This window comes from Cupriavidus sp. 05T313 (assembly GCF_056396665.1).
Map to the genome: position 1 here is coordinate 1 of NZ_JBFTLX010000050.1, position 51,587 is coordinate 51,587.

The following is a 51,587-nucleotide window of genomic DNA, read 5'->3' on the forward strand; positions in this document are numbered from 1 at the left end:
TCTCGGTCATTTTTTTCTCCTAGTGCTGATACGGAATCGTTCATCGGGTCAGCGCTTTACTTATCTTGGCGTGGCGGCGATTACCGGTAGCACGGCACCTTTGCGTCATAGCCACCAGAATCGAAACGACGATGTTGCTGCCAGTGCGATCAGACAACTGTTACTGTTCTTGTATAGCACCGGATTTGCTCGCGTTCATAAAAATAGCCGAGACAAGGCGCCAGCTTGTACACGCCTGGTCGTGCGGCCGGCCCGCGTTGGCGCCTTGCCCGTAAGCTTGTATAGGTCGTCAGTCAAGCGATCGTACCGCCCCACTGCGTAGAGCTTTGCCATCACCACGAGGTGCTTGACGAGGTGGCCAGGGAAGCCAGCTTCCCGAAGCTTGTCGGCCCAGGCCGAGAGCGGCACATTGCGGTAGCGAATCGTCCGACCGAGCGCCTCGGAGAAGGCGCGCGCATAGTGTTCAAGGTCGGCGGACTCGGGGCCGGTCAGGTTGTAGATGTTGCCGATATATGGCGCGAGGTCGTCGAGGATCACGGACACAGCGCGCGCCACATCCAGAGCCGAGATCGGCGACGTCCGACCGCTACCGAGCGGCAACGCCAGCTCGTCGTTGCCATTGCGCAGCGTGAAGGTTCAGGTGCGGCCATCGGCGCTGGAGGTGTAGCGCTCCACCATCTGTGGGTGGACTTTGCCCTGTGCATCCATGCCGAACGGCGTGTCGTAGATCGCATAGCCATGGTTGCGCGTCAAGAACGCGGCTGTCCAGATCGGATCGAGAATCTTCAGGTCCGACTGCGGCACCACTTTCTGGTCCCGCGCTAGCGCAAGCGGATTCGCGCCGGCCATCGGCGCGCCAAGCACGAGCCCCGGCGAACCCCCTCTTCATCGTCAGCACGGAACGGCTCCTTTCAGGCGGCGCATGGAATCAGGCGACCTCGACAATCAGTTCGATTTCCAGGCAGGCGCCGAGCGGCAACTGCGGCACTCCGAACGCGCTGAGCGCGTGCTGGCCGCGCGTGCCAAACACCTCGGCGAACAGTTCGCTGGCGCCATTGGTCACGAGGTGCTGCTCAGTGAAGTCCGCGGTCGAATGGACGAGGCTCGTCAGCTTGACGATACGCACGATTGCATTGAGGTCGCCGGTGGCGGCGTGCAGCGTCGCGAGCAAGTCGATGGCAACCAGGCGGGCCGCCGCAATACCGTCGGCGGTGCGCAGGTCACCACCGAAGCGGCCGGTTCGAACCTGGCCATTGATGCGGGAGAGATGGCCGGATACGTGGATCAGGTTGCCGGACCGCACGCTCGGCACGTAGGCTGCCGCCGGGCCCGAAGCCTTGGGCAGTTCGATGCCTAGCTGCGTGAGCCTGTCGTAGACCCCAGGCGCCGGGGCGAACACCGGACCGTTCGGTTTCAGGCGCATGCCGGGCTTGAGATGCTTCCATGGCAGCTCCGCCGGATCGGCGATGAACGGACCGGGCGCACGCACCACGAAAATGTCTTCCGCGATTGAGGCGAAGTCGGCGCGGAAATGCACTGAGCTCTTGTTCACGAGGATCTTCATCCCCGCCGGTTCGATGCCGACCGCGCGGTACATATTGCGGTCGAGCAGTTGTGCCTTGGTCGAGCTAACGGCAACGAGCACGCCATCGATCCGCAGTCGCGCCATGGGTCCCATGTCGGCAGCCTTGCCATGCATCATTGGTCCTCCGTAGACGAACTTGCCTTCGGACAGCGCCTCCACCTCGAAGGTCGCGCGCAGTGGGGCATCCTCGCCCACCTGTGGGCAGCCGCCGAGCGCAATATCGATCTTCGCGCCGACACCTGTCTGGTGCGCTGCCGCGGCCGCGGCGGGATCGCAGATGATCCCGATCGCGGCGTTCTGCGCGCCGGCCTTGAGAAGCGCACGCAGCATCCCCATGGTGTTGCCATCGCCGCCGACGCCCGGGTTGTCCTGCGTGTCCGCGAGGATCACCGGCCGCGTGGCCTTTTGCGCGATCCGCATGGCACGCTGCACCGCTGCATCCGGCTCCTCGAACTGCACGGCCCACTGGTTCTCCGGTTCGCAGATGCGCGCGAACAGTGTGTCGACGGCCTGCTCGACGCGCAGCTTGTCGAAGCCGTACCCCCAAACCACAGGACCACACTCGGCGAAGTCGGCCGCGGGAAAGCCCGGCGTGAACGACAGCGACAGCACGCCTTGCCGCTCCAGTTCTTCGAGTTGCCCGTAGATGCCTTGAGCGGGTTGCATCATCGTGGACATGCTGTTGACCGGAATCATGAACGGCACGCGCCGTGCTACCAGGTGCGCACGCGTCCCCCGCCTGCCAAGTTCCAGGAGCAGTTCGGCCGCGCGCTTACCTGTGGCGGCCATGTCCACATGCGGATAGGTGCGATACGCTACCACGCCGTCCGATAGAGCGAGCATCCGCTCGGTGACGTTGGCATGCAGGTCCAGCGAGACTACGATCTTCATGTCGGGGCCGGCCACGGCGCGGATGCGCGCCAGCAACTCTCCCTCTCCATCGTCGAGGTGCTGGGCCACCATGGCGCCATGCAGGTCAAGATAGATCGCGTCGTACGAGGCCGTCGTCACCGCCTCCACAATTTCTCCGGCGATGCGCTCGTAGGCATCGGTCGTGACGTGGGCCGAGGCACCGGCGGCCGCCCAGATCACCGGCGTGACGGCGTGACCATGCTCGCGCACGTGGTGGATGAAGCCGCTGATCGGCACGTTCACGTTCAGCAGGTCATAAATCGCCTCGCCGCGGACCATGGCGGGAAAGTCCTCGCCACGGACGAAGCTCTCGTAGGTGGCCATGGTTGGGGCGAACGTATTGGTTTCGTGTTGGAAACCGGCAACTAGGATATTCAAGTGAGAACTTCCTGGGACTGGATGCTGGGACCGTGCCGGGTGGAATTACTGAGGCGTCAGCTTGATTGAGTGGGCGAGCTTCCTGAACTTTTGGGTCTCGTCGGCGTAGAACGCCGCAGAAGCCTCGAGCGTCTGCGGCTTCATCGGCTGAACGCCGGAGAGCGCAAGGGCCTTGATCAGTTCGGGCGACTGCAGCGCCCGCTGCGAGGCCTCCAGCAATATGCGTGCACGTTCTGCAGGGATGCCGGTCCTGCCCATGACGCCCAGCCAGATCGAATAGACGAACTCGGACCTGCGCGCGACGCTGGTTTCGGAGATCGCCGGCACATCGGGCAGGGTTCGCATGCGCTGCGTGTCCAGCACTGCGATCGCCTTGATCTTGTGTGACTCGAGCAGTTGGGTGGAGGCACCGAGGTTTGGCAGGATCGTGATGTCTATCTGGTGACCGGTCAGATCCGCCAGCATCGGCGTGGCGCCCTTGTACGGCACCTGCAGCATCTTGGCGCCGGTCAGCTGCGCCATGTACTCTGCGACGATGTGGTACATCGTCCCATAGCCCGGATTGCCGAAGGTCAGGCTCTGGCTGCCCGGCTGTTTGCCGGCCGCAATGATTTGTTCGAGCGAGTTGTACGGCAGGTCGCTGCGAGCCATGAGCACGAGCGGGTGGATCGAGACCGGCGCCAGCAGCGCAAGGTCCTCCGACTTGTACTTGGCGCTGGCCAGCGCCAGCGGCGTCAGGATGGCTTCGTTGGGCGAACCCATGATCAGCGTGTAGCCATCGGCGGGACGGCTCAGTAGCCGCTGCACCGCCAGCGCGCCGCCGGCACCGGGCAGATTTTCGATGACCACGGGCTGGCCGAGTGCCTTGGCCATCGTCGGCTGCATGGCCCGCGCAAGTACGTCAGCGGGCCCCCCCGGCGGGAATGCGACCAACATCGATATCGGCTTGGTGGGAAACGCGTCGGCGGCGGATGCCGGCGCGCTGGTCAGAGTAATCCCCAGGAGGGCGGCGCTAAGCGCCATCCAGCGTTTGTGGGCGGGTGGTCCTTGGTCTCGCATGTCGTCCTCGACTCTCTTATTGCCTTCGCTTAGATGACGTAAATTAGTTGGTGAGGAACATTGTTGTCTTTGAAGTTCGCTGGAGCAATAGCAACTTTTTTCTAGATCGTTGCTCTATGGGCAACGTTGGCGGGTGGCGGATCAGGACCGCACAGGCGGTGCAGGCAAAGCTGTCGCAAGTGTGTGAACGTCGTGTATCTGATGTATGTCTCGTTGGCGGTCGAATGTACTGTTTTGTGTCTTGTCCGGTATCGGATTCAAATCGTCGGGTCCTCGCCCCGACGCTCTCTCCCGAAAGCCACAATGGGAGCCAATCAGGCGGCACGAAATGAAGAAATCAGACATCGAGCGATGCAGTGGCGTCCGCGGCAGCTCAACAATCATCGGCACATCGGCGCCGAAAGCACGGCATCTCCATCACAGATCAGTTGGGCTTCGGCGCAGTCGCTGGCTGAGACAACGCGCGCGCCACACGACGGGCTTGCAGTTGCTGCGCCCGGTTCGCATCGGCCTTTGAAACCTGTCCCGCCTCCCGCCCCGCCAGATCCACGCGTGCTGCACCTTCCACCAGGCAGGTCCAGTAGCGGGTGCCGCGGCACCAGGTCCGGATCGCGTGGCGCAATACCGGCTCGCTCAGGCCAAGTTCCTGCGCCTGCGGGACGAGATCCTCGAAGTTGCCGATCTTGAGCGGCAACTTGGGCGCAGGATTCTTCGGAAAGGTTTGCGGGAAGCGCTTTTGCAGCGTCGCGATGGCTTGCAGCACCGGATCAACGGGCTTAGCGGGCTCATTAAGGGGCGTCGCTGGGCGGGCCGAAGCCTTCGGGGGGGGCGCGACGCGTCTTGGCCCGTGGCGCGGCCTTGGCTTGCCTTGCCAGTTGTTCCTTCAATGCCGCCAGCTGTTCGAAGCCCATCGTGCCCAGCCATAAAAGAACGCCCACATTTGCGGAATTTGAGGTCGCCATTAGCCGAAATAACGATCTGCAACATCAACTATCAGCAGCGACGTGCGCAAGGGCTGCCTATTTCAAGCGCAGGAGCGGAATCAGTCGTCGACTATGTGATTGGTCAACGCATGAAGAGGAATGGGCACATGCGCTGGACGATCCCGGGAGCCAATGCACTGCTGCAGGTGCGATGTGCCGTTCTCAATGGCGAGGACATAAGCAATTTCAGGCGTTGATACCCGCCTGACAGGCGATCGAGGGATTTTCGAATGTATTCCCTGCGTCATAGAAGGTGCCCCCGATTTTGGCCGCTCCCTCCAAGGTTCGAAGGGGCAGTGCACGGCGCGCTCGATCGATAGCGCAGTGCTCAGGGCGCCGGCTCCTGCGGATCGAAATCCAACTCGATCCTGGCGCCGTTGGGGTCGTGCAGGAACAGTTGCCAGATGCCGGTGCCCGGCTGCCGCCCGAGGTTGAACGGAACATCCAGCTGGCGCAGATGATGCGCGACACGGGGGAGATTGGTCGCGCTGAATGCCATGTGATCCAGCACACCCGCGGTGGATACCGGTAGCTCGTCTTTCGCGACCAGGTGAATGATGGGCGCGCTAGCCGCATAGAGCCACGCGCCCGGAAACGAGAACGGCGGGCGCTCACCGGTCTCGAAGCCAAGTACGTTGGTATAGAACGCCACGCTGTCTTCCAGCGCCGCGGTGAGTACGGTGAAGTGGTTCATTCCGGCAATCGCCATGCATTGCTCCTATTCTGCAGGAGCCCAGGGGCTCCCTATCGTTACGCTAAATATCGTCAGTGCCCCCCCGGAAGCCGGGCGAAGGCGTGATCATTCCCACCTCGGTCTCCGACGCGACGCCAAGAAGAAAGATCCGCTGGGGTTCAAGAGGTTGCCGTCGCGCATGGTCGCGGCGAGTTGGTGGCGCCGATCCTCCGGCTGGAGGGCGGCGCCCGGTTCTCCCGGGCGTTTTGTCCAAATCCGTCCAAATCGATTCCTTCCTTTTGATCCCTGAATCCGGGTAGGCAGTCAGGTATGGTCGGCCAATGCCTGGCCGCCACGCCAGCCGTAGTGTCGCCGCGCAAGAAGATATGATGCATGATATATTCTCTTGGCGTCAACATTGGTATCCGGCTGGAAGCCTGCCGTACGTCCTGTGTTGTCGTCTCTCTTGGACAAGGAACGCCTTTTCAGGCAAAGGATGTCTCGATGAAGTTCATCAGTCATGGCCCGGGAACCGGGGCGGATACGCTGGTTTTGAAGGAAGCCCACCCCCCCGCGGTAGCCGCCCACGAAGTGCTGGTCCGCGTGGCGTTCGCCGGCGTCAACCGCCCGGACGTTTTGCAACGGCTAGGGTTGTACAATCCGCCGCCGTCCGCATGCCCGTACCTGGGCCTGGAGATTTCGGGCACGGTCGAGCAGGTAGGCGAATCGGTCACGCAGTGGAAAGTCGGCGATCGAGTCTGCGCCTTGACGCACGGTGGCGGCTACGCGGAATTCTGTGCCGCCGACGCGCGGCATTGCCTGCCGGTGCCCACAGGGATGACGCTGGAGCAAGCGGCGGCGCTACCGGAAAACTACATCACGGTATGGGCCAACCTGTTCGCCGGCAAGCTGGTGTCGCGCGGCAAGACCATCCTGATCCATGGCGGCAGCAGCGGCATCGGCATTACAGCCATCCAGATGTCCCGCGAGCTTGGCGCCGAGGTCATCGTCACCGCCGGCAATGCGCAAAAGCTGGCGATCTGCCGGCAGCACGGCGCCACGCATCTGATCAACTACCGCGAGCAGGACTTCAATGACGTCGTCTCGGAGGTAACGCAGGGCAAGGGCGTCGACGTGGTGCTGGATATGGTGGGCGGGCGCTACATCGAAATGAACCTGCGCGCGCTGGCGCTGGACGGCTCGCTGGTCCAGATCGCGTTCCTCGAGGGCAGCCGTGTTGATATCGACCTGCTGCCGGTTATGCTCAAGCGGCTCAAGATGACGGGCTCCACGCTGCGGGCGCGCACCCCGGAAAGCAAGGCGGCGCTGATCGTGGGTTTGCACGACGCGTTCTGGCCCGTGCTGGACCAGGGCCGGTGCCTGCCGCTCATTCATTGCGTGATGCCGCTTGCCGATGCGGGCAAGGCGCATGCGTTGATGGAGTCGAGCACGCACGCCGGCAAGATCCTGCTCAAGGTGGCATAGGCAGGTACGTCCAGGGCTGCACCGCCGATGGTCGTGCGGCCCTGCTATCGGGCTTGCGTGTCAGCCGGGGTCATCCTGCACCGGGGTGTCCCCGACGAGGAAGTCGATCAACGCGCGCGACGCCGCCGACAAACGCCGATGTGGCGCAAAAACCAGTGAAAACGGCCGGGGCCGGCCGTGAGCATGGGCCAGTACTTCCACGAACACGCCGTCCCGGATGCGCTGGTCCGCGATGAACCTGTAGGTCTGGCAGATGCCCAGCCCTTGCTCTGCCAGCGACACGACGCCTAGCACATCGTCGGAGACCTGCAAGCCGCCCGACGGTGTCCACTCCACATCGGCGCCGTCGTCCCTGAACGCCCAGGGCCCAACCCGGCCGGTGCTGGGCATCACGAAGTGCAGGCAGGCATGGCCCGCGAGGTCGCCGATGGCCTGCGGCGTGCCCGCGCGCTTCAGGTAGGCCGGCGTGGCGACCACGCATAGCTCGGCATCTTCCAGCTTGCGCGCCACCAGCCCGCTGTCCGGCAGCTTACCCAGGCGTATGGCGACGTCGAACCCCTCTGCCACCAGGTCCACATTACGATTGGTGATGTTCAGTTCGATCTGCACATCAGGATAGCGCGCGATGGCCCCCGCCGTGACCGATCCCTTATCCACGACCACGATAAACGCCTCCACATCGCTCAGATGATCAAATCGACGCCCCATTATTGCCTCTGAAGAACAGGTGATTTCCCTATGCGGGAGTTTATCGCCGCAAGCGGCTTGAATAAAGTGTGTGCATTCGCCGCGTGCGCAGCGGCGCGAACGGTTCGAGCTATCGGGGGAAAAATGAAACAGATGCACAAGCTTGCCGCCGGTGCGGTAATGGCAATGGCCGCGTTTGGCGCGCAGGCCGGTAACGTCCTGGTGGTGCTCTCCGACTCGGATCACCTGGACCTGAAGGATGGCAAGGTATTCGAAACCGGGTTCTACCTGAACGAGCTGATGCAGCCGGTAAAGCGCTTGCTCGACGCCGGCCACGCTGTCACGTTTGCTACGCCCAGGGGCAATGCGCCTACGGTGGACAAGTCGTCGATCGACAAGATGTATTTCAACGGTGACGAAGCCGCGCTCCAGGCGCACAAGGTGTTGATGGAGCGCCTGGAGATCACCTTGCGCGGCAGGTCACCGGTGATCAGCTTGTCGCGCGTGGAGCAGATTGGCTACGACCGCTTTGATGCCGTGTACATCCCCGGCGGGCATGCGCCGATGCAGGACCTGCTGCAAAGCCCGGAGCTTGGCAAGCTGCTGGCAAGCTTCCATGCACGTGGCAAGACCACGGCGCTGGTTTGCCATGGCCCTATTGCGTTGTTATCGACGCTGCCGGATGCGCGTAGCTATGTGCAAGCGCTCCAGGCCGGAGCGGATGTGCAAGCCGCTCCGGCCTGGATCTATGCGGGCTATCGGCTTAYGGTGATCAGTAATGTGGAAGAGGAGCAGGCGAAAGGCTTGCTGAACGGCGGGGCGATGAAGTTCTATCCGCAGACGGCGCTGGAGAAGGCCGGCGCGCGCTATGGCAGCAACGTGGCGCCGTGGACGCCCCATGTGGTCGTGGACCGCGAGTTGATCACAGGGCAGAACCCGGCTTCGGCACTGGCCGTTGCCGGCAAGTTGATGGAACGCCTGAAGTAGGCCCCCGAGTCTGCTCAGCCGCGGCCGGAGGGCGTTTCCCCGAGCCGCGCGCTGAGGTAGTCAAGAAAGGATGTAATGCGCGAGGACAGCAACGTGTTGCGGTAATAGACCGCATGGATGGGCTGCTCGAGCTCCACGGTGCCTGCATCAGCACCTGGACCAGGTCGCCCCGGCCCCGGTCCGCTTGCGTCATGTAGTCGGCCAGGCAGGCAATGCCTTCGACGGCGAGCGCGAGCTTCAGCAGGGTCTCGCCGCTGGGGGCGCGCAGGCCGGGCTCGATCCACAGGGTGTCACCAAGCGCATGGCGTAGGGGCCATTGGTTGAACGTGTCCGGTTGGGTGAATGCGAGCAGGCTGTGGCTGGTGAGTGCGCTGACATGCTTGGGTTTGCCGCGCGCCTTGAGATACGCGGGGTTGGCCACCAGGCGCAGGCGGCTGTTGCACACCGCACGCGCATGCAGGGTGGCGTTCCGCAGCGCGCCAATGCGGATCGCCACGTCGGTGCAGGGGCTGCAGTATCGTGCCTTCCCGCCTGCGGGAGTAAGCCGCCGGGAGTCAGAAGATACTTGCCCGAGGCGCAAGAATCGCGCTTGCATGGCTAGCCGGGTCAGGCGATGGTCTGCACGGTGCCCCCCTCTGCCCGGATCGCCGCGCCATTGACCACCGCGGCCCGCTCGCTGGCGAGAAAGGCGACCACGTTGGCAACTTCAGCCGGTTTCGCAAGGCGATAGATTAGCGAGGAGGGGCGGTTCTCCTGCATGAACTTTCGTTCCGCGTCGGCGTAGGACAAGTCAGGGTTCACCGACTTGATGAAGGCTTTGAGGCTTTCCGTTTCGGTGGGGCCCGGCAGCACGGCGTTCACTGTGACGGCGGTGCCTTTCGTGAGTTCGGCCAGGCTGCGCGAAATGGAGAGTTGCGTCGCCTTGCTGGCGCTGTAGTGCGCCATCGAAGCCATCGGCGTGAGCGCGACCTCGCTGGAGATGAAGATTACGCGGCCGTGGCCCCGATCGAGCATGCCCTTCATGTAAGTGCGGGCGAGGCGCACACCGCTCCACACATTGACGTCGAAGATGCGTTGCCAGTCTGCATCGGAGGTGCTGAAGAAATGGCTGAGCGCGTAGGTGCCGATGTTGTTGACCAGGATATCGATCTCGGGAAACGCCTCGGCCGCCAGCTTCTCGCTGCCTGCAACGCTCATGTCCGCGACAAGCGCCAGCGAGCGGCCGGCGCCAAAGCGCGCGTTGAACGCCCCTACCACTTGCTCGACGTTCGCGGCGTTGCGCCCATTGACGATGACCCGCGCGTCGTCCTCCAGCAATTGCGCGGCGATGGCATGGCCGATTCCGGATGTGGATGCGCTGACCAGCGCGGTCTTGTCTTTCAGGTTCAGATCCATGATGTATCTCGAAATATTGATAAAGACAGCAGATCGATGCCCGCCATTTCAGGTTGAAGTATGGCGGGCCATAACTCCTTTGATAACGGCATGCAATGGAATATGATTGTTGAATTCAATTCGTTTCATTCAGAAGATGGATAGTCGCAGCGGTGAGATGCTGGTGTTCACGAAAATCGTGGAAACAGGCAGTTTTTCAGCGGCGGGAAAAGTGCTGGACCTGACTGCATCGGCCGTGAGCAAGCTGCTTGGCAGGATCGAAGAGCGGTTGGGTGTGCAATTGGTGCGCCGTTCCACCCGGCAATTGGTCATCACCAATGAGGGAAAGCACTTCTATGACAGCTGCGTTCGGATATTGAATGACATAGAAGAAGCCGAGCAGGGCGTTTCGCAGGGCACGGTAGCGCCGCACGGCGTCCTGCGCGTCAATGTGTCATTGCCGTTCGGCACGCATCACCTGATTCCCCTCGTTCCCGAATTTCATCAGCGCTATCCGGAAATCACGCTCGATATCTCGCTCACCGATGCGCTGGTCGACCTGCAGCGCGAACGTATCGACGTGGCGATCCGCATGGGGCCACTGGCCGATGCGAGTTTCCGCGCGCGTGTGCTGGGCGAGAGCCGGCGCGCGGTGGTAGCGTCGCCAGCTTACGTGGCGGCGCACGGACGCCCGCAAACGCCGGAGGACTTGCAGCGGCATCGGTGCCTGGGCTTTAACTTCAGGCGTTCGCTGGACGAGTGGCCGTTCCTGGTCGATCGACATACCGTCTATATGCCGATGCGTGGCGACATGCTGACCAATAATGGCGAGACCATGCGCCAGCTGACGCTGGATGGGATGGGCATCAGCCGCCTCGGCCTGTTTCACGTGGCGAGGGATATCGAGGCGGGCCGCCTGGTGGAACTGCTGAGGGAATACAACCCGGACGATAAGGAGGAGATCCATGCGATCTTCAGCAACCAGCGCTATATGCCGCTGCGCGTGCGGGTGTTCATCGATTTCCTGGTTGAACGGATCGGGCCGGAACTGCGTCGCTTTGCAGCCAGCTAGCGTGGCGCAAGGCGCAGGCGCTCCGAGGCATTGCCCGGGAGCGCTGCGGTGCCAGGAGAGTCAGGCAACCTGATGCATCTCATGCAGCTCGAACTCGCCGATGCAGTGGCCGGCGGCTTCGCGGAATGCCTGGATGTAATCGCTCGCCAGATGGCTGCGCCATTGTTCCGCCGAAGCCCATTGCTCGACGAAGGTCACCAGGCCGGGTTCGGTGTTCGATACATGCAGCTCGTATCGGAGGCAGCCGGGCTGCTGGTTGGCCGACGCGACCACCTTGATCTGTTCGGCGATCATGCGGTTTTCAAGGCCGGGCCTCGCCCGCGCGTGAGCGATGATAGTCAGGGTATTTTTCATGAGGCACCTCAACGCTGAGCCGCTGCGGGCGGGTACTGGTTCGCGTCTTCCGGAGACGGGCCGCCATGCAGCCAGTTCACCACCCAGCCGCTCTCCAGGATGTTGAGCGTTTGCGAGCCCGCCGGCAGCCATGCCTCGTGCTCCACGCCGCCGGGCGCACGGAAGAACCCGCCGTTTTCCACGTTGTAGCGCACGCCGCTGGATTCAAACACATGGGTGCCGCCAACCAGGATCACATGGGACTCCGCGAGATCATGCGTGTGGGGCTTGATATGCACCGCGATGGGCGTGCGGAACATCAGCATCGTCAGTCCCCTCTTCTGGTCGACATGCAGGATCGCGTATTCGGGCGAGTTCCTTCCCAGCGCGGGAATGGTCTTCTCCCATTTGAGCGCGGCGGGATTGATCAGGGAAGGGAGCGGGGCAGCGGATGCAGCGGGGGTGGCCGCATCCGCCGGATGCGCAGCACCGAGCGAAAAGAGGAGAGCGGCGAAGGCGGAGGCCAAGGTGGCCTTCGCGGCAAAAAAGGCTATACCGCGCGGTGCGCGCGCCTCGGAGAGAATCGTGTCCATGATGTTCCTTGTGAGCGGCCTGGTTGAAGACACTGTTTTCAACGACAACCTGGAACATAGTATTGGCGAGAGCGACTCCCTCAACTAGAGGGCGCAATGGAACTTCAAGCTGGAAAAAAATTCAGGGATGGCCAGGCGCAATCAGGCAGTTTCCGGCGCCGGGGCGGTCAGACCTGTTCTTCTTCCCGCGATGCCATCCACTCCAGCAGCACCGTCTTGCCCCACTGGATATCGTCGCGAATGGCTGCGGATGCTATCTTGGCGTCACCTCGGGTAAGGCCATCGAGCACGCGATAGTGAGGATGCTCTTCCAGGCTTTCCCGGCTGGCCTGCAGCTCCGTGTGGAAGATATGCAGCAAAGGACCCATGCGCACCCACATACTCTCGACGACGGAGAACAGGTTGGGCAGGTGCGATGCGGCGAGCAGTTCGAAGTGGAACTTGCGGTTCTGGCTGGCCGCCTCGCGCGGGCTGGTCGCCACGGCCTTGATAAAGGCTTCGTGCGTCTTGCGCAGGCGGGCAATCTCCTGCGGCGTGATGCGCGCCGCGGCCGCCTCGGCGGCCGCGCCTTCCAGCAGCGTGCGCATCAGCTGGATCTCCGCGACGGTGCCCGGATCCAGCTCGGGCACGGTGATGGAGGTGGCGGCCGTCATGGTCAGGGCCTGCTCGCTTACCAGCCGGAAGATCGCCTCGCGCACGGGGGTGGTGCTTGTTCCCATCGATTCGGCCAGCTCCGCCACGCGCAATCGCTCGCCCGGCACGTACTTGCCGCTCATCAATGCGGATCGGATCTGGTCATAGACGCGTGACGACAGATTGCTCTTCTCCACGCGCGCGAGTTCTTTCATAACGTCTAGTCTCGATAAATGGTGTTCAGGGGCACATCATATATGATATGCAATGCTGCCCCGTCCGTTATGGCATGACGCGTTCCGGCTCCGGCGGCTAGCCCAGCAGGTAATCCACCAGCAGGTCGATCTGCGCCGTCACCATATGCTCGCCCCGGTGGATCCGGCATCCGCGCGCCTTTGCCGCCAGCAGGAGGGCGGTTTCCGCCGGCTGCATGATGACCTCGGCCACGAGGCTGCTAGGATCAAGCAGGACGGGGTCCAGCGGCAGCGGATCCTCGGGTTTCAGGCCGAGAGAAGTCCCGTTGACAATCAGATCCCATTGCCCGGCCGCGCCTTCGGCGGAGCCGACAGCCGCATCGGGCCGTTTGGCTTTCAATTGTGCCACCAGCAAGTCAGCCTTATCCCGCGTGCGGTTGACGATGGTCAGCTGCCGCACGCCCGCATCGAGCAGGGCGGCGGCGACCGCCGTCGCGGCGCCGCCCGCGCCCAGCAGCAAGGCGCGCTTGCCGGCCGGGTCGATCCCCTGGCCGCGAAGGCCCGTCACGAATCCCACGCCGTCGTACATGCGGCCGATAAAGCGGCCGTCGGGTGTGCGGCGCGCGACATTGCACACGCCGAGATGCGCCGCGATACCTTCGAGCCCATCGCACAGCGCCGCCATCTGCTGCTTGTGCGGCACGGTGACGATTACGCCGGCCAGGTTTTCCACCAGGCGCAGTCCCTCTAGCGCTGCGGGCAGTTGCGCCGGCGAGACCTTCCATGGCACGAGCACGGCGTTCAGCCCCAGCGCCGCCACGCGGGCGTTGAAGAAGGTGGGCGTTCGCACGTGGTGGGTGGGGTAGGCGAGGATCACGACGACCCGGGTGCGGCCGTCGATGGGCGCCACGGGCAAGCTGCTTGTCTCTGACATTGTTGGGTGCTCCGGAAGAATCAAGAAGGGTCAAAAAGGACTGCAAACAAGGCGCCGGCAAAAAACCTTCTTGCCAGGCACCGATAATGATGTAGGATATATCCTATATGATGTATTGAAAAGGCGCAGCGGGATCGGGTTCGATACGCGAACCGGCGGCGAACCAGCGCCATCGACGGAGGAGAGAACGTGCAAGCAGTATTTGGCTCGCCCGGACGCTATGTCCAGGGTGCGGGGGCATTGGATCTGCTGGGCGAACATGTCGCCCGGCTTGGCCGCGACGCCGTGCTGGTCGCGGACAGCATGGTGATGGCCATGATTGGCGAGCGGGTCGGGCGGCTATGCAGTGCCGCGGCGGTCGCGCTGCGCAGCGTCGGCTTTGACGAAGGGCTGACCCCGCAACTGGTCGCCCGGCTGGTCGACGAACTGGGCGGCACCGCGCCAGCCGTGATCATCGCCGCGGGTGGCGGGCGCAGCATCGATGCGGGCAAGGCGCTTGCGGATCATTACCGGGCGCCCGTCATCACGGTGCCCACGGTGGCGTCCAACGACGCGCCCACCAGCAAGAACTATGTCCTGTACGACGAACAGCATCGGCTGCTGGCGGTCAGGCATCTGTCCTATAGCCCCGTTTGCGTGATTGCCGACACCGCGCTGATCTCGCAGGCGCCCGCGCAGATGCTGCTGGCCGGCATTGGCGACGCGATCTCCAAGTCCTTCGAGGCCGCGCAGTGCGCGGCCGCCCTGCAGGGCCGGAACATGTTCGGCACCCGGCCCTTGCTGTCGGCGCAAGCGCTGGCGCGGGAATGCCACCGCGTGCTGGTGGCGGATGCGCAGGGTGCGCTGGCCGTCGCGGGATCGGGCCAGCCGGATGCGGCGTTCGAGCGCGTGGTGGAAGCTACCATCCTGATGTCTGGGCTGGGTTTTGAAAGCGGTGGCCTGTCGATTGCGCATGCGTTGACGCGCGGGTTGTCCACGCTGCGCGAGGCCAGGCGCGCAGCGCACGGCTTGCAAGTGGCCTATGGCCTGCTGGTCCAGCTAGAACTGGAGCAGCGCACGGATGGTGCCCGCGCAGAAATCGAGGCGCTCTACCGGCAAATCGGGCTGCCGCTCAGCCTGAACGGCCTTGGGCTTGGCGACGCCACGCGTGAGGAACTCGAGGCCGCGGCGGAGCTGTCATTGGCCGCGCCCCACATGAAGAATTTCTCGCGCGAGCTGAGTGCTGCCGATATCGCGGATGCGATGCAGGTAGTGGAAGCCCGCGCGCTCGCGACACTACGGTAAGCCCACGGCAAGCCCACAAGAAGCTGGAGACGACATGAGGTTGAACGATGCGGCATTGATGCGCACGCAGGCGTACATCGATGGCGAATGGACCCAGGCCGATGACGGCGCGCGCTTCGCGGTTGCCAATCCGGCCTGCGGCGCGGTGATTGCCGAGGTGCCCGACATGGGCGAAGCCGAAACCCGACGCGCGATTGCCGCTGCGGAGCAGGCGCTTGCGTCCTGGCGCGCCACTACGGCCAAGCACCGGGCCGACAGCCTGCGCCGCTGGTACGACTTGATCCGATTGCACCAGGCCGATCTTGCGGCGCTGATGACGGCTGAGCAGGGCAAGCCGCTGGCCGAAGCCGAGAGCGAGGTGGTCTACGGTGCGTCATTCGTGGAGTGGTTCGCGGAAGAAGCCACGCGGACCTACGGCGAACTGATTCCTGCGCCGGCCGGTGACCGCCGGCTGATGGTCATCAAGCAGCCGGTAGGCGTGGTCGCTGCGCTCACGCCATGGAACTTCCCGGTGGCGATGGCCACGCGCAAAGTCGCGCCAGCGCTGGCGGCGGGCTGTACAGTGGTGCTCAAGCCCGCCTCCGAGACGCCGCTGTGCGCACTGGCGCTGGCCGAACTGGCCCACCGTGCGGGCATTCCGCGCGGGGTCTTCAATGTGGTGACCAGCGCGCGCGCCGCGGTCATTGGCGCGGTGCTAGCGCAGAGTCCCGCTGTGCGCAAGCTGTCGTTCACCGGCTCCACTCGCGTCGGCCGGCTGCTGATGGTGCAGTCCGCCGCCAATATCAAGAAGCTGTCCCTCGAGCTCGGCGGCAATGCGCCGTTCATCGTGTTCGAAGACGCCGACCTGGACGCGGCGGTACGTGGGGCGATGGTGTCCAAGTACCGCAACGCGGGGCAGACCTGCGTCTGTGCCAACCGCATGTTCGTGCACGCCGCCGTCTACGACGAATTCGCGCGTCGGCTTTGCGATGCCGTGGCTGCCCTGAAGGTGGGCGACGGCAGCGGGTCCGGCATCACCATGGGGCCACTCATCAACGCGCGCGCTGCCAACCGCGTGCACGAGATGGTAACGGACGCGGTGGAGCTAGGGGCCCGCGTGCTGGCCGGTGGCCAGCGGCAGGATGCGGGCGGCGCGTTCTATGCGCCGACCGTGGTTGGCGAGGTAACGCCGTCGATGCAACTGGGACGCGAGGAGATCTTCGGCCCGGTGGCGCCGCTGCTGCGCTTCACGTCGGACGAGGAAGTGGTGCGGATGGCCAACGACACGCCGTATGGCCTTGCCGGGTATTTCTATACGCGTGACCTGCGCCGTGTGTGGCGCATTGCCGAGGCGCTGGAATGCGGCATGGTCGGCATCAACGAAGGCTTGATCTCCACCGCCGTCGCGCCCTTCGGCGGCGTCAAGGAATCGGGACTGGGTCGGGAAGGTGCCCGCCAGGGCATCGAGGACTACCTGGAACCCAAGTACATGTGCATGGGCGGCATCTAAGTATTCAAGTCGAAAGGACAAGAGGAGCGAAGCAATGGATTTCCTGTATTTTACGATAGGATGCATGATATATCATGCATCAAAAACAGTAGGAGACGCCCGATGAACCACGCTGTTGCAACGGCCATGCCGACTGCTTCCGCCAGCGCGCTCGCGCCCAGCGCGGAACAAGTCGCGCTGCTCAAAGAGCGCGCCACCTTCGTCCGCCTGGAGACCATCCGGCTGATCGAGATCGCCAAGACCGGCCACTACACCTCGGTGTTCTCGGCGGCCGAAACGTTCGCCGCGCTGTACTACGACGTCATGCAACTGCGCCGGGGCGAGCCCGGCTGGCCGATGCGGGATCGCTTCCTGATGGGCAAGGGGCATGCGGCGGTGGGCTTGTTCCCGATCCTGGCCGACCTGGATTTCTTCCCCAAGGCCTGGCTGGATGAGTACACCCGCCTGGGCAGCCCGCTGGGCGATCACCCGGACATGCGCAAGGTACCGGGCATCGACTTCAGCTCGGGCTCCATCGGGCACGCGCTATCGGCCGGGCTGGGCATGGCGCTGGCGGGCCGGCACGCGGGTCTGGATTTCACCACCTTCGTCATGCTGGGCGACGGCGAGATGCAGGAAGGGCAGGTGTGGGAGGCGGCGATGTCCGCCGCGCACCACCGCGCCAACCGCCTGGTGGCCATCGTCGACCGCAACGGCTACCAGCTCGACGGCGCCGTGGACGAGGTGATGGGCATCGAGYCGCTCGACGCCAAATGGCGCGCGTTCGGCTGGGAAGTTCACGTGGTGGATGGCCATGATGTTGCGGCCCTGACCGCCTTGCTACGCCAGTTGCGCGCCGACGATGGCCGCACCACGCCGGTTTGCGTGATCGCCAAGACGGTCAAGGGCAAGGGCGTCTCCTATATGGAGACCGAGCCCGGATGGCACCTCGGCTACCTCGCGCCCGACGATGCGCAGCGCGCCGTCGAAGAAATTCTCGCAAAGGATCGATAGCATGAACCAGCCACTTTCCAAGGATTCCTGGCAGTACCGGGGCCTGAACGCCATCACGCCGGGCCTGAGCTACCTGTCCGACGGCCTGATCGACCTGGTCGACACCGGCGCGCCTGTGCTCGCGGGATCGGCGGACCTGCAGTACTCCAACGGCCTTGCGCGTTTCGCGCAACGCTTCCCCGAGCGCTATATCCAGTTCGGCATTTCCGAGCAGAACATGGTGACGGCGGCCGCCGGCATGGCAAGCGTGGGCTATACGCCGTTCGTCGCCACCTTCGCGTCCTTCCTCGCGCTGTTGTGCTGCGAGCAGATCCGCATGGACGTGGCCTATTCCGGCCTGCCGGTGCGGCTGATCGGCCATCACGCGGGCATCTCGCTGGGCTTCTACGGCACGTCGCACCATGCCACCGAGGACCTGGCCATCATGCGCTCCATCGCCGACCTCACCGTGGTGGCGCCGGCCGACGGCCCGCAATTGCGCGCGGCCATCAAGGCATCCGCAGGGCACGCGCAGCCGATCTACTTCCGCATCGGCCGGGGCCGTGAGCCCTCCGTCTATGAAGAAGGCACCGCGTTCGAATTCGGCAAGGCCATCGAGCACTTGCAGGGCGAGGAGCTGACGCTGATCGCCACCGGCTCCAGCGTGCATCCGGCGCTCGAAGCCGCAAAGCGGCTCAATGCCKCAGGCCATTCGGTGGGGATGATCGACATGGCAACCGTCAAGCCGCTGGACCGCGAGGCCGTGCTGCGCGCGGCTGCGCGCTCACGCGTGCTGATGACCGTGGAAGAGCACAACGTGCTGGGCGGCCTCGGCGGTGCCGTGGCCGAGGTGCTGATGGATGTGGGCGCCGGCGTGCGCCTGGTGCGGCACGGCATCCTCGACGAGTACAGCCTGATCGCGCCGCCCACGCATCTCTACAAGCACTACAAGCTCGATGCCGACGGGATCGAGCAACTGGCGGCGCAAGCCATCGCTCCGTAGCGGGTGCGGCCTGTGCGGGTTGGGGGCCCACAGCCCCCTTTTCAAAACAAGACAGAGTCGATTCGACTCAGGAGACAGTATGCGCAATCTTATTTCAAAGACCCGGCTAGCATACCTGCTGGCCGCCGGCATCGGCGCCACCCTGGCATGCAGCGCGGCATTCGCCCAGGTGAAGGAAGTCCCCATCGGCTTCGTGCTACCGCTGTCCGGCGGCGCGGCCACCATCGGCAACCAGACCAAGCTCGGCGCGGAGATCGCCGCCGAGCAGATCAACAAGGCGGGCGGCATCCGCTCGCTTGGCGGCGCCAGGGTCAAGCTGATCTTTGCCGACAGCCAGTCCAAGCCCGACGTGGGCGTGGCGGAAACCGAGCGTCTCATCCAGCGCGAGAACGTGCCCCTGATCGTCGGCGCGTACAACAGCGCGGTGACCTTCCCTGCGTCCGAGGTGGCGGAGCGCTACAAGGTGTCGTGGCTGGTCACCGGTGCGGTCAAGGACGAGATCACCGAACGTGGCTTCAAGTATGTCTTCCGCCCGAACAACAAGGCTATCTACGACGCGCGCGAGCAGATCGACGCGCTGGACCTGCTCAAGAAGGAGACCGGCAAGGGCCCCAAGACGCTGGGGCTGTTCTATGAAGGCACTGATTGGGGCCGCTCGCACGCCGCCAATATCAAGAAACTGGCGAAGGAGCGCGGCTACGCCATCGCGATGGACGAATCGTATCCACCCAACCAGACCGACCTGTCCGCGCAGTTGCTCAAGATCCGCGGCGCCAAGCCCGATGCGCTGATCGTGGTTGCCTACACGCCGGACCACATCCTGTTCACGCGCCAGCTGGCCGAGAGCCGCCTGTACCTGCCCTACGGCGTCCACTCGGTCGGCGGTGGCTCGGAGGACCCGAACTTCTACAAGGCGGTGTCACCCAAGGCCGTCGAGTACATGTTCGTGCAGGATGACTTCCAGGTCGACATCATGAAGGCCGCCAAGGATCCGGTGGTCATCGACGCGGACGCGAAGTTCAAGGCGGCAATCGGCTATGGCATGAACTCGTACGGCGCCCAGGGCGTGTCCAACCTGTACATAGTCAAGGACGCGCTTGAGCGCGCCGCCTCTGTCGACCGCGAGAAAGTGCGCAACGCACTGGCCTCGACGGATATCTCCAGTGGCCCCGCGCTGGTCACCGGCTACCAGCGCATCCAGTTCGACAGCCAGGGCCAGAACACCTTTGCCCACGGCGTGATCTCGCAGAACCTGAACGGCGAGCGCCGCACGGTGTGGCCGGCGGACAACCGGCTGGCCGGCGTCAAGCCAGTGTGGCCGCTGCCGGCGCCCGGCGCGCGCTAAGCGGCGGCAGCCGCATGATCCGGCACGGTTGCCGGATCGTCATTTCCCGCACGGCGGCGCGAGCCGGCCGTGCCCAACCGAGGTAGGTATATGGACCCAATCATTCTGGCTTACGCCGTGGTCAACGGCGTATTGCTCGGCGGGATCTATGGCGGCATCGCGCTGGGCCTGAGTCTCATCTTCGGCGTGCTGAGGGTGATCAACTTCGCGCATGGCTCCTTCCTGATGCTCGCCATGTATCTCAGTTACCTGATCTGGTCGGTCTTTGGCATTCATCCGTATGCCACGGCCTTGCTGACGGTGCCCTTGTTATTCCTGCTTGGCTATTTCACGCAGGCCGTCGTCATCTCGCCCCTGTTCCGGCGGGAGACCACCATGGTCGTCGAGCCGCTCGGCGCATTGCTGCTGACGACGGGCGTGTTCCTCGTCATCGATAACGCGATCCTGATGGGCTTCGGCCCCGATGTGCGCACGGTGATCACCGACGTGCTGAGCGGCTCGATCGACATCGGCGGGCTCCCCGTCAATGTCCCGCGCCTGATTGCCTGCGTGGCGGCGGTTGGCGTGTCCGGCGGGCTGGCTTACTGGCTGCGCTTCACCGACACCGGCCGGAAGATCCGCGCCACCGCGCAAAACCGCGAGGCCGCGGCGCTGTCTGGCATCAACGTCGGGCGTGTGTACAACGTGACGTTCGGCATCGGTGCCGGCATCCTGGGCCTGTTCGGCGCGCTGCTGGTGCCGTTCCTTCCGGTCTCGCCCACCACGGGGCTGGGCTTTGGCATCAAGTCCTTCCTGGTGGTGGTGCTCGGCGGCATCGGATCGATTCCCGGTTCCTTGCTCGGCGGCCTGGTGCTGGGCGTATTCGAGTCAGTCGCTTCGCAGTTCGTGACCGCTACATCGGCATCGGTGTTCTCGTTCTGCCTGTTCATCGTTGTCCTGCTGGTCCGGCCAAACGGCCTGCTAGGCCGCAAATGAGGAGGGCCTCCGTATGAAATCATCAAGGACGAATATCAACCTGGTGCTAGGCCTGCCGCTGCTGTGCGCGGGCGTTGTGCTGCCCCTGTTCGTCACGGACAGCTATGCGCTGCACTCGCTCATCATGGTGCTGTACTTCGCCTACATGGCGTCGGCATGGAACTTTGTGTGCGGCTATGTCGGGCAGCTCTCGCTCGGGCATTCGGTGTTTGCCGGCGGCGCCGGCTATGTCACCGTGCTGCTGTTCACGGGGCTGGGCTTGTCGCCGTGGCTGGGCATGGTGGCTGGCGGCATGGCCGCCGCGCTGCTATCCGTGTGCATCGGGTATCCGACCTTCAAGCTCAAGGGGCCGTACTTCACGCTGACGACGATCGCCTTTGCCGAGATCGTCCGGATCTGGATCGAGAACACCGACGAGTTCCTGGGCATACCGATCAAGGGCGCGCAGGGGCTGGTAATCCCACCATCGGCCGGTGGCTGGACGGTCTTCCAGTTCGACGGCAAGGTGCCTTACTACTACATCATCCTTACCATGCTGGTCGTGATGTTATTGGCCACGTTTGTGCTGGAACGCTCGCGTCTGGGCTACTACCTCAAGGCGATTCGAGGCGACGAAGCCGCAGCGCAGGCAGTCGGGGTGAGCACCACCAAGTACCCGCTGATCGCGTTGGCGATCAGTGCCTTCATGACCGGACTCGGTGGCGCGTTCTATGCGCAGTTCTTCCGCTACATCAACCCAGAGCGGAACATGGGTCTCGACTTGTCGATCGATGCCGCTATCATGGCGATCGTCGGCGGGCAGGGGACCATCATCGGTCCGGTGATCGGCGCCTTCGTGCTGCATCCGATCGCGGAGTTCACGCGAACCTATTTCGCGGGTCGCTTCCTCGGCCTGCATCTGGTGATCTATGGGCTGGTGCTGATCGGAGCGGTGCTCTACTTCCCCAAAGGGATTATCGGTCCTCTCGATCGATTGCTGCAACGGCGTGTCAAGCGGCGTCTCGCGGTAGAGCTACCGCCGCGCGCAAGGTCTGGTGGGGAGAGGGCGCAATGAAAAACATCCTGGAAGTGAAATCCATCGGTAAGCGATTTGGCGGTCTTCAGGCGGTGAATCAGCTTTCATTCACTGTGGGCAGGGGCGAGATCCTGGGCCTGTTGGGCCCGAATGGTGCGGGAAAGACAACGGCATTCAACTTGATCGCCGGCTTCATCAAGGCCGACGAAGGTGAGATTCTCTTTGCCGGACAGCAAATCCGCGGTCGCGAGCCTTACCAGATCTGCGCCAGCGGCATTGCGCGAACCTTTCAGCTCTCAAAGCCGTTCGGCGGACTGACCGCGCTGGAGAACGTCATGGTTGGCGGATTCGCGCGCGGCGGTTCGCGTGCCAAGGTACGCGACGAGGCCTACAGCTGTCTGGAGTTCCTTGGGCTGGCCCAGCGCGCGGACACCGATGCCAACGACCTGACTGCTTTCGATAAACGCAAGCTCGAACTCGGCCGGGCGCTGGCTACCAAGCCACGCCTGCTTCTCATGGACGAGGTCGTCGCGGGGGCGACACCGAGCGAAGCGGGTGAGATGGTGGAACTGGTCCGGAAAGTGCGGGACCGGGGCATCACGGTACTGATCGTAGAACACGTGATGAAGGTCATCATGGGCTTGTCGGATCGGGTCATTGTGATGGAGCAGGGACGCCTGATCGCCGACGGCGTGCCGTCGGAAGTCGTGAAGATGCCTCAGGTACTCAAGGCCTACTTTGGAGAGGGCTATGTCAGCACCAGTGCTTGAAGTCAGCGATATCTGGTCGGGCTACGGCGAGCAGCAGGTCCTGCGTGGCGTGAGCCTGTCGCTTGCGCCGCGCTCAATTACCGCGCTGATCGGCGCAAACGGGGCGGGCAAGACTACCTTCCTGCGCACGGTGTCGGGCCTGTTGCGCCGCAAACGCGGCACCGTACGGTTGAACGGCAAGGATCTCGATGGCCTTGCGCCGCATCAAATAGTAACGGAGGGCTTTGTCCAGTCGCCGGAAGGCAAGCAGTTGTTCCTCGGCATGTCGATTCTGGAGAACCTGCTGATCGGCGCTAGCAACGCGCGCGCGCGCCAGCGACGCGCGCAGACCCTGCGCGAGGTGTTCGAGCTGTTCCCGATCCTGGAGGAGCGACAGAAGCTGGCGGCCTCCACCTTGTCGGGCGGGCAGCAGCAGATGCTGGCCGTTGGGCGCGCGTTGATGGCGATGCCCCGTGTGCTGGCTCTTGATGAGCCATCGCTGGGGCTGGCGCCGATCATGGTGGACCGGCTGTTTGACAGCATCCGCCGTCTGAAGGAGCGGGACCTGTCCATCCTGGTTATTGAGCAGAACGTCAACCAGGTGCTGGATATGGCGGACTACGGCTATGTGATTGAAAGTGGCACGATCGCGCTGGCGGGAACGGGCAGGGATCTGCTAGCCAACCCGCACTTGCGCGCAACATATCTCGGCGTCTAGCCGAAGTGATCTGAAAACTGGAAAGGAGCTTTTTAGTATGGAGCAACGTGTTGCAGTGGTGACGGGCKGTGGAACAGGCATCGGCAGGGCCATTGCCGAGGAACTCAACGCGGCAGGCATGCGGGTCGTCTGCCTTGGCATGGATACCGATCCGGACCTGCCTGACGCGCTGACCTACCGCAAGCTCGACGTGACCTCGGTTGAAGCTGTCCGGGCGGTGACCGAAGATCTGGATGACGTATCGGTGCTGGTCAATGCCGCTGGCATCATCCGGCACGAGGGCAAGGAGTTCACACCAGAGGGCTTTCGAGCCGTCGTCGATGTCAATCTGAACGGGTCGCAGATCCTGACCAGCGTGCTGCAGGAGCGCCTGGTGCGTGCCCAGGGGGCGGTGGTGAATGTTGCCTCGATGTGGAGCTACTTCGGCTCGGCGAACAACCCGGCCTATGCCGCGAGCAAGGCCGGCATTCTCGGCTTGACACGCTCGTATGCTGTGGCCCTCGCGCCGCACGGCGTCCGGGTGAACGCGGTCGCGCCGGGCTGGATCCGCACGCGGCTGTCGGCCGGTGCGCTCGACAATCCTGAGCGCAGCACCGCCATCATGGCGCGGCTGCCGATGCGCCGCTGGGGCACGCCTGGTGATGTGGCGCGCGTGACGCGGTTCTTGTGCTCGGAAGACGCGCAATATGTGACGGGGGTGATTCTGCCTGTGGATGGAGGATTCGGCATCGCCTGATTGTGGTGCTCGACGACAGCCGGCAGCAGCCGGCTGTCGTTGGATCGGACTCGATTTCGTGTGCAGTAGAGGCGTCCAGGTACTGACGTGAAGCGACTGGACGACGATCTTCACCGGTACCAATTTACCTAGCTAACTCGCACAAAGCCCGATAGGCAGGCTGTGCTATTCGAGTGACGACGAGTGCATGAAACAGACTGAACTTGGATTGGACTTGAGCAACAGGCGCACGCGCAAGCGTGTGTTTCTTGACGAGATGGAATGCGTGGTGCCGTGGCGTGAATTTGTGGCGTTGATTGCGCCGCACGCGCCGACCAAAGCAACGGGTCACCCGCCATTTCCTGTTGAGGCGATGCTGCGCATCCATCTTCTGCAGTAGTGGTTTAGTCTGAGCGACGTGGCCATAGAGGAAGCGTTGTACTTCACGCCTCTTTACCGTGAATTCGCCGCCTTGGGTGAATGAGTCGCCTTCCCGGCCGCGTCAGCATCCTGCTCTCTCGGCATCTGCTCGAGCGCAATCAACTGGCCGAGCAATTTCTCAAGACCGTCAATGAGCAACTCACTGCCCACGGCTACCTGCTAAAGAAGGCACGGCAGTGGACGCCACGCTCATCGCGGCGCCGAGTTCGACCAAGAACAAGTCGGGAGAGCGCGACCCTGAGATGCACCAGGCCAAGAAGGGAGCCCAATGGCACTTCGGCATGAAGGCTCACATTGGCGTGAATGCTGACTCTGGCCTGGTGCACCCGGCGGTGGGCACGCCCGCCAACGTCAACGATGTCAATCTGGGGCTCCTCAGGCGGTTTCAGGCTGACCATTGGCGATGCGCGCGTCGTCGTGAAAGTGCGGCAGTACATGGGCCGCGATTTCCTCCATGACTTCCCGCACCGGCCGGTGGCTGCGGCGGAAGTGCAGGCCGATATGTCCGGCGCCGGCTTCGCGCATGGCATGGAGCTCGCCAATCAGGCCGTTACGGCCAACTGCCGCGCCAAAGCGCTGGCGTTGCAGCGGCGCGTTCGCATCATCCAGCAAGTCAAGGTGGAGAAAGCTGATGTAAGGCTTCGCGCCGGCTACGCTGCGCCAGAGCACGCTGCGGCGCGTGTGGTCTTCCGGCGTGCCGGGATAGGCAAGCCACCCGTCCATATRCTCACCTACCCAGGAGGGGGTCTGCTGGGCCAGCCCTGCCACCAACAGGGGCAATGGCTTATGCAGGCGCGGCAATACCTTGATGCCAGCGGGCAACTCGGCCGCGCCCGCGTCGCGCAACAGTGCTACCTGCTTGCGGACGGCCTCGCCACGATGTTCGAAGTTGCGGCCGAAGACTGGGTATTCGATGGGGCGATCGCCACTGGCCACGCCGAGCAGTAGCCTGCCGTTGCTTAGATGATCTACCGTGGCGGCGGATTTCAGTGTCAGCACCGGTTCGCGCAGCGGCAGCACGACCGCGGCCGTGCCGAGCAGGATGCGCTCGGTCACGCCTGCCAGGTAGCCCAGGTAACTGAAGGTTTCGAAGACCTGCGCGGCGTCACCGAACTGCGGGTCATAGAGTGGTACGTCCCGCACCCACAGCGCGCGAAAACCGAGTTGATCTGCCAACCTGGCCAGCTCACCGTGCCGGGTCAGGTCCGGCTCGCCGGGCAGGCGGCCGGCCTGACGGCGCGCAGGGTCGCCGGCGGGCGACCAGTCATTGTCCAGAGGCAATTCGACACCGACGCTGAAGCCGCCGGCGGTCAGTTTCTCCAATGCGGATGGCATGGCGATTCCTTGTGTGCCGGCCTATGCGACGGCCTTGGTTTCGAGCGAGGTGCCGGTGTGGCGCGGGTAGTCTGTATAGCCGGCAGCGGCACCCCCAAAGTACTTGGAGCGGTCACCTGCGCTGAGCGGCAGCCTGTGCTGCAGGCGGTAAGGCAGGTCCGGGTTGGCGACAAATGCGCGGCCGAAGCCGATCAGGTCTGCCCAACCCTTGGCCAGCGCTTGCTCGGCACGCGCCAGGGTGTAGTTGCCGGAATAGATCAGCGTGCCCGGATAGATGGCGCGCAATGCTTCCTTGAACGCCGCCGGCATCACCGGGGCATCTTCCCAGTCCGCCTCGGCGATATGAATATAGCCAACACCAATCTGCCCGAGCGCATGTGCAGCGGCAAGGTAGGTGGCTTCCGGGGTATCGTCGACCGCGCCCTGCAGGGTGGTCAACGGCGCCAGGCGCACACCGATGCGTTCCTTTCCGACCACGTCGGTCACGGCCTGGGCCACCTCCTTGAGGAAGCGCAGCCGATTGCACAGCGAGCCGCCGTATTCGTCATCGCGGGAATTGGCTTGCGAATCAATGATCAGGTAACCATTGGCGCCATGCAGCTCAACGCCGTCGAAGCCAGCCTCCAAAGCGTTGCGCGCGGCTTTGGCGTAGTCCGCGACGATGCCCTGGATTTCGTCGACAGCAAGCGCGCGCGGCGTGGAATGCTGGATCATTTCGCCGATACCGGCTTGCGGGCCGCGCCCCTCGGGATCGATGAATACCTTGACGCCATCCGCCACCAGCGCCGATGACGAAACCGGCGCGGCATTGTCCGGCTGCAGCGAAGTGTGCGAAATCCGGCCCACATGCCAGAGCTGCGCGAACATCCTGCCACCGGTGGCATGCACAGCGTCGGTGATCTTGCGCCAGCCGTGCACCTGCTCCGCGCTGTAGATGCCGGGGGTCCAGGCATAACCTTGGCCTTGTCGGCTGATCTGCGTGCCTTCTGAAATGATCAGGCCTGCGCTAGCGCGCTGGCTGTAGTACTCGGCCATCAGGTCGGTGGCGACGTCGCCGGCGCCGGCCCGCGAGCGGGTCATGGGAGGCATGACGATGCGGTTGGGCATCTCGATGTTGCCGAGGTGGTAGGGAGTGAAAAGCACAGTTCTCTCGCATGTAGGAAGGGTCAGGCTGAAAGCCGCCACGAGGAGCCGGCCAGTATGAAGACCCTTGGGGTTGCTCCGGCCGCGTTGCCGGCAAGATGTGGTGATTATCGGGAGAACCCGGGTTCCGAATAAACCCCGCTGCGGGCAAATGATCCTTGCGTGCAGGTCAAGGATATGCCGATGTGCGCCCCGCGCTGGAGAACAACGGAGTGCGGGAGAACGGCCAGGAAGCTGGCGGCTTTGGATGTGTCTCCGCGGCAAGAGCCGCCGGGCATTGTTGCAGCGGATTCAAGTCTCTTCTGCGCGCGACACGGTTTTTCTTGTGGCGCGGACTGACCATACTTCGTTCCGCAGCGTATGGCCGGCCCTGATCCAGGAAGCCAAGCCGGACAACCCGCTTGTAGTGAGCGGCCAAACACCGTAACCCGACACGGAGATCATCATGAATGCCAAGCTCCTTAGAGATCATTCAGAAAAGACCCAGAAAGGGGCTGTTAACTTCCTCGGCTAGCTGTTAACCTTTGAGCACCTGAACAACTGGGACCATAGGGATGGGCGTGCCGATCATTGACGACGAGTTATGGGCACTGATCGGACCGCTGCTTCCACTACCGAAGCCGCGCCGAAAAATGTATCCGGGCCGCCTTCCCGTTTCAGATCGGGCGACGTTGAAAGGCATCCTGTTCGTGTTCAAGACCGGGATACGTTGGTGCGACCTTTCGATCAAGTTGGGCTTTGGTTCCGGCCCGACTCGCTGGCGGCGTCTGCGCGACTGGCAGAAGGCGGGCGTGTGGGACGGACTGCACGAGTTGCTGCTCGCGAAGCTACGCGAGGTGGGCCAACTCGATTTCTCACGAGCAGCCGTCGATTCGTCGTCGGTGTGAGCTGTTGGGGCGGGCGAAAAACGGGTCCGAACCCCACGGATCGAGCGCGACCAGGTTCCAAGCACCACATCCTCGTCGACGCCAACGGAATCCCCGTCAGTGCAATCCTGACTGGCGCGAACCGAAACGACGTCACCCAACTGCTGCCGCTCGTCGACGCGATTCCACCGATTCGCGGCGTGCGTGGCCGACCACTTCAGAAGCCCAAAGTCATCTACGCCGATCGCGGCTACGATTCCGAACTGCATCGTCAGAAGCTACGCGAGCTCGGCATCAAGCCAGTGCTCGCGAAACGCCGAACCGAACACGGTAGCGGTCTCGGCAAGTTTCGCTGGGTAGTCGAACGTGCTCATGCATGGCCCCACAATTTTCGTCATCTTCGCATTCGCTTCGAGCGCCGCGTTGACATTCACGAAGCATTCCTGAAACTTGGCTGCTCTCTCCTCTGCTGGAACATCTTCAGGCGCGCTGAGCAGCCTTTTTGTAATGGTCTCTTAGTCAAGAGCATGTTTGAGAGTTCAAGGATGGGCGATTCTGCGCTTGCCTGCCTGTCGATGTTCACTTTTCCGTATCCGACCGTTGAAACACATCTGCGACGCTGGCATCTGGCAGCGCGTCTGCCGATGAGCCGCCGGCTTCCGCTCAGCGCGCGGCATTCCTTGTTTCGGACGCAATCAGCGCCGGCACCACGTCGTGCAGGCGCGACAGCACATAGCGCGACGCGCGCGACAGCGGGTGGTGCCGGGTGACACCGATTGCGATGGTGCGCGGAATGGCCGGGTTGCGTATCTCCAGCGCGGCCAGTTGCCCGGCGCGGATCTCATCGTCTACGCCGAGCATAGGCAGGATGGTCATGGCGTGCCCGCCCATCGCCACTTCCTTCATCGTGGCAAGCGACTCCACTTCCAGCACCACATTGAGGGCGATGGCTTGCTGGCGCGCATGCTGGTCCAGGATGGAGCGCAAGCCGTTGGGCGCGGGCGGCAGCACCAGCGGCAGGCCGGCCAGCTCGCGCAGGGTGATGCTTTGCCGCTTCGCCATGGGATGCGCGGCGGCGCAGATCAGGTAGGTGGCAACCTCGCCAAGGATGTCTTCATCCTGTCGTGGGCCGTGTCCGTAGCGGTTTATCACCGCCATATCCAGCCGCCCCGAGGCCAGTTGCTCATCCAGCTGGCCGCTGAAGCCCTCGGAGATATGCAGCAGCACGCCGGGTGCCCTGGCCTGTGTGTCCTCGAACATCTGCGTCACCACCCGCCGCGCCATGGACGGCAGCACGCCCACGTGGACCACGCCGGACGGCACGCCGGCCGCGTCCTTCACTTCGTCCTGCAGGCGGACCGACTGGGCCAGCAGCAACTGCACTTGCGGAAAGACGCGCCGGCCGAACTCGGACAGCACCACGCCGCGGCCCGTGCGCTCGAACAGGCGGTCGCCCCATTCGGCCTCCAGTTGCCCGATGCTGCGGCTGACCAGCGATTGCGCGACGCCAGTAGCCTTGGCGGCGCGGGAAAGCGAGCCGAGTTCCGCCACCAGGACCAGTGTTTCGAGTTGCTTGATGTTCATATCTGAGGGAGCGATGGGATCCGATGCCCATGCTTTTTAGTGATATCAGCTATATCTGAGTATACGCTTATGTAATCTCATCGGGCTCACTACACTGCAAATACGCCTGACCACAAGAGCAGGCCAAAGACAACAACGGAGACAGACGTGAGATTCACCACTTCCTTCCTGCGCTGGGCTGCGCCAGCCGCGCTGGCTTTGTCCAGCCTGTGCGTCACCGCAGCGGGCTACCCCGATAAACCGGTCAAGCTGGTGGTGCCGTTCCCCGCGGGCGGCCCCACGGATGCCCTGGCGCGGCTGATCGGACAACACCTGTCGCAGCAGCTTGGCCAGCCTATTGTGATAGACAATCGCGGCGGCGCGGGAGGTACCATTGCCACCGAAGCCGCCGCCTCGGCCGCACCGGATGGCTATACGCTGTTCTTCTCGACGACTGGGACGATGGCGATCAACCCTTCACTGTACAAAACCCTGAAGGTCGATCCGGCCAAGGCCTTCGACTCGGTCGGGTCAGTGGCATCGACCGTCAATGTGCTGGTGGTGGCCCCCTCCCTGGCTGTCGCCAACGTCAAGGACCTGATCGCGCTGGCACGCCAGAAGCCCGGCACTCTGACCTTTGGTTCGGCTGGCAACGGCAGCTCCAATCACCTGTCGGGCGAATTGTTCAAGTCGATGGCCGCCATCGATATCGTCCATGTGCCCTACAAGGGCTCGAGCGCGGCGTTCACCGATCTGCTGGGCGGCCGCATCTCGATGATGTTCGATACCGTCTCCAGCCAAGTGCAGTACCACAGCGCCGGCAAGGTCAAGGCGCTGGGCGTGACCGGCACAACCCGTTCGGAAGCGCTGCCCAAGGTGCCGACGGTGGCGGAGTCCGGCTTGCCCGGCTTCGAGGTGACGATCTGGTTTGGGCTGTCCGCGCCAAAGGGCACTCCGCCTGATGTGATCACGCGCCTCAATGGTGAGCTGCAGAAGGTGCTCACGCAGGCGGATGTGAAGGCCCAGTTGGCCGCGCTGGGTGCAAAGCCGCTGCCCGGCACGCCCAAGGAATTTTCCCAGTTGATCCAGCGCGATGCGGCCAAATGGTCGGCGGTGGTCAAGGCCTCCGGCGCAAGCCTGGACTGAGAGAGCATTGCCATGAACTCCCTGATGCACTCCCATTTTGAAGCGCTGTTCCGCCCGCGCTCGGTCGCCGTGATCGGCGCATCGGACAATCCCAACAAGGTCGGCGGGCGGCCCATCCATTACCTGAACCGCTTTGGCTTCGAGGGCAAGGTATTTCCGGTCAATCCGGCCCGCGCGGAGATCCAGGGACATCGGGCCTATGCCAGCGTCCAGGATATCTGCGAGGTGCCAGATGCCGTGGTGATCGCCGTGTCGGGTGAGGCTGCACTGGCGCAGGTGCGCCAGTGCAGCGAGATCGGCGTCAAGGCGGCCGTGGTGATGGCATCGGGCTTTGGCGAAACGGGCGAGGCCGGCCGCCAGCGGCAGGACGAACTGGTGACGGCGGCCAATGCCGGTGGCATGCGGCTGGTGGGGCCCAACGCCCAGGGCACGGCCAACTTCGCCAGCGGCGCGGTGCTCAATTTCAGCACCATGTTCATGGAGGTGGCCCCGGCCGACGGGCCCATTGCCATCATCAGCCAGAGCGGCGCCGCCAGTGTGATGCCTTATGCGCTGCTGCGTCAGGCGGGACTGGGCGTGCGCTATCTCGTTGCCACCGGCAACGATGCCGATATAGATGCCTGCGCCATGGCGGAAGCGGTGGCGGCCGATCCCGCCATCCGGTTGATCCTGGTCTACCTGGAATCGTTGTCCAGCCCGGTACGCCTGGCTGCCGCCGCCGCGGTGGCGCGGCAGCGCGGCGCGCACGTGGTAGTGCTCAAGAGCGGCAGCAGCCAGCGCGGCGCGGTGGCCGCGGCCTCGCACACCGGCGCCATGGTCGGCAACGACGCCACCGTCGACGCGTTCCTGGCGCGGCACGGCATCTGGCGCGCGCGGGACATGAACGAGTTCATCCGCGCCACGGCGCTCTACCTGCAAGGGCATGACGCGGCAGAAGGGCGCACCGTGGTGATGAGCCACAGCGGCGCGGTGGGCGTGATGTCAGCCGACCTGGCCGAGCAGGCCGGGCTGCCGCTGACCGAACTGGCCCCTGCCACGCAAGACAGCCTGGCGGCGATTCTGCCGGACTTCGGCAGCGCCAACAACCCACTCGACATGACTGCCGCGCTGCTCGGTAAGGGCGATATGTTCCCGCGTGTGCTGGATGCACTGGGCAGCGACCCGGAAGCCGACATGGTGATGATAGGGATCCCCGTGGCGGGGCCCGGCTATGACGTGGACGCGCTGGCGCGCCATTCGGCGGCCTTTCTTTGCCAGCATGCCAAACCGCTGATCATTAGTGCGCCTCAGCAGAGCGTACGCGAGGTATTTGCCGGGCAGGGCATCCCGACTTACATCACGGAGGCCGACGCGATTGCCGCGCTGAGCCAGTACGCCGGGCACCGGCGGCTGAGCGGCGCCGTGTCGATCCTGCCGTCCCCGGCACCCTTGGCGTACGCCGGCAATGGCTTGCTGGACGAGCACGCCAGCCTGGCCCTGCTGTCCGAACACGGCGTGCCGGTTGTGGCGCACCGGCAATGCGCCAACGGGGACGAGGCCGCGGCAGCGTTCGCGGCACTCGGCGGCGGTGCCATGGTGGTCAAGGGCTGTGCGGCCAGTGTGCCGCACAAGAGCGAACATGGGTTGGTGCGGCTGCGGCTGACCGATGCCGACAGCGTGCGCGCGGCGGCGGAAGCCTGCTTGGCAAAACTGGTCGAGCTGGACGTGGCCACGCCGCGCGTGGTGGTTGGGCAGATGGTCAGGGGCAGGCACGAGTTCGCGCTGGGCGTTACGGTGGATCCCGCTCTTGGACCACTGCTGATGATCGGTGAAGGCGGCACCTTGCTGGAGCTGCGCAAGGACATTGTCACTTTGCTGGCGCCTTTCGGCATGGAAGAAGCCCGGGCCGCCTGCCGGCGCCTGCGGCTGGCGCCCCTGTTCGACGGCTACCGTGACATGCCCGCACTGGATCTGGAGGCGCTGGCATCTGCCGCTGTTGCGCTCGGGAATTTTGCGCTGGTTTACCGCAATTCGCTTAAGGCCGTGGACATCAATCCCCTGATGGTGATGCCGGCGGGGCAGGGCGTGGTGGCAGTCGATGCCGTTGTGGAAATGACGTGAAACTTGAGACAACGGAGCGCGGAATGCAAATGCAAAACACACCCAAAGACGAAGTCACTGTAGCCGTGGAAGACGGCATCGCCGTAGTGACGCTGAATCGCCCCGACCGCATGAATGCCGTCAATGATGCGCTGCGCACGTGTCTGATCGCCAGCCTGGATGAGTTGAACCGCACCCCCGAAGTGCGTGCGGTGGTGCTAGCGGGCGCCGGGCCGCACGCCTTCTGCTCGGGTCAGGACCTGGACGAAGCGGCGGCCGTCACCTGGCAGCAGATCGTGCCCTGGCTCAACCGGCAGCGCGCCATGTACCAGGCTGTGCGCGACCTGGACAAGCCCTGCGTGGCCGCGGTGCATGGCGTGGCGGCTGGCGCGGGCTTCCAGATGGCGCTGTGCGCCGACTGGCGCATCACCACGGCGGACAGTCGCTGGGGCCAGCCAGAGGTCAAGGCCGGCCTGGCCAGCATTGTCGGCTCCTACCTGATGACCCTGCATGTGGGCCATACCCACAACATCCAGATGTCGCTCTCGGGCGATCTGGTCAGCGGGCAGCGGGCGTACGAAATCGGCCTGGTGACGGAGCTATGTGCGGCGGACGAACTGATGGGCAGCGCGCTGGCGCGCGCACGCAAGCTGGCGGCGCTGCCGCCCACGGCCGTGCGGCTGTCGAAGCAGCGCCTGCGCACGATGAGCCAGCCGGGCTTCGACGATGCCTGCGTGGCTGGCATCCGCGCCCAGCTCGAATGTTATGCGGACGGCGAACCCCAGCGCGTGATGGCAGCCTTCCTGGAAAAACGCGCGAGCAAGGAGAAACAGCAGTGAAACAGATTGCACAGCATTACATCGATGGCGCGCGGGTGGCGATAAAGCCCACCGGCGAGGCCCGGATCCACGACGCGGCAACCGGCGCACCGCTGGCCGCAGTGACGTTCGGCAGCGAGGCGGATGTCGGCGCGGCGGTTGGGGCCGCGAGGCTCGCTCTGTCCGGCTGGCGCGCGCTGGGTGCGCGGGGCAGGGCGCCCTTCCTGCAGGCGATCGCCGACGCGCTGGAGGCGGTTTCGGCAGAGCTGGCCCGCGAAATCTCGCGCGAGGTCGGCATGCCGCTCAAGCTGGCGCAGCGCATCCAGGTGGATGCGCCAGTTGCCGCGTGGCGAGCCACGGCCGCGCTGGCGGAGGATTTCAGCTTCGAGCGTAGCGTGGGCAATTCGCGCATCGTGCTCGAACCGGTGGGCGTGGTGGCTGCCATCACGCCGTGGAATTATCCATTGCACCAGATCACCGCCAAGCTGGCGCCAGCCTTACTGGCGGGCTGCACCGTGGTACTAAAGCCGTCGGAGCTGGCTCCGGCAACCGCCGTGCGGCTGATGGACGCTGTAGAGCGCGCCGATCTGCCGCGCGGCGTGCTGAACGTGGTGCTGGGTGGCGCGGCGGTTGGCGAGGCGCTGGTGGCGCATCCCGGCGTCAACATGCTGTCGTTCACGGGATCCACCGCGGTGGGCCGCAAGATCGCATCCATTGCCGCAGGCGACATGAAGCGGCTGTCGATGGAGTTGGGCGGCAAATCCGCCGCCGTGGTGCTACCTGGCGCGGATCTCGGCCGCGCGATCAAGGCCACGCTGGCGTCCTGCTTCCTCAACAGCGGGCAAACCTGCAGCGCCACCACACGGCTGCTGGTGCCGCGCGAGGCCTACGCGCATTGCCGCGAATTGCTGAAGGAAAGCGCCGCCTCCCTGACCCTCGGCGACCCGGACAATGCAGCCACGCGCGTGGGCCCCTTGCTCTCAGCGGCGCAGAAAGCGCGTGTGCTGGCATTTATCTGCGAAGCGGAAGCCGCGGGCTACGAACTGCTGGCGGGCGGTAGCCAGGCGCCCGTGCCCGACGCCGGCAACTTCGTCGCGCCGACGGTGTTCGGCGATGTGCCGGCGGACAGCCGTCTGGCCAACGAGGAAGTGTTCGGGCCGGTGCTGGCCGTGCTTTGCTACGACACGCCGGAAGATGCCATCGCGCTTGCCAACGCCACGCCCTACGGCCTCGCGGCCACGGTGTGGGCGGCCACGCCGGAGCAGGGCCAAGCAGTGGCGCGCGAATTGCGCGCCGGGCAGGTCGATGTGAATGGCGGGCGGTTCAACGCGCTCGCCCCGTTCGGCGGGTTCGGCATGTCGGGCGTCGGGCGAGAGGGCGGCGTCTTCGGGCTGGAGGAATTCCTCGAGCCCAAGTCGATTCAACTTCCCTGAGCCACGTCCTCAGCAACATCTCGGAGCAAAAAGCATGTACACGCAGATCGAACTCACCAAAGCCGGCACGGACAACCGCATCGCCGTCATCACGCTCAACCGCCCCGACAAGCTCAACGCCCTCACCAAGGTAATGGAGGCGGAACTCCGCCAGGCTATGGAAGACGTCGACCGCGACAACACGGTCCGCGTGGTGGTGCTGACCGGTGCCGGCCGCGGTTTCTGCGCCGGCATGGACATCGAGGAACTCGAGATCCTGCCGCCTGGCGATATCCGCGCCGCGCAATGGATGCGGCCGTTCGACATGAACCGCCGCCCAGACTACCAGACGCGCTACGGCTACTTCCCCGCCATGCGCAAGCCGGTGATTGCCGCCATCAATGGCGCGGCGGCGGGGCTGGGGCTCGTCTTCGCGCTCTACAGCGATATTCGCTTTGCCAGCGACAAGGCGGCGTTCAGCACGGCCTTTGCCAAGCGCGGGCTAATTGCCGAGCACGGCATCTCCTGGATGCTGCCGCGTGTGGTCGGCCCCGGGCATGCCGCCGACCTGCTCTACTCAGCGCGCAAGGTATCGGCGACGGAGGCTCTGCAGATGGGTCTGGTGAACCGGCTTTATGACGTAGACAGCCTGCTTCCCGAAACGCTGCGCTACGCGGAGGACCTGGCCCAGAACGTGTCACCGCGTTCGATCGGCGTGATAAAAAAGCAGCTTGGAGAGGTGCCTTTCCAAAGCCTGGTCGAGGCCACCCGGCAGGCCAATGAGGAGATGTTCGCCAGTATCCAGAGCGCGGACTTCAAGGAAGGCGTGGCCCACTTCGTTGAACGCAGGCAGGCGCACTTTACTGGCGCATAAGCAGTCAACCCGGCCGGGTGCCGCGCAACGCGTGCTGGGAAGAATATGGCCGACAGAGCCGAAACAAGGAGACGACTGTGATAAACGTCAATATCAGTACAAGTGCACTGGCTGCAGAATGCACCCCGTCAGCTGACGCTGTCTATCGAAAGATAGCCTTGCGCTTCATGCCATGGTACGTGTCCTGCAGAGGGCGGGAGGCGACCATTCTATCTACACTTCACGATTGCTGGCCGGGCAGGGCGGACGGGGAAGGTGATAGTTCGGTAGAGCCATGCGTATGACCTCGCGAAAGATCGGAAAAATAGGGGTATTCTGGCGATCCGCGTTCATGCCACGATCTGCGCGCCAGGGAGATCTTCATTGAAAGCACTCGCGAGCATCGGCAGGAGAAGAGCGTTTTTCCTTCATCTATCCTGGCTGGCACCCACATTTGCGGAATTTGAGGTTGCCATTAGCCGAAATAACGATCTGCAACAGCTGGACGCTTCAGAAAGGTTTGCGGGAAACGATTTTGCAGCTTCACGATGGCCTGCGGCACCGGATCGACGGGCTTAGCGGGCTCATTTACGGGCTTAGTCGGGCGGGCTGAAGCCTTAGTTAGGGGGGCGCGACGCGTCTTGGCCCGTGGTGCGGCCTTGACTTGCTTGTGCTTCAGCCAGTATCTACGTCAGGGGCGGACGGGCATATTTCAGCGCGAATGTAACTTGAACGACTCCCCCAGCATACCCGCGCGATCGACGCAGGAAATGCGATTTCGGCCATTTTCCTTTGCGTGATACAACTGCGCGTCGATTAGGTTTAGGAACGCGGTCGGGTCCATGCGCTCAGTCGGCACGATCGTGCCGACGCCGAAGCTCGCCGTCACGCACTGGTTGTACGGCGAGCGCACATGCGCAATCGCTTCCTCCGCGATAAAAGCGCGGCAGCGTTCGGCGATTCTCACAGCGGCCTCCGCATCGGTGTCGGCCAACACCAGCAAGAATTCCTCGCCGCCGAAGCGGACAAGCACATTGCCCGGGCCGGCCACTTCGCCCAGCAGGCGGGCGATCCGCTTCAGACATTCGTCCCCCTGCAGGTGGCCGTAGTAATCGTTGTACGACTTGAAGAAGTCGATATCGATCATGATTAACGACAGCGGCTTGCCGTTTTCTTTCGCTGTCGCCCATTCGCGTTCCATCACGCTGTTGAACATGCGGCGGTTGCCTACTCCCGTCAGGCGTTCTCTGAACGAAAGGTGTTCGAGTTCCTTCTGCAGTTGCGCGAGCTTTTCCTCCGTGCGCTTGCGCTCGCTGATGTCGAACATAAAGCCGATCAGTGAATCGACATCGCCTTTGGCGTTGCGCACGACGTGCACGACGTCGCGCAACCATATGTATCCGCCGTCGCGCGTGAGCGCGCGATAGTCGGCTTCGTGATCGGTGCCCGCCTGCGACTGTGCAACGCAAAACTCGACCACCGCTGTGCGGTCGTCCGGATGCATACGCTCGGCCCAATCGTTGACGTTCCTCCAGGTCGACGGCGCCCAGCCCAAGAGCGCTTCGATCTGTGGACCGATATAGGCGAATTCCATAGTCGCCCAGTCGATTTTCCAGGGGATGGCTTTGGTCGATTCCAGCAGGGTTCGGTATACGGCACTGTCGTCGTCGCCGAACACGCGGTTCGGCGGGGCAAGGGTTTCTTGATGCCGCAAGAAGGCGGCCTGTAGCGTGCTTTCCGGGGTATCGTGGCAGGTCATGCTGGTTGTGCGTACGGTTGCTGTAGTGACGCTGCTTGTATTAACGACAGCTTGTGCCGGTTCCTGAAGGGGGCTGGAACGGTTATCCTGCCGTTCGTGGCTTCGGCGTCCGCTCGGTTTCGAGACGCATTTTTTACGTCGATCGGCCCGCTTCAGTGCTATCGATGCCGTTCGAGAAGTCGGTCTGGAGTCCAAAGCTGACGCGCTACACTGTAGTCTTGTTTCGCCAGCGCCGCGGCGGGGCATTGACCAAAGCAGGCATGCTGGCCGCCCGTCACGTTTCGCGCGTCCACCCGATCCGGTGACGTTCCTGCGTGGCCTCATGCCGTGCATCGTCTTCGGTGTGCAGGTAGGCGCTGGTCGTGGCGATGGATGCATGCCCGAAATTGTCCCGCACGAAACGCAGGTCCACCTGCTGGTCGGCCATGTGCGACCCCGCGGTATGGCGCAGCCAGTGCGCTGACGCGCTGGCCAGCACCGCGGCCCGGCTTGCCCACTCGGGGCCGCGCGCGCGCAGGCGCGCGGCGGCCATCCCGAACACCTCCTTCAGCACCAGGTGCAGCGCGCCCCGTGACAAGGGTTTTTCCTTGCCGATGATCGGCTGCACGATGGGGCGCTCCTCGCCGGGATGCTGTGCCGGTGGCCCGCTCACACAGTTCATAGTGTGTTGCATCGACCGGTTGAATCCACACCAGATATCGGACATCCACGAGCAAGCGGCCGGCGTTTACCCTCGCGTCATGGTTGACGGAGAGATGGACGCTGGAGCTTGGAGCTGCGGAATGGTTGCCGGTCTAATCAACGATATTCCGACGGTCAAGGACACGAAGGAGCGGATTATGGTGGAGGCCGAAACGCTGATCCTGCATCGGTTGTCTGGCTATTTGGGGGTGGTCGCTGGCACTGTCATTAGGTAGGTTCAGATCTCAGCGGGCTTGATCGCCCTTTCTCTGGGGTAGGCCAAGACGGGATTCTGCTCGTAGAGCAGAGCGACGAAACCTAGCCACATCAGTTTCGTTGGCTAGCGCATGAAGAGGAATGGAAACATGCGCCGATGCCGGGACCCAAAGCGTTGCTACAGTGAGATGTGCCGTCCTCCATGGCAAGGACGTACGCAATTTCAAGCGTTGGTACCCACCTGACAGGCGAATCGACGGACTTCCGTCTGCGATCGTGGCCCCCGGATTTGGCTACACCATTACAAGGAGCGCTTGTCGGGCATGGCTGGATGGGGGCTCACCTGCAGATAGCGCTCACTCGTCACCAGAGTTGCTCGGATTAACGCGCGGCCGTTTCGTTGACTCGGCACCCAGGCGTCTTGAGAGCGCGGTCGCTTGGGTCACCAGGACAGATTCGATCTTGCGTTCCAATCCCTTAGTGAGCCGCACAGTCGGCAAGGCCACGGCAATCGAGGCGATGGGGCGTCCCTGGATATTGAAGACCGGTGCAGCCAGCGCGGTTATGCCAGGCATGTACTCCTCCCGCCCATACGCGATCCCGACCTTTCGTACTTCGGTAAGTTCCTTGTGTATATCCTTAATCTTTGTCAGAGTGCGCGCCGTATAAGCAATTGGCTGATGCGTAGAGAGATACTCGTCGATTTCGGTGTCATCCAAGAACGCTAAGATTGCGCGACCCGCAGCATTGGCAAGCATAGGTAATCGCTCTCCAAGATTCAATGTATGCGCAAGGGGCGACGGGGAACTCTCTGCGCAAACCACAATGCAATCGTTGCCCTTCGGTAGCGTCAAACATGAAAATTCGTCCAACTCCACATACAGCTTGTGAACGAAGGGCGCTCCCTCGCGAACAATATTCAGGTTCCTGAGATAGGCGTTGGCGAGATACATGACCTGCGAGCCGATCGAATATCGAGCCGTTCCTTCGTCTAGGTGCAGGTAACCGGGCTGCTGGAGGTCGCGTAAAAGCCCCGTCAAGCTGCTCTTCGGAATACCGAGGCCTGCGGCAATCTCGGAATGGGTGGCGCCGGTCTTGCATTGCGCAACAAATTCCATGATTGCCAACGCCCGGAAAGCAGATTTCGCCATACAAGTCTTTTGAACGAGAAGTTGTGCCGGATCCTATTCTAAGTGATTTCGAGCCCAGCAGGATGTTGAGGGCGCAATGGTAGGGAGTGGCAACTTTGCGGCTTAGGTTGGCAAGTGGTGGTGGAGATGCCGTACTTCCGTCGGGACGGCACTCCTGAGAGCGCCATCAAGGGACGTCCTGTTGGCGGCGTTTCGATTGTCGGAGTGCAGCGGCGTCTACGTTTCTGTGTGTACAATCACGTGCGGGTGCGCAGTGCCGTGCCACAGTGCCACAGCTGTGCGCTGGCTCTCCGCACGCAGGAGGGACGCGCATGTGAACTCGACGTACCGGGTGGCCGACAGGTGGCCGTTTGGTCACTGGCTTCCGCGTGAAGGAAGAGTATCCACTCCAGTTCTGGGTAAGAATGGCAGTTTGCTGCCTTCTGCTCGAACCCTTGGGGGCCCGTCCAGATCCACGGGAGCAATTCGGCACAAGGGCATCCGCCGCTCCGCCGTCGCTGTTTCAGTGTTTCCCGACGCAACAATGCAGAGCTGCCTTGTGCCCGATGCTCTACGCCCGTGCTGGTGGGGAGTCACGAACATGCCCGCAACCGCAACCAGCAAGTCTGCAAAGAATTAAGCAGGCGGCCTTCGATCAAGAGGACCGGGGTGGCGATACACGCGAATCGTGGTAGCAGGGATGGAGATTATGATGAGTCTCTCCTTCGTTGCGCTCTTGTGGGCGATGAGCGTGATCATCAATCACGATTGATTTTGACCTGCTCAAGGATCTGATTTAAGCCTGCTCCGAAGGAGGCTGAAACCGCTCACGAATCGGCCGGCGCCGCAGGGGGCTCCCAACCACCTCCCAATGCCTTGTATAGCACGATGAGGYTGATATAGGATGCCGTTTCTGCATCGGCCAACCCGTCTTGTATGCGCAAGAGCGTACGCTGCGCGTCCAATTCAGACAGGTATGATGCCCGGCCTTCGCGATACTGCGTGTGCAGCAGCGATGCGGCCTGTTGGCTTTGGTCGGCCGCCTGTGCAAGGTCGCGCACACGTTGCTGCGTCTGGCCATACGTGGTCAAGGCAGCTTCAACCTCCTCGAGTGCGCGCAAGACCGTTTGCTCATACCGCGCCTGCGCAGTTTGTTCGCTTGCCTGGAATGCACGTTGACGTGCGCGCACGCTTGCCAGATGCAATGCAGGCCAACTAATGAGCGGCGTCACGCCGAATGCGCGGCTAGAACTGCTTCCAAGATCGACGCCTCGCATGGCCACAAAGCCGAGGAATGCGCCGAGGTCAATACGTGGATATAGCTCTGCTGTGGCTGCCCCCACCTCGGCCGTCGCAGCTGCCCACGAGGACTCCGCACTTGCGACGTCCGGTCGTCGGCGCAGCAAGCTGCTTAGGTCGCCAATCGGCAGATGCGTGTCTAGAATGGGCAGCTTCGATTGCTGCGCAAGCTCCCCTAACTCATTTGGCCGCAACGCGGCGAGGATCGCGAGGTGATAGAGTGCCAAGCGGCGCGATGTCTCAAATTGCGGGATCAGAGCCTTGGTGCTTGCTAGCTCGGCACGTGCGCTGGCCAAGTCGCTGGCCTGGGCTCGCCCAGCAGAGGCCATCGATTCCGTGACTCGCAAGGTGGCTTGACGGATTTCGAGATTCGCCTGTGCAAGCTCCAAGTGCCGTTCGGCTCCGCGCATTTCATAGTAGTTGCGGGCCACCTCTGCGACCACGACAATGCGCGCTTGAGCTAGGTCCGCCTCTGCCGCATTGCTTCGGGCCGCGGACGCCTCAGCCGTACGTCGCAGGCGCCCGAATAGGTCGATCTCCCAGTTTGCGTCGATGCTTGCGTGGAAGTTCTGTACTAGGTTGCGCTGGCCGACGGGCCCCGGGTTGGCCTGTGACATGCTCCGGTGATAGCCTGCGTTTGCCGTGACAGTCGGAAATTGGTCCAGGGTTTTCTCATCCAGCACGGCGCGTGACTCCAACAGGCGCGAGTGAGCGATTCGGATATCGTGATTGCGTTCGAGCGACAGGTTGACGAGCCGGTCCAGTTGCGGATCCTGCAGTTGACGCCACCAATCGCGCTGAATTCGGTCAGAGGTGAAAAGCGCCTGCTCGGGGCTGATTATCGTGACTGCTGCCTCGACCGGAGGCCTAAAGTCCGGACCGACCGCACACCCAGAGAGGACGATGGCACCGAGAATCGCGGCCGTGTGAAGAATAGGAGTGTATCGTGTCTTGTTCATGGACTTTTCCTTATGCACGATCCGCTTCCGTGGGCTTTAAGTTAAGGACGGCATCGGCGGAATCCGCTAGCAGTGTCGTGCGCGCACCCGCGATCTCGCGCGTCGCGCGGTGGTCGACAGCGATGATCGTGTATACCGTCGGAAGCACGAACAGCGTAAAGACCGTACCAACGAGCATGCCTACCACGATCACTAGACCAAGGTCGTATCGGCTGTTCGCGCCTGCACCCGATGCAAACAAAAGGGGAACTAGGCCGACAACCATGGCGGCCRTCGTCATCAGGATCGGGCGCAGCCGCATTCTCGCCGAGTGCTCGATGGCCGCGCGTCGATCCAAGCCCGCTTTCACCTGCATCTCGTTGGCGAATTCGACCATTAGGATTCCGTGCTTGCTGATCAGCCCGATCAGGGTGACCAGGCCTATCTGCGTATAGATGTTGATGGTGGCAAAGCCTAGCGCCAGCGGGATGAGGGCGCCACAGATCGACATTGGTACGCTGATCAGAATGATGAACGGATCTCTCAGGCTTTCATATTGGGCTGCCAGGATAAGATAGATAACGATGATTGCGAAAAGGAAAGCCATCATGAGCGCTGAACCTTCCTGCGTGTACTGACGCGCATCTGACAGCCAATCATAGGTGAAGCCGGGGGGGAGCGCCCTAGCTTGTTCGGTCAGGAACTGTACCGCGTCGCCCATTGTCACACCCGGATTTGGAATGGCCTGAAACGTGGCTGAATTCAACTGATTGAACTGAGTCAGCTGATTAGCCTCCACGCCCGTGGACAGGCGCACCAAATTCGACAGCGGAACTTGCTCGCCCGTTGCGCTCTTGACGTAATAGCGCGACAGTGCCTCTGGCGAAATACGCTCATTGCGTAAGCTCTGCGGGATCACGTCGTAAGATCTTCCGTCGGTGCCAAATCGATTGATGTAGTTTTCGCCGACTAGAACTGCGAGTGTGTCGCCGATGTCCTTCATGGTGATCCCCAAGCTATTTGCCTTGGTACGATCTATCTGGATGTGGACCGCTGGATTGTTGTAGTCCAGGTCGCTGTCCACGACCATGAATAGGCCACTCTTGCGTGCCGATTGCTTCAATGTCTCCATGGTTTCATATACGAGACGGTGATCTCCCGCGCTTTTGATGACCAGTTGAACAGGCAGCCCCCCGGTCGAGCCAGGCAGCGATGGCAGCTGAAAAGCAAAGACATTGCTGCCCTCGATGTCGTTGGCCCTGCTTTGCATGTCTACCTGAATTTGGTCGGCATTGCGCTTTCGCTTGTCCCAGTCAACAAAGTTGACGCCCGCGATACTGTTGGCTACGCCGCCAGAGCCATTGATTAGCCACAGATTGCTCTGTTCAGGAAGTGTCCTCATGGCGTCATTCCACTTTTGGCCAAATTTTTCCACATAGTCAATATTGGCGTTTTGGGGTGACTTGATGGCCGTGAGAACGGTGGACTGATCCTCCACGGGCGCCAACTCGCTTTGTGCGCTGCGGTAGAGCAACGGCAGGCTAACGAAGACGATCGCTGCCAGCGCGCCGCTGAACCAGCGGTGATGCAAAGAGATATCGAGGAGACGGCCGTATGCGGTACCTACCTGTTGAAATATCTGCTCCGCGCGGCGCGCCATCCGTCCTTCGGACGCCTTGCTGTCGAGCAGGAAGGAACTCATGACCGGCGACAGCGTGAGCGCGATGACGCCAGACACGACCACAGAACCGGCCAACGTGAAGGCGAACTCCTTGAATAGCGTGCCCGTTAGGCCGCCCATGAGTCCGATCGGCGCATACACCGCAGCTAAGGTGATCGTCATGGCGATCACTGGCGCGGCAACCTCGCGTGCGCCGATCAGTGCAGCCTGCACCGGCGACTTGCCTTCCTCGATATGGCGGTGGACGTTCTCCACCACCACGATGGCATCGTCTACGACCAGGCCGATCGCGAGCACCATGGCCAACAGTGTGAGCAGGTTGATGCTGAAGCCAAACAACGCCATGAACGCCGCGGCGCCGAGCATCGACAGCGGTATGGTTACCACCGGAATGATCACTGCGCGCCATGAGCCAAGGCACAGGAAGATCACGCACACAACAATGGCAATGGCCTCGAACAGCGTGCTTCGGACTTCGTCAATGGAGGCGCTAATAAAGCGTGCGAGCTCGAACGGAACCGCCACCTGCACGTCGGGAGGCAGGCTCTTTTTGATTTCTGGCAGCAACTCATTGACCTTGCTGACAATGGTGAGCGGATTGCCGTTAGGCGCGGCGTTTAGGCCAAAATAGACGGCCTTCACACCATCCATAGTCGCGCTGGTGTCTGCCGAAGCCGCACCCAGTTCTACGGTCGCGACGTCGCTCAGCCGGACAATACCGCTAATCGTTCGTTTGATCACCATGTCGCGGAATTCCCCCACGTTGATCAGATCGGTATTCACCTGAATGTTGGACACGACATAGAGTCCCTTGGCCTGCCCCGGGGCAGCTTGCACATTGTTGTCGCGCAGCGCCTGCGCGATCTCGCCAGCTGAGATGTTGCGCGCAGCCAGGCGATCGGCGTCCAGCCATATACGCATCGCCATCCGCTGACCGCCATTGAGATCAAGGCTGGCAACGCCCTCGATCGAAGAGAACTGGGGCTGCACGACGCGGGAGACGTAGTCGGTCAGCGCGGGGATGGACATCGTCTTGCTCGCGAACCCTACATAGGCCACGGCCGTGGCGTCACCGGACGACTTCGTCAGTACGGGGTCGTAAGCCTCCTTCGGGAGCCGATACTTGACTTCGTTCATTTTGGCCATGATCTGAGTCATGGCCTTGTTCGAGTCTGCGTTCAGCTTCATCCGCAATGTAATGATGCTTCTCCCTTGCGTTGAGGAGGAGGTCAAGTAGTCGATGTTCTCGACGGTGGCGACAGACTGAGCGATAGGCTGCGTCACGAACCCTTGCATGAGTTCCGGCGACGCACCGGGGTATTGGGTGGTAATGGTTAGCGTGGAACTCTCGGTCAGCGGATACTGACGTATTGGCAGCCCGCCCAACGCGCGCAGGCCCATGAGCAGTATCAACGTGCTGACGACCAGTGCCAGCACGGGTCGTCGGACGAAAAGATCAGTAAATTTCATGATGAGATTTCTTGTCGTGACTATTGGCGCGCGACGTCGCTGCCGTTCGGTACCACGGCCACGGTGTCGTGGCCAACAACTTGCACTGCGGCGCCGTTGTGCAATCGCAACTGGCCCGACGTCACTACGCGCTCGCCGGCGTGGATACCTTCGGTGACGACCACCTTTCCTTCTATGTGCTCTCCGGTTTTCACATACGACTGGCGGACGCTGAGGGCCTTCGGGTTCATGTCTTGCAAGACATAGACGAACTCGCCATAGGCGCTGTAGCTGACCGCAGTCTCGGGAACGGTGACCACAGCTGGTCGTGGCGGCAGCGCCACGCGAGCATTGACGTACATGCCGGGCGTGAGAGCACCGTCCGTGTTTTCCAGCGTGGCTTGCACTAGGAGCGTCCGGGTGCCGCTATCGATCTGCGGCTCAATGGTGCTGACCTTGCCGGTGAAACGGCGGTTCGGATGCGCATCCACCGCGACAGTCATGACCTGGTCGGGCCTTACCTCGCGCAATGCCCGCTCCGGCAGCGTGACATTGGCGTACAGGGTGTGTGAGTCCGTGAGGGACACCATCCCGTCACCAGTATGGACGAATTGCCCCAGGTTCACGCGCCGTACACCCAGTACACCGTCGAAGGGCGCCTTGATGCGCTTTTGCTCTATCAGGGCCTGAGTGCGCCGGATCTCGCCTTCTGTCTGGTCGTAGGCTGACTGTGCTTGATCAAGTTGCTCCTGCGTGGCGGCCTGCTGCGGCAATAGGCGGCGCGTGCGTTCGAGCATGGCCCGGGCATTACTGGCTTGGGCCTTCAGGCGTGCGAGATCGCCTTGTTCTGGCGCGTCATTCAGTTGCACCAACACCTGTCCCGTCCGCACCCTGCCGCCTGGGTAGAACAGGATTCGCGAAATGAGACCACTTGTCTCCGCCGTTACAAGCACTTGCCGGGTGGCTTCGAGCGAACCGATGCCTGTCAGGAAGCCGGGGAGGTCGGATTGCTCGGCCACGGCCACTGCCACTTTCGTGGCCGGGACTCCTGCTGCGCTCGTCTTGCTTGCCGCTTGCGCGCGGACGTGAAGTACCCCAGCGCCAATCGCGGCGAGAGCCAACAGGGCGGAGCAGCCCAGCCCAATCTTGAGTGTTTTGTTCATGATGTCGGTTTGTCTTGGTCAAAGGCCGGGTGCAGACTTTCGGACGCGCCAACGTGCCGTGACGCCGGTTCTCATCCACGCGTACCCTCACACGGATTGGCCCGGCTACATCTCTGCACTGCTTACCGAGAGCTAAAGCGGTATGCCTCTGGCTGAAAGGAAGAGGTGACGATGGCCAGTTCTTTGCGTTGAGCGTGTTGTCGCGCGTATTTCATGGACTCGCCTGAGCCTTGCGTCGAGGTTTCTACAAAGACCCGTCTTGCCCCGGGAAGAATGATATAGAGGAACGAATGGGCAATCTACGTGATAGAGTCCGGGAAACTTTGTTAATCGTCCATAAAAGTAATCATGGATCCACTTTCCGATGTCCTATCTTTACTGCGCATCCAAAGCTATCTTTCGGCTACGCTGAGCGCGGGTGGGGCGTGGGCGATCGAGTTTCCCGCGCAGGAGGGGATCAAGTTCAGTGCAGTCGGGCGGGGTAGCTGTTGGCTTCTGGTCGACGGTGAACCGGAGCCGTTGCAGTTGCGGGAAGGTGATTGTTTTCTTCTGACGCGGGGGAAGTCTTTCACGCTGGCCAGCGACCCGACCATACAGCCGATCGACTCTCGGGCGATTGTTCAGAGGATTGCGGCTGACGAGCTAGTCTGGCACTGTGGTGGCGACGATGTCGTGATTTTCGGTGGACGATTCGCATTTGCCGGTGAACCGGCCGCTTTGCTGATCGGCACGTTACCCCCCTTGGCACACATCAACGAAGGTTCGTCCCAGGCAATGGTGCTGCGATGGGCATTGGAGCGATTCACGGAAGAACTTCGCGACCGGCAGCCTGGCAGATCCCGAATGGCAGAACATCTTGCGCACCTCATGTTTGTTGAGATATTGCGTGTTCATCTGAAGGCGACGAGTCAGAGTGGCAGTGGATGGCTCGCCGCGCTGTCGGACCGTAATCTGAGTAGGGTGGTCGGTGCCATGCATGCCGCGCCAGCAAATCGCTGGAGCGTCGAAGACTTTGCCCGCGTGGCAGGAATGTCGCGATCGGCCTTTGCCTATCGCTTCAAGCAAGTGGTTGGCGTGGCACCGATGGAGTACCTGACGCGATGGCGAATGCTAGTCGCCGGCGATCGGCTGCGTCATACTGACGAACACATATCATCCATCGCATATTCGCTCGGCTACGATTCCGAAAGCGCATTCAGCACCGCGTTCAAGCGAGTGATGTCGTGCTCTCCAAGGCAATATCAACGAAGCTCCACCGCGCAGGCTGTGGCGCAGCCCGCTGCCTGACACTTTTGGCTAACGGCGTGCCATGGTCGGTTACGTCATGCTAACCGCAGGGAGGATGGGCACGCGGCATGCACGTGCGGCGTGACGTGGGAGGCGACAATCATTTTGTCCGGCGGCCAAGATGTTTGTCGGTAAACCGGACATCCTGCTTGACGCTATCCAGTGACGTTCATCTCCAGGGAAGCGTCAGCGAACTCCGCTGCATCATAGCTCTTGTCTGCACCTGGCGTGATCGCTGTGTCTGAATCCTTCGCCGCCTGGAGAGCATCGTCGACCATGACCTTGGTGGCCTCGCGTTCTGCACGGCCGTCGGCGACTGTCACCATGGCCCTGGCACCAGGCTGTGAACGGTTATACCGCTCAGGGGGTGCCCATGTAACGCAATTCACTGAAAGTTTTGCCGATACAGAACAGCAGAGCATCATTGTCCGTCCTGGACTCCTGGACTCCTGGACTCCTGGACTCCTGGGCTCGCTACTCCGCTTGCCGCCTTTGCATTCGCCACCGTGGTTGTTGTTGTCCTCGCCATCCTTGCGGACAAAGCTCTTGAGGTCCGTCCAAGCTTAAATCAGCGTACCGTCGACGCTGACGTGTTCGCCAGTCGGCCAGCTCTTCTCTTGCGCAATAGCAAGCACGGATCGGTCGTTTGCGGTTGTAGGTGAACACCGTGGGGCCCGCAGGCCTCGTCGGCCATGGCCAGACCGACGAACCAGCGGAAGAGGGCTGTTAGAGAGCACCTGCAGGCATGGCCCCGCCACAACTTCTCCGGCGCGATACTCTCGCGCGCGCCTCCAAGATCCGCATCGTACATTCCCGCGAACGGCCAGTTCATCTTCGCCAGCGCTTGATTGGCCATGGTACGGCTACATGCGTAGTGGATGGGATTGGGCACGAAGTCGTTAAGTCGCCGCTCGGCGAACAGTGCCTGCGCCACGCATCGCATGTTCAGGGTCGTGCGAGGGTCTCATATCAACGCACATGCTGACTCCGAACTGACTTCTGCCGGAGGTGCTTCACCAGCCTGATAAGTATTGGATCCATGAGCGGAGGGGTTGCCGATAGGCTCTGGACATCGCGGTGCTGCCCCGCAACCCCCTGCCCGTCATACCGAGAACTCTGCATCCAATGCTATGAGATCGCCAGCGTTGCGCCATCGGCCGGAACTGAGCCGTACGGCACGCTCCTGCATCCCTGGATCGTCGCATCACCAGCATGCCTGTCCGGAACGGTTCCGCGGCAAGTCGGCTTCTTCTGAGAATCTCCTCCTTGACTGAGCGTGAATTGCACACCTATACTTTGTTCACATACAGGATGTGAGTTCACGTATGTGAACTATGACCAAAAAATTAGGCCTCCATGGAAGGCGACGGAGACAAACGTAATGCTTAGTGATCAGAGAGCTCTATGTGGAACGTACATGCGAGCGGAAGTGCACTTTCAGTGCGTACGAGCGCTGGACACGTGATTCCAAACAGTTAGTCGCCACCTTTGAAATTGCCAGCTGCATTTCCGGCTACTAGGCATTGATCCCGAGGGGGCGGCGGAGATGGCGATTCCGTCACTGCAGCCGATTGGTAGCGCCCGGCGCCAGCAATCGGTGCAGTGCAATTTTGCGAAACTTCAACGAGTAATCTGAAAAATGCATCTGACATTAGGCCTGCATCGTGCTGTCCGGCACGAGCCGAGCAGCGTAGCCACGTTCTACGAAGGACGCACCCATACATTTCGACAATTGGCTGACCGCGTGGCCAGGCTGGCCGGTGCGCTGCGTACTATCGGCGTAAAAACGGGCGATCGTGTTGCTATCCTCGCACTGAACTCTGACCGATATATAGAGTACTACTTGGCGGTATGGTGGGCCGGCGCGGTCGTGAATCCGATAAATACGCGTTGGGCCACACCAGAGATTCTCTATTCGCTAGACGACTCGCAGTCCGAGGTGATGTTTGTAGACAGCGCGCACAAGTCGAAGATCGATGAATTGCGCGAGGGTAGCACTACGCTTGAGCACATTATTTACCTTGATGAAGAAGAGAAGCCTAATGGCACGCTTTCCTACGAAGATCTCATTGAAGATGGTGAGCCGATTGAGGATAGCTACCGCCACGGAGACGATATAGCCGGCATCTTCTACACCGGAGGCACAACCGGATTTCCAAAAGGAGTGATGCTCAGTCACACCAACATCGGTGTTCCGGCCATGACGTTTCTTTGCGAAGAGTATGGCTTCGGTTCCGTTTCTCTTCATACCGCGCCGTTGTTCCATGTCGCGCCGCTAATGTACGTAATAGCTCAGCTATTTAATGGTGGCCGCCACATCGTCTTATCCGGATTCGAACCAGCGCAGGTGGCGCGTGCGATCGAGGAGAGAAAAGTCACGGATGTACTACTGGTCCCCTCAATGCTCCACGTTCTGCTCGATTCTCCGGTTGTTCAAAAAACGAACTTCTCAGGTCTCAGGCGGATCTGGTACGGCGGGTCGCCAATCGCAGAGACAACCCAGCGTCGAGCGCTCGAAGTGTTTCAACCCAGCGGCTTGGTTCAGCTCTACGGCCTGACCGAGATTCCCGTTGTTGCATTGCTTTCCGCAGCATGGCATGCACCCGAGATGAGAAAGCTTCGATCAACCGGGCGCGCCGCTCAGGAAAACGAAATCATGATCGCCGACGCGAACGGAAGAGAAGTACCGCGCGGCTCGATCGGTGAAATAGTCGCGCGCGGACCCAACGTAATGAAGGGATATTGGAACAAGCCAGTGGAGACGGAGACGGCCATCCGTAATGGCTGGCTATGGACAGGTGACGCCGGCTACATGGACGACGACGGCTTCGTGTTCATTGCTGATCGCTTCAAAGACATGATCGTCACGGGGGGGGAGAACGTTTACGCGGCGGAAGTCGAGAACGCCATTGCGAAGCACCCGGCAGTTGCCGCCTGTTCAGTCATAGGTATTCCCAGCCACGAGTGGGGTGAGTCGGTTCACGCTGTGGTGGTGCTGAAGCCTGGCGCCCGCGAATTTACCGTGGAGGAGATCCGACATCATTGCAAAGATCTGATCGGTGGATACAAGAGCCCACGTAGCATCGAATTCAAGCCGTCACTTCCGCTTTCAGCATTCGGCAAGGTCGTCAAGGACGAGCTTCGAGCGCCGTTCTGGAGAGACGCAATTCGAAAGGTATAGATCGACGTCGACCAACACACGTAAAAACTTCCAGGAGGTTCAAGTGAATCAGGCACAAAGGGATATCCAAAGTCACCTTGTCGGTGTAGCTGCGCCCCCTTTTAGGGGAGTCGTCGAATATACCAAGGTCGTCGAGTACGCACAGGCCATTCATATCCGCAACCCTATTTATTTCGATCGTGAGGCCGCGATCGCAGCGGGATACCGAAACGTTGTTGTGCCCCCTGGTTTTATCAACCCATTCTCACTACAACCGCGTTCCGCAAAGTTCGAGACATTTGGCATTAATGAAAAAAGAGCGGTCGCAGGGGAGTGGTCATGGGAGCAGCGACTTGTCATTTGTGCAGGTGATGAACTTCACGGGCAGAGTGTACTTGTCGAGTTTAGTGAGAAGCAGGGAACGCGTCCGAAACGCATTTTCGTGATCGAGACTACGTATTCGACTGACGATTGCGAGGCCGCCATTGTGGTTCGCGACACAACGATCGAGTTCAAGGAGTGAATCCATGAGAGATCCAATTGAGGAACTCTGTCCAGCCGTTAGTCGCGTCGATATCGCTTGGGTGTGTGTTGCGACCAATGACGGCAATCCGTTGCATCTCGATCATGAATTCGCAAAGATTGCCGGCTTTGCGGACGTGGTCGTACCGGGACATCTCTTGATCGGATGGATCGGCCAGTATCTCGAGGACTGGTGCGGTGGTCCTGAAAATATCCTGGGCTGGGCGCTACGCTTCACAGCGCCGGTATGGCCAGGTGACCGTATTAAGCTGCAAGGTGAGCTGACGGAGTCAGTTCTGCAATCCGGCGAAACCGTGATGGTGACAATCACAGCGACATCGCAGAAAGATCAGGTGGTCGGCATCGCTAGGGCGGAATTTCGCCTCTCATACGCGAAATCATTTAACAACTAAGGAAACACACCGTGGACCGCTACGCTCGCTACACCAAGCTGAAGTTTGACCGACCGCATCCTCATACATTGCGAATCACGATCACC

At 62.2% G+C, this 51,587-nt stretch carries 43 protein-coding genes and 5 pseudogenes; 25 read left to right on the forward strand and 23 right to left on the reverse strand.

What is annotated here, in order from left to right; all coding sequences use genetic code 11:
* Positions 1-195 precede the first annotated feature (195 nt).
* The 6 genes from AC1DKD_RS14075 to AC1DKD_RS14100 all read right to left on the reverse strand — a co-directional run bounded on the left by AC1DKD_RS14075 (position 196) and on the right by AC1DKD_RS14100 (position 5,626).
* Positions 196-543, reverse strand: coding sequence for a Rossmann-fold NAD(P)-binding domain-containing protein (locus tag AC1DKD_RS14075; protein ID WP_441627127.1), 348 nt, complete (start codon positions 541-543; stop codon positions 196-198).
* Positions 544-636: 93 nt separating this feature from the next.
* The gene (locus AC1DKD_RS14080; protein ID WP_441627125.1) at positions 637-849 is read right to left on the reverse strand and encodes a hypothetical protein; all 213 of its coding nucleotides are present in this window, start codon (positions 847-849) and stop codon (positions 637-639) included.
* Between the two features lie 79 nt (positions 850-928).
* A complete protein-coding gene (locus AC1DKD_RS14085) occupies positions 929-2,875 on the reverse strand; it encodes an Atu1372/SO_1960 family protein (RefSeq protein WP_441627123.1) in 1,947 nt (648 codons plus the stop codon).
* Positions 2,876-2,920: 45 nt separating this feature from the next.
* Positions 2,921-3,934 carry a Bug family tripartite tricarboxylate transporter substrate binding protein gene (locus AC1DKD_RS14090; RefSeq protein ID WP_477143375.1) on the reverse strand — a complete coding sequence of 338 codons (1,014 nt, stop codon included), beginning with the start codon at positions 3,932-3,934 and terminating at the stop codon, positions 2,921-2,923.
* 424 nt (positions 3,935-4,358) lie between these two features.
* A complete protein-coding gene (locus AC1DKD_RS14095) occupies positions 4,359-4,697 on the reverse strand; it encodes a ProQ/FinO family protein (RefSeq protein ID WP_441627121.1) in 339 nt (112 codons plus the stop codon).
* Between the two features lie 548 nt (positions 4,698-5,245).
* On the reverse strand, positions 5,246-5,626 hold the full coding sequence (locus AC1DKD_RS14100) for a VOC family protein (RefSeq protein WP_441627119.1): 381 nt from the start codon (positions 5,624-5,626) through the stop codon (positions 5,246-5,248).
* Positions 5,627-6,094: 468 nt separating this feature from the next.
* Here AC1DKD_RS14100 and AC1DKD_RS14105 point away from each other — a divergent pair, with 468 nt between their 5' ends.
* Positions 6,095-7,075: an NAD(P)H-quinone oxidoreductase gene (locus tag AC1DKD_RS14105; RefSeq protein WP_441627117.1), complete on the forward strand. Its 981-nt coding sequence runs from the start codon at positions 6,095-6,097 to the stop codon at positions 7,073-7,075.
* 60 nt (positions 7,076-7,135) lie between these two features.
* On the opposite strand, the gene AC1DKD_RS14110 is transcribed toward AC1DKD_RS14105, so the two are convergent.
* The gene (locus tag AC1DKD_RS14110) at positions 7,136-7,783 is read right to left on the reverse strand and encodes a substrate binding domain-containing protein (RefSeq protein WP_477143376.1); all 648 of its coding nucleotides are present in this window, start codon (positions 7,781-7,783) and stop codon (positions 7,136-7,138) included.
* A 123-nt stretch (positions 7,784-7,906) separates the two neighbouring features.
* Between AC1DKD_RS14110 and AC1DKD_RS14115 the strand changes: the two genes are divergently transcribed.
* Entirely contained in the window at positions 7,907-8,749 is an 843-nt protein-coding gene (locus AC1DKD_RS14115; RefSeq protein WP_477143377.1) for a type 1 glutamine amidotransferase domain-containing protein, read from the forward strand.
* 14 nt (positions 8,750-8,763) lie between these two features.
* On the opposite strand, the pseudogene AC1DKD_RS14120 reads toward AC1DKD_RS14115, so the two are convergent.
* Both AC1DKD_RS14120 and AC1DKD_RS14125 read right to left on the reverse strand, forming a co-directional pair.
* Positions 8,764-9,251, reverse strand: a pseudogene (locus AC1DKD_RS14120) (LysR substrate-binding domain-containing protein); the annotation flags it as partial.
* 104 nt (positions 9,252-9,355) lie between these two features.
* On the reverse strand, positions 9,356-10,144 hold the full coding sequence (locus AC1DKD_RS14125) for an SDR family NAD(P)-dependent oxidoreductase (protein WP_441627111.1): 789 nt from the start codon (positions 10,142-10,144) through the stop codon (positions 9,356-9,358).
* 157 nt (positions 10,145-10,301) lie between these two features.
* Here AC1DKD_RS14125 and AC1DKD_RS14130 point away from each other — a divergent pair, with 157 nt between their 5' ends.
* Positions 10,302-11,195, forward strand: coding sequence for a LysR family transcriptional regulator (locus AC1DKD_RS14130; RefSeq protein WP_441627109.1), 894 nt, complete (start codon positions 10,302-10,304; stop codon positions 11,193-11,195).
* Between the two features lie 60 nt (positions 11,196-11,255).
* Here AC1DKD_RS14130 and AC1DKD_RS14135 read toward each other — a convergent pair whose 3' ends face one another.
* The 4 genes from AC1DKD_RS14135 to AC1DKD_RS14150 form a co-directional block, all read right to left on the reverse strand.
* Positions 11,256-11,549: a putative quinol monooxygenase gene (locus AC1DKD_RS14135; protein WP_441627107.1), complete on the reverse strand. Its 294-nt coding sequence runs from the start codon at positions 11,547-11,549 to the stop codon at positions 11,256-11,258.
* A gap of 8 nt (positions 11,550-11,557) precedes the next feature.
* Positions 11,558-12,121: a hypothetical protein gene (locus AC1DKD_RS14140; protein ID WP_441627105.1), complete on the reverse strand. Its 564-nt coding sequence runs from the start codon at positions 12,119-12,121 to the stop codon at positions 11,558-11,560.
* Between the two features lie 167 nt (positions 12,122-12,288).
* On the reverse strand, positions 12,289-12,969 hold the full coding sequence (locus tag AC1DKD_RS14145; protein WP_441627103.1) for a GntR family transcriptional regulator: 681 nt from the start codon (positions 12,967-12,969) through the stop codon (positions 12,289-12,291).
* A gap of 97 nt (positions 12,970-13,066) precedes the next feature.
* Positions 13,067-13,882: a shikimate dehydrogenase family protein gene (locus AC1DKD_RS14150; RefSeq protein WP_441627101.1), complete on the reverse strand. Its 816-nt coding sequence runs from the start codon at positions 13,880-13,882 to the stop codon at positions 13,067-13,069.
* A gap of 189 nt (positions 13,883-14,071) precedes the next feature.
* Here AC1DKD_RS14150 and AC1DKD_RS14155 point away from each other — a divergent pair, with 189 nt between their 5' ends.
* From AC1DKD_RS14155 to AC1DKD_RS14205, 11 genes and pseudogenes are all read left to right on the forward strand, one after another.
* Entirely contained in the window at positions 14,072-15,166 is a 1,095-nt protein-coding gene (locus AC1DKD_RS14155) for a glycerol dehydrogenase (RefSeq protein WP_441627099.1), read from the forward strand.
* A gap of 34 nt (positions 15,167-15,200) precedes the next feature.
* Positions 15,201-16,655: an NAD-dependent succinate-semialdehyde dehydrogenase gene (locus AC1DKD_RS14160; protein ID WP_441627097.1), complete on the forward strand. Its 1,455-nt coding sequence runs from the start codon at positions 15,201-15,203 to the stop codon at positions 16,653-16,655.
* Positions 16,656-16,781: 126 nt separating this feature from the next.
* Positions 16,782-17,648, forward strand: a complete 867-nt coding sequence (locus AC1DKD_RS14165) for a transketolase (RefSeq protein ID WP_477143383.1) — start codon at positions 16,782-16,784, stop codon at positions 17,646-17,648.
* 1 nt (position 17,649) lies between these two features.
* Positions 17,650-18,630, forward strand: a complete 981-nt coding sequence (locus AC1DKD_RS14170; RefSeq protein WP_477143378.1) for a transketolase family protein — start codon at positions 17,650-17,652, stop codon at positions 18,628-18,630.
* Positions 18,631-18,709: 79 nt separating this feature from the next.
* Positions 18,710-19,975 carry an ABC transporter substrate-binding protein gene (locus AC1DKD_RS14175; protein WP_441633710.1) on the forward strand — a complete coding sequence of 422 codons (1,266 nt, stop codon included), beginning with the start codon at positions 18,710-18,712 and terminating at the stop codon, positions 19,973-19,975.
* Positions 19,976-20,065: 90 nt separating this feature from the next.
* On the forward strand, positions 20,066-20,950 hold the full coding sequence (locus tag AC1DKD_RS14180; protein WP_441633712.1) for a branched-chain amino acid ABC transporter permease: 885 nt from the start codon (positions 20,066-20,068) through the stop codon (positions 20,948-20,950).
* 13 nt (positions 20,951-20,963) lie between these two features.
* Positions 20,964-22,004, forward strand: a complete 1,041-nt coding sequence (locus tag AC1DKD_RS14185) for a branched-chain amino acid ABC transporter permease (RefSeq protein WP_441633714.1) — start codon at positions 20,964-20,966, stop codon at positions 22,002-22,004.
* Complete coding sequence (locus tag AC1DKD_RS14190; RefSeq protein WP_441633716.1) at positions 22,001-22,735, forward strand: ABC transporter ATP-binding protein; 735 nt, start codon at positions 22,001-22,003, stop codon at positions 22,733-22,735. Before AC1DKD_RS14185 ends, AC1DKD_RS14190 begins: the two co-directional genes overlap by 4 nt.
* Entirely contained in the window at positions 22,716-23,432 is a 717-nt protein-coding gene (locus AC1DKD_RS14195) for an ABC transporter ATP-binding protein (protein ID WP_441633718.1), read from the forward strand. Before AC1DKD_RS14190 ends, AC1DKD_RS14195 begins: the two co-directional genes overlap by 20 nt.
* Positions 23,433-23,469: 37 nt before the next feature.
* Positions 23,470-24,168 (forward strand): SDR family NAD(P)-dependent oxidoreductase, encoded by a 699-nt coding sequence (locus tag AC1DKD_RS14200; RefSeq protein ID WP_477143379.1) that lies wholly within the window; start codon positions 23,470-23,472, stop codon positions 24,166-24,168.
* A gap of 187 nt (positions 24,169-24,355) precedes the next feature.
* Positions 24,356-24,950, forward strand: a pseudogene (locus tag AC1DKD_RS14205) (IS5 family transposase); the annotation flags it as partial.
* A gap of 13 nt (positions 24,951-24,963) precedes the next feature.
* On the opposite strand, the gene AC1DKD_RS14210 reads toward AC1DKD_RS14205, so the two are convergent.
* Together AC1DKD_RS14210 and AC1DKD_RS14215 are read right to left on the reverse strand one after the other, a co-directional pair.
* Positions 24,964-25,923, reverse strand: coding sequence for a TIGR03571 family LLM class oxidoreductase (locus tag AC1DKD_RS14210; RefSeq protein ID WP_477143380.1), 960 nt, complete (start codon positions 25,921-25,923; stop codon positions 24,964-24,966).
* A gap of 21 nt (positions 25,924-25,944) precedes the next feature.
* Positions 25,945-27,066: an alkene reductase gene (locus AC1DKD_RS14215; RefSeq protein WP_441633724.1), complete on the reverse strand. Its 1,122-nt coding sequence runs from the start codon at positions 27,064-27,066 to the stop codon at positions 25,945-25,947.
* 554 nt (positions 27,067-27,620) lie between these two features.
* Between AC1DKD_RS14215 and AC1DKD_RS14220 the strand changes: the two are divergent.
* Positions 27,621-28,435: pseudogene (locus tag AC1DKD_RS14220) on the forward strand (IS5 family transposase); the annotation flags it as partial.
* 160 nt (positions 28,436-28,595) lie between these two features.
* On the opposite strand, the gene AC1DKD_RS14225 reads toward AC1DKD_RS14220, so the two are convergent.
* Entirely contained in the window at positions 28,596-29,516 is a 921-nt protein-coding gene (locus AC1DKD_RS14225) for a LysR family transcriptional regulator (RefSeq protein WP_441633726.1), read from the reverse strand.
* Positions 29,517-29,663: 147 nt separating this feature from the next.
* Between AC1DKD_RS14225 and AC1DKD_RS14230 the strand changes: the two genes are divergently transcribed.
* From AC1DKD_RS14230 to AC1DKD_RS14250, 5 genes are read left to right on the forward strand one after another with little or no spacing between them, the layout of a single operon-like run.
* Positions 29,664-30,641: a Bug family tripartite tricarboxylate transporter substrate binding protein gene (locus AC1DKD_RS14230; RefSeq protein WP_441633728.1), complete on the forward strand. Its 978-nt coding sequence runs from the start codon at positions 29,664-29,666 to the stop codon at positions 30,639-30,641.
* A gap of 12 nt (positions 30,642-30,653) precedes the next feature.
* Positions 30,654-32,741 (forward strand): acetate--CoA ligase family protein, encoded by a 2,088-nt coding sequence (locus tag AC1DKD_RS14235; protein WP_441633730.1) that lies wholly within the window; start codon positions 30,654-30,656, stop codon positions 32,739-32,741.
* Between the two features lie 29 nt (positions 32,742-32,770).
* On the forward strand, positions 32,771-33,559 hold the full coding sequence (locus AC1DKD_RS14240) for an enoyl-CoA hydratase/isomerase family protein (protein ID WP_441633732.1): 789 nt from the start codon (positions 32,771-32,773) through the stop codon (positions 33,557-33,559).
* On the forward strand, positions 33,556-34,971 hold the full coding sequence (locus tag AC1DKD_RS14245; protein ID WP_441633734.1) for an aldehyde dehydrogenase family protein: 1,416 nt from the start codon (positions 33,556-33,558) through the stop codon (positions 34,969-34,971). Before AC1DKD_RS14240 ends, AC1DKD_RS14245 begins: the two co-directional genes overlap by 4 nt.
* A gap of 34 nt (positions 34,972-35,005) precedes the next feature.
* Positions 35,006-35,824 (forward strand): enoyl-CoA hydratase, encoded by an 819-nt coding sequence (locus AC1DKD_RS14250; RefSeq protein ID WP_045241932.1) that lies wholly within the window; start codon positions 35,006-35,008, stop codon positions 35,822-35,824.
* Positions 35,825-36,515: 691 nt separating this feature from the next.
* Here AC1DKD_RS14250 and AC1DKD_RS14255 read toward each other — a convergent pair.
* Positions 36,516-37,562, reverse strand: coding sequence for a GGDEF domain-containing protein (locus AC1DKD_RS14255; RefSeq protein ID WP_441633736.1), 1,047 nt, complete (start codon positions 37,560-37,562; stop codon positions 36,516-36,518).
* A 274-nt stretch (positions 37,563-37,836) separates the two neighbouring features.
* Positions 37,837-38,202 (reverse strand): annotated as a pseudogene (locus AC1DKD_RS14260) (tyrosine-type recombinase/integrase); the annotation flags it as partial.
* 58 nt (positions 38,203-38,260) lie between these two features.
* Here AC1DKD_RS14260 and AC1DKD_RS14265 point away from each other — a divergent pair.
* Positions 38,261-38,479 (forward strand): annotated as a pseudogene (locus AC1DKD_RS14265) (nitronate monooxygenase); the annotation flags it as partial.
* 336 nt (positions 38,480-38,815) lie between these two features.
* Here the strand turns inward: AC1DKD_RS14265 and AC1DKD_RS14270 are convergent.
* The 4 genes from AC1DKD_RS14270 to AC1DKD_RS14285 form a co-directional block, all read right to left on the reverse strand.
* A complete protein-coding gene (locus AC1DKD_RS14270) occupies positions 38,816-39,610 on the reverse strand; it encodes an IclR family transcriptional regulator (RefSeq protein ID WP_441633738.1) in 795 nt (264 codons plus the stop codon).
* A gap of 806 nt (positions 39,611-40,416) precedes the next feature.
* On the reverse strand, positions 40,417-41,847 hold the full coding sequence (locus AC1DKD_RS14275) for an efflux transporter outer membrane subunit (protein WP_477143381.1): 1,431 nt from the start codon (positions 41,845-41,847) through the stop codon (positions 40,417-40,419).
* 10 nt (positions 41,848-41,857) lie between these two features.
* Positions 41,858-44,977 (reverse strand): MexW/MexI family multidrug efflux RND transporter permease subunit, encoded by a 3,120-nt coding sequence (locus tag AC1DKD_RS14280; protein WP_477143382.1) that lies wholly within the window; start codon positions 44,975-44,977, stop codon positions 41,858-41,860.
* 20 nt (positions 44,978-44,997) lie between these two features.
* Positions 44,998-46,119, reverse strand: coding sequence for an efflux RND transporter periplasmic adaptor subunit (locus tag AC1DKD_RS14285; RefSeq protein ID WP_441633744.1), 1,122 nt, complete (start codon positions 46,117-46,119; stop codon positions 44,998-45,000).
* A gap of 348 nt (positions 46,120-46,467) precedes the next feature.
* Between AC1DKD_RS14285 and AC1DKD_RS14290 the strand changes: the two genes are divergently transcribed.
* The gene (locus AC1DKD_RS14290) at positions 46,468-47,406 is read left to right on the forward strand and encodes an AraC family transcriptional regulator (RefSeq protein ID WP_441633746.1); all 939 of its coding nucleotides are present in this window, start codon (positions 46,468-46,470) and stop codon (positions 47,404-47,406) included.
* 155 nt (positions 47,407-47,561) lie between these two features.
* Here AC1DKD_RS14290 and AC1DKD_RS14295 read toward each other — a convergent pair whose 3' ends face one another.
* Positions 47,562-47,732, reverse strand: a complete 171-nt coding sequence (locus AC1DKD_RS14295) for a hypothetical protein (RefSeq protein WP_441633747.1) — start codon at positions 47,730-47,732, stop codon at positions 47,562-47,564.
* A gap of 1,313 nt (positions 47,733-49,045) precedes the next feature.
* Here AC1DKD_RS14295 and AC1DKD_RS14300 point away from each other — a divergent pair.
* Genes AC1DKD_RS14300 through AC1DKD_RS14310 form a run of 3 tightly spaced genes read left to right on the forward strand, consistent with a single transcriptional unit; the run spans position 49,046 to position 51,501 of the window.
* On the forward strand, positions 49,046-50,587 hold the full coding sequence (locus AC1DKD_RS14300; RefSeq protein WP_441633749.1) for an acyl-CoA synthetase: 1,542 nt from the start codon (positions 49,046-49,048) through the stop codon (positions 50,585-50,587).
* A 43-nt stretch (positions 50,588-50,630) separates the two neighbouring features.
* Positions 50,631-51,089, forward strand: a complete 459-nt coding sequence (locus AC1DKD_RS14305; RefSeq protein WP_441633751.1) for an FAS1-like dehydratase domain-containing protein — start codon at positions 50,631-50,633, stop codon at positions 51,087-51,089.
* Positions 51,090-51,093: 4 nt separating this feature from the next.
* Positions 51,094-51,501: a MaoC family dehydratase gene (locus AC1DKD_RS14310; protein WP_441633753.1), complete on the forward strand. Its 408-nt coding sequence runs from the start codon at positions 51,094-51,096 to the stop codon at positions 51,499-51,501.
* Positions 51,502-51,587: the final 86 nt, after the last annotated feature.

Bases quoted from the DNA above. Each gene is read 5' to 3' on its own strand.
- AC1DKD_RS14080 (WP_441627125.1), bottom strand. From the start codon at position 849: ATGGCCGGCGCGAATCCGCTTGCGCTAGCGCGGGACCAGAAAGTGGTG.
- AC1DKD_RS14250 (WP_045241932.1), top strand. From the start codon at position 35,006: ATGTACACGCAGATCGAACTCACCAAAGCCGGCACGGACAACCGCATC.
- AC1DKD_RS14235 (WP_441633730.1), top strand. From the start codon at position 30,654: ATGAACTCCCTGATGCACTCCCATTTTGAAGCGCTGTTCCGCCCGCGC.
- AC1DKD_RS14145 (WP_441627103.1), bottom strand. From the start codon at position 12,969: ATGAAAGAACTCGCGCGCGTGGAGAAGAGCAATCTGTCGTCACGCGTC.
- AC1DKD_RS14130 (WP_441627109.1), top strand. From the start codon at position 10,302: ATGCTGGTGTTCACGAAAATCGTGGAAACAGGCAGTTTTTCAGCGGCG.
- AC1DKD_RS14295 (WP_441633747.1), bottom strand. From the start codon at position 47,732: ATGGTGACAGTCGCCGACGGCCGTGCAGAACGCGAGGCCACCAAGGTC.
- AC1DKD_RS14090 (WP_477143375.1), bottom strand. From the start codon at position 3,934: ATGCGAGACCAAGGACCACCCGCCCACAAACGCTGGATGGCGCTTAGC.
- AC1DKD_RS14300 (WP_441633749.1), top strand. From the start codon at position 49,046: ATGCATCTGACATTAGGCCTGCATCGTGCTGTCCGGCACGAGCCGAGC.
- AC1DKD_RS14290 (WP_441633746.1), top strand. From the start codon at position 46,468: ATGGATCCACTTTCCGATGTCCTATCTTTACTGCGCATCCAAAGCTAT.
- AC1DKD_RS14105 (WP_441627117.1), top strand. From the start codon at position 6,095: ATGAAGTTCATCAGTCATGGCCCGGGAACCGGGGCGGATACGCTGGTT.
- AC1DKD_RS14255 (WP_441633736.1), bottom strand. From the start codon at position 37,562: ATGACCTGCCACGATACCCCGGAAAGCACGCTACAGGCCGCCTTCTTG.
- AC1DKD_RS14180 (WP_441633712.1), top strand. From the start codon at position 20,066: ATGGACCCAATCATTCTGGCTTACGCCGTGGTCAACGGCGTATTGCTC.
- AC1DKD_RS14110 (WP_477143376.1), bottom strand. From the start codon at position 7,783: ATGGGGCGTCGATTTGATCATCTGAGCGATGTGGAGGCGTTTATCGTG.
- AC1DKD_RS14225 (WP_441633726.1), bottom strand. From the start codon at position 29,516: ATGAACATCAAGCAACTCGAAACACTGGTCCTGGTGGCGGAACTCGGC.
- AC1DKD_RS14270 (WP_441633738.1), bottom strand. From the start codon at position 39,610: ATGGCGAAATCTGCTTTCCGGGCGTTGGCAATCATGGAATTTGTTGCG.
- AC1DKD_RS14240 (WP_441633732.1), top strand. From the start codon at position 32,771: ATGCAAAACACACCCAAAGACGAAGTCACTGTAGCCGTGGAAGACGGC.
- AC1DKD_RS14160 (WP_441627097.1), top strand. From the start codon at position 15,201: ATGAGGTTGAACGATGCGGCATTGATGCGCACGCAGGCGTACATCGAT.
- AC1DKD_RS14190 (WP_441633716.1), top strand. From the start codon at position 22,001: ATGAAAAACATCCTGGAAGTGAAATCCATCGGTAAGCGATTTGGCGGT.
- AC1DKD_RS14285 (WP_441633744.1), bottom strand. From the start codon at position 46,119: ATGAACAAAACACTCAAGATTGGGCTGGGCTGCTCCGCCCTGTTGGCT.
- AC1DKD_RS14140 (WP_441627105.1), bottom strand. From the start codon at position 12,121: ATGGACACGATTCTCTCCGAGGCGCGCGCACCGCGCGGTATAGCCTTT.
- AC1DKD_RS14175 (WP_441633710.1), top strand. From the start codon at position 18,710: ATGCGCAATCTTATTTCAAAGACCCGGCTAGCATACCTGCTGGCCGCC.
- AC1DKD_RS14150 (WP_441627101.1), bottom strand. From the start codon at position 13,882: ATGTCAGAGACAAGCAGCTTGCCCGTGGCGCCCATCGACGGCCGCACC.
- AC1DKD_RS14125 (WP_441627111.1), bottom strand. From the start codon at position 10,144: ATGGATCTGAACCTGAAAGACAAGACCGCGCTGGTCAGCGCATCCACA.
- AC1DKD_RS14135 (WP_441627107.1), bottom strand. From the start codon at position 11,549: ATGAAAAATACCCTGACTATCATCGCTCACGCGCGGGCGAGGCCCGGC.
- AC1DKD_RS14100 (WP_441627119.1), bottom strand. From the start codon at position 5,626: ATGGCGATTGCCGGAATGAACCACTTCACCGTACTCACCGCGGCGCTG.
- AC1DKD_RS14310 (WP_441633753.1), top strand. From the start codon at position 51,094: ATGAGAGATCCAATTGAGGAACTCTGTCCAGCCGTTAGTCGCGTCGAT.
- AC1DKD_RS14195 (WP_441633718.1), top strand. From the start codon at position 22,716: ATGTCAGCACCAGTGCTTGAAGTCAGCGATATCTGGTCGGGCTACGGC.
- AC1DKD_RS14185 (WP_441633714.1), top strand. From the start codon at position 20,964: ATGAAATCATCAAGGACGAATATCAACCTGGTGCTAGGCCTGCCGCTG.